We start from the raw sequence: 56612 nt of genomic DNA, 5'->3' as shown, positions 1-56612 counted from the left end.
CAGGCGGGCGGCATCATCACCGACTGGCAGGGCGGTCCGGCGGAAATGGGCGGCGAGATCATCGCCGCGGGCAGCCCGGAGCTACATGCGCAGGCGCTGGAGATGTTGCGAGCGCGCTAAAGCGCGCCCGCTTTGTGCATGTCGTTACCTCAAAGCTGCTGCCCACATTTGTGGGCGACATGCAATGAGTTACGCATCTTCCATCGTCTGCGGCGAAAGGTCGATTTCCTCGGCGTCGGTCTCCGGCAGGAAGGCCAGAATGGCGGCGAGCGCCTGGGCGCGGTAGCGGTCGGCTTCCTGGAAGAGCTCGTGGCGCGCCCCGTCGATCGGGATCAAATGGCCGGCGCGGAAATTGCTGGCGAGATATTCCATGGCGAGATAGGGCACGAGGCCGTCGGCCGTCGGCGCCAGGATGACCGTCGGCACGATTATCCTCGTGAGGTGCTCGCGGCGCGTCGTGCGCCTGATCACCCGGAACGCTTCGCTCAACCAGCGGCCGGTCGGCGGCCCGATGCGCAAATGCGGACAGGCCTCGATGACGGCAAGGTTGCGGGCATAACGCCGGCTGTCCGAGGTCAGCGGGTTGTTCCTGAAGGGAGACTGACGCTCCTTGTCGCCGCGCACCGGCAGGTTGCCGAGGCCGAACCAGCGCATTGCCGTGGCGATCGCGACTATGCCGGGCTCGCCGATTGCCTGGCCGCTCAAGCCCAGAAATGGGGCCAGCAGCACCATTCGGTCGATACGGCTTGCCAGCATCGGCGCCAGCGACAGGGCGACGAGCGCCCCCATCGAATGGGCGACAATGGAAAAGGGCAGGCGCGTGTCGGGCAGGACGATCTGCTCCAGGAATATCGACAGATCGCGCTCGTAGTCGGCAAAATGCTCCACGTGGCCGCGGCCCGGCTGCGGCAGCAGCCGTTCGGATCCACCCTGACCGCGCCAGTCGAAGGTCGCGACCCAGAAACCGGCCGCCGTGAGATCGCCGATCGTTTCGAAGTATTTCTCGATCGACTCGTTGCGCCCCTGCAGGAGCACAATCGTGCCGCGCGTGACCGGCGCGTTCGCCTTGAAGACGGCGTAGCGGATCTTGCGGTCGCCGGCGCCGTCCAAAAAGCCCACCTGGGGCTTGCCCGGTATCGGATTATCCGGTGTGGAATGAAGGATCGTCGTCATTAAGCGCGCGGCCGAGGAAACGAAGTCGAGATCGTTTAGGGATAGGCGGCAGTCCTGCCCACGTCAAAGAAAAAAGCCGGAAGCGGCGGATGAAATCCGGACGATCACCGCTTCCGGCCGCTGAAGGAGAAGGGACATGTCGCTTCAGCCCTGGGCGCTTCCACCCAGTGTGTCTGTTTTAGCTGCGCGAGGCTGAACGGCGGCCGAACCCGTCGTTCATTTGCCGTTCACCAATGTGGCCAGGTCGGCCCTTGAACTCATGCGAAAGCGCTCCCATGTTTTGGCTGCGGGCGCCGAAGACGGGTCCGCTCACCGGTCATGCCGCAGCCTTATGGGGCGGCAGGCCAGACATCGCAAACGTTGCTCTTGAAGGAGGACACCATGCGTCACTTTGACTTTTCCCCCCTTTACCGCTCCACCGTCGGCTTCGATCGCCTGTTCACCATGCTTGACAGCCTGGGCCAGCCCGATCAGGCGCAGACCTATCCGCCCTACAACATCGAGCGGACCGGCGAAAACGCCTACCGTATCACCATGGCCGTTGCCGGCTTCGACGAAAGCGAGCTTTCGGTCGAAGCGCGCGAGAATACGCTGACGATCAAGGGCGAGAAGAGCGAGGAGAAGGGTGAGGAAAGCCAGTTTCTCCATCGCGGCATCGCCAAGCGGGCCTTCGAGCGCCGCTTCCAGCTTGCCGACCATGTCGAGATCCGAGCTGCTTCGCTGAAGAACGGCCTGCTTCACGTCGATCTCGTGCGTGAGATTCCGGAAGCTGCCAAGCCGCGTCGCATCGAGATCACTTCGGTCTCTTCCCAGCCGAAGCAGATCGAGGCGCAGACGGCCTAACGTCCATCATTAGACCATCAAAGACGGCGTCCCTCGGGGCGCCGTTTTTTCATGGGCATTTCTGCCGCGCATGCCCTTGTTCAGCAGGCCGCGATGAACTGGTCGACGTCATCGGCGCGCGTCGCGAAGCTTGTGACGAGGCGGTAGAGGCCTTCATCCGCGGCGAGGCTGGAGGAGAGGTCTTGCGGCGCGGGCCAGTCGTAGAAGACCGCCCCCTGCTCCTGCAGACGCTTGGCCACGTCGCGCTTCAGGATCACGAAAACTTCGTTGGCCTCCGGCGTCCAGGCGAGCCGGCTCACGGCCGAAGCCGCGATTCCTTCCGCAAGGCGGCGGGCCATGCCATTCGCATGGCGGGCGAGATCGAGCCATAGATCGCCCTTGAGATAAGCGTCGAATTGGGCGGCGATGAAACGGGACTTCGAGAAAAGCTGGGCCGCCCGCTTGCGTAGGAAGTGCATCTCGTGCGCCTTCGACAGGTCGAAGAGGATGAGCGCCTCGGCGCACCAGCAGCCGTTCTTCGTGCCGCCGAAGGATAGAAGGTCGACGCCGCGCTTCCAGGTCATCTCGGCCGGGGTCGTGTCGAGGCTAACGAGGGCATTGGCGAAGCGCGCGCCGTCCATGTGCAGCGGCAGCCTGTGTGACTTGGCGATCGAGGCGATCGCTTCGATCTCCGGGAGCGAATAGACCGTGCCGCTCTCCGTCGCCTGCGTCAGCGTCACCGCCATCGGCTGGCCGCCATGCACGACGTCCGGCGGAAAGCGGCGGATCTCGGCCTCGAGCCGCGCCGCATCCATCTTGCCGCGCGCGCCGGCGACCGGGCACAGCCTGGCGCCCTGCGAGAAGAATTCCGGCGCGCCGCATTCGTCCACATTCACATGCGCTTCGCGGTGGCAGAAGGCGACCCCTCCGGCCCGATTGGTGCTCGCCAGCGCAAGCGCGTTGGCCGCCGTGCCGGTGCCGACGAAGAACACCGCCACGTCCGTTTCGAAAATCTCCGACAGGCGCTTTTCCACATTCCGGTCGAGTTCGCTCGTGCCGTAGGCGGAAACATAGCCCCGCGCTTCGGCGGCGAGGTTTTCGGAAATGGCCGGATGAGCGCCAGCCCAGTTGTCGGAGGCAAATATCATCAGAATCATCCTATCTGTCAGCCTCGGCGGCCGATTCGGGGTGACCATAGCCGAGTTCGGCGTCCAGACAATGCCTACAGCGCCGCGCGTTTATCGCGCGCGCAAAGGCCGCTGTAGCACTTCAATGTCTTTGTCCGTTGAACCGAGTTTGATTTAAGGAGACATGTGGTAGGTTCTTGGCGATGCCAACAGATGACCAGTTTGAAACCAAAGTGAAGAAAGCGACGGCGTCGCGTAATTTTATTTCAAACCGGCGAAATTTTTGGCAATGTTCGGCAAAGTCTCCAGCATTATTTGCGGCCATGCCCCTTGCGGAGGGGGGCGCTTTCTGGCATAGAACGCATGAAATAGGACAGGTTTGCTGTCCTATTTCGGTCTAGGGACCGGAACAATCGCCAGAAGGGCCGCGAAAAGCGGCCTCGGGCGGGGAGCGTAAGGGGTTTCGCCGGTTTCATTCGGCTGTTATCGCCTGCCATCACCATGGTCGCGGACATTCGTGCCTGATGGGCCGCGCTTCATTTGCGACCTGCTCAGGATCATGCGACGATAATGCCCCGGCTTGCCGCGATGCGAAAACGCGAGGCGGCTTAGGCGCGCGGGCCGCGGTATGCCCGGATTTCCGGGTACAACAGGAGGGACGACGATGACGGATCATTCGCCATCACAACAGATTGGGCTCCACCTCGCACGGAATGCTGCGACGGCTGTGAAAACGCCCGCATTCCCCTCCGGTCTGCCGCGAAAACAGGGCCTTTACGATCCACGCAACGAGCATGACGCCTGCGGCGTCGGCTTCGTCGCGCATATGAAGGGCGAGAAGTCGCACCAGATCGTGCGCGACGGGCTCCTTATGCTTGAAAACCTGACGCACCGCGGTGCGGTCGGCGCCGACCCGCTGATGGGCGACGGCGCGGGCATTCTCGTGCAGATCCCCGACCGCTTCTTCCGCGAGGAGATGGCGAACCAGGGGGTCACCCTGCCGAAGGCGGGCGAATATGCCGTCGGCTATCTCTTCATGCCGCGCGACGAGAAGCTGATCGCCCATTTCAAGGAGGTGATCAGCGAGGTGGTGGCCGAGGAAGGCCAGCATCTGCTCGGCTTCCGCGACGTTCCGGTCGACAATTCGTCGCTTTCGAAGGCGCCAGACATCGCCGCCACCGAGCCGCACCATGTGCAGGTCTTCATCGGCGCCGGCCGCGATGCTGCCACCAATGCGGAATTCGAGCGGCGACTGTTTACGCTGCGCAAGGTGATCTCCAACCGCATCTATGCGGAGGCGGACGGCGGCGACCTCGGCTTCTATGTCGTATCGCTGTCGACCTCGACCATCGTCTACAAGGGCATGTTCCTTGCCTACCAGGTCGGCGCCTATTACAAGGACCTTGCCGACGAGCGTTTCCAGTCGGCGGTGGCGCTGGTTCACCAGCGCTTCTCGACGAACACCTTCCCGTCCTGGAAGCTGGCGCATCCCTACCGCATGGTAGCGCATAACGGCGAGATCAACACGCTGCGCGGCAACGTCAACTGGATGGCGGCGCGGCAGGCGTCGGTTTCCTCGCCGCTCTTCGGCGACGACATCTCCAAGCTCTGGCCGATCTCCTATGAGGGCCAGTCGGACACTGCCTGTTTCGACAACGCGCTCGAGTTCCTGGTGCAGGGCGGCTATTCGCTGTCGCACGCGGTGATGATGCTGATCCCGGAGGCCTGGGCCGGCAACCAGCTGATGTCGCCCGAACGCAAGGCGTTCTACGAGTATCATGCGGCCCTCATGGAACCGTGGGACGGGCCGGCGGCGGTCGCCTTCACCGACGGCCGCCAGATCGGCGCGACGCTCGACCGCAACGGCCTGCGCCCGGCGCGCTATATCGTCACCAGCGACGACCGTGTCATCATGGCGTCGGAAGCCGGCGTGCTTCCAGTGGATGAGGACAAGATCGTCAAGAAGTGGCGGCTGCAGCCGGGCAAGATGCTGCTGATCGACATGGAAGAGGGCCGCATCATCTCCGACGAGGAGGTGAAGTCGTCGCTTGCCGGCAAGCATCCCTACCGGCAGTGGCTCGACGATACCCAGCTCATCCTCGAAGACCTGAAGCCGGTCGAGCCCCGGGCGCTGCGCCGCGACGTATCGCTGATCGACCGCCAGCAGGCCTTCGGCTACAGCCAGGAAGACACGAAGCTCCTGATGTCGCCGATGGCGACTACCGGCCAGGAAGCGATCGGCTCGATGGGCACCGACACGCCGATCTCGGCCATGTCAGACAAGCCGAAGCTGCTTTACACCTATTTCAAGCAAAACTTCGCCCAAGTCACCAACCCGCCGATCGATCCGATCCGCGAGGAACTGGTGATGAGCCTCGTCTCGTTCATCGGTCCGCGGCCGAACATCCTCGACCACGCCGGCATGGCGCATGCCAAGCGGCTGGAGGTTCGCCAGCCGATCCTGACGAATGGCGATCTTGAGAAGATCCGTTCAATCGGCCATACGGAAGACCGCTTCGACACCAAGACGCTCGACTTCACCTATGACATTTCGCGCGGTGCCGAAGGCATGCCGGAAATGCTCGACCGACTCTGCGAGCGCGCCGAAGCGGCGGTCAAGGGCGGCTACAACATCATCGTGCTTTCCGACCGGCAGATCGGGCCGGATCGCGTGGCTATCCCGGCGCTGCTGGCGACCGCGGCCGTGCACCACCACCTTATCCGCAAGGGCCTGCGCACGTCTGTCGGCCTCGTGCTCGAATCGGGCGAGCCGCGCGAGGTGCATCACTTCTGCCTGCTCGCCGGCTATGGCGCGGAAGCGATCAACCCCTATCTCGCCTTCGATACGCTCGTCGACATGCACAAGCGCGGCGACTTCCCAAAAGAAGTCGACGAGAAGGAGGTCGTCTACCGCTACATCAAGGCAGTCGGCAAGGGCATCCTCAAGGTCATGTCGAAGATGGGCATCTCGACTTACCAGTCCTATTGCGGCGCACAGATCTTCGACGCCGTCGGTCTGTCGTCGAAGCTGGTCGACAAATATTTCTTCGGCACGGCGACGACGATCGAGGGCATCGGCCTCGATGAGATCGCCGCCGAGACGGTTTCCCGCCACAAGGCCGCCTTCGGCGCCGATCCGGTGCTTGCCAACACGCTCGACATTGGCGGCGAATACGCCTTCCGCATGCGCGGCGAGAGCCACGCCTGGACGCCGGACGCCATCGCTTCGCTGCAGCATGCGGTGCGCGGCAATGCCGAGGACCGCTACCGCGAATTCGCCGAGATGGTGAACGCCTCGGCGCTGCGCATGAACACGATCCGCGGGCTCTTCACCATCAAGAGCGCCGAAGCCGTTAGCCGCAAGCCGATCCCGATCGAGGAAGTCGAGCCGGCAGCCGAGATCGTCAAGCGCTTCTCGACCGGCGCCATGTCCTTCGGCTCGATCAGCCGCGAGGCGCATACGACGCTGGCGATCGCCATGAATCGGATCGGCGGCAAGTCGAACACCGGCGAGGGCGGCGAGGAAAGCGACCGCTATCTGCCGCGTCCGGACGGTTCGATGAACCCGGAACGCTCGGCGATCAAGCAGATCGCCTCCGGCCGCTTCGGCGTCACCACCGAATATCTGGTCAATGCCGACGTGCTGCAGATCAAGGTGGCGCAGGGTGCGAAGCCCGGCGAGGGCGGTCAGTTGCCCGGCCACAAGGTCGACGCGACGGTCGCCAAGACCCGGCATTCGACGCCGGGCGTCGGCCTCATCTCGCCGCCGCCGCATCACGATATCTATTCGATCGAAGACCTGGCGCAGCTGATCTACGATCTGAAGAACGTCAACCCGGAGGCCGATATTTCGGTGAAGCTGGTGTCGGAAGTCGGCGTCGGCACGGTTGCGGCCGGTGTCGCCAAGGCGCGCGCCGACCACATCACCATTGCCGGCTTCGACGGCGGCACCGGCGCCTCGCCCCTGACTTCGCTGAAGCACGCCGGCAGCCCTTGGGAAATCGGCCTTGCCGAAACCCAGCAGACTTTGGTGCTGAACGGCTTGCGCTCGCGCGTCGCCCTTCAGGTCGATGGCGGCCTTAAGACCGGCCGTGATGTGATCATCGGCGCGTTGCTCGGTGCCGACGAATTCGGTTTCGCCACCGCGCCGCTGATCGCCGCCGGCTGCATCATGATGCGCAAGTGCCATCTGAACACCTGTCCGGTCGGCGTCGCTACACAGGATCCGGTGCTCCGGAAGCGCTTCAAGGGCACGCCGGAACACGTCATCAACTACTTCTTCTTCGTGGCCGAAGAGGTGCGGGAAATCCTCGCTTCGCTCGGGGTCCGCAAGCTTGACGACATCATCGGCGCGTCGGAACTGCTCGAGCGCGACCGTATGATCGAGCATTGGAAGGCGAGGGGCCTCGACTTCTCGAAGATCTTCCACAAGGTCGAAGCGCCGAAGGAAGCGACCTACTGGACGACCCGCCAGAACCATCCGATCGATGACATTCTCGACCGCAGGCTGGTCGAGAAGGCGAAGCTGGCGCTCGAGACCAAGGTTCCGGTGGCGTTCGAGGCGGAGATCAAGAACGTCGACCGCTCGGCCGGCGCGATGCTTTCCGGTGCGCTCGCCAAGCGCTGGGGCCACAAGGGGCTGAAGGACGACACGATCCACGTGACGCTCAAGGGCACGGCGGGCCAGTCCTTCGGCGCCTTCCTGGCGCGCGGAATCACCTTTGATCTCGTCGGCGACGGCAACGACTATGTCGGCAAGGGCCTTTCGGGCGGGCGCATCATCGTTCGGCCGCCGGAAAGCGCGAAGATCGTGCCGCAGGAGTCGATCATCGTCGGCAACACGGTGCTCTACGGGGCGATCTCGGGCGAGTGCTACTTCAACGGCGTCGCCGGCGAACGCTTCGCCGTGCGCAACTCGGGTGCGGTGGCGGTCGTCGAGGGTGTCGGCGACCACGGCTGCGAATACATGACCGGCGGCGTCGTCGTCGTGCTCGGCGGCACGGGGCGCAACTTCGCGGCCGGCATGTCCGGCGGCGTCGCCTACGTGCTCGACGAGGAGGGAGACTTCGCACGCCGCTGCAACATGGCCATGGTCGAACTGCAGCCGGTGCCGGAGGAGGACGACATGCTGGAGAAGCTGCACCATCACGGCGGCGACCTCATGTACAAGGGCCGGGTGGACGTCTCGGGCGATATGACGCGCCATGACGAGGAACGGCTCTACCAGCTGATCTCCAACCACCTGCACTTCACGGGGTCGGCGCGCGCCAAGGAGATCCTCGATCAGTGGACGGACTACCGGCCGAAATTCCGCAAGGTCATGCCGGTCGAATACCGCCGCGCGCTCGAGGACATGGAACGCATGAAAATGGCGGTAGCGGCCGAGTAACGGCACCTGTGACAGCGGCCCCCGAACCGTTCCCGGTGACGGCCGCCACCACGCGCCTCATGGGCGCCTGTGCAGATTTGAAGATATCAGGATCGTAAGATGGGCAAGGTTACTGGATTTCTCGAGATCGACCGGCAGGTGGCGAAGTACCAGCCGGCGTCCGACCGCATCCGCCATTTTCGTGAATTCACCATTCCGATGTCCGACCAGGAAGTGCAGAAGCAGGCCGCTCGCTGCATGGACTGCGGCATCCCTTACTGCCATGGGCCGACCGGGTGTCCGGTACACAACCAGATCCCGGACTGGAACGACCTCGTCTATAACGGCAACTGGGACGAGGCGATCCGCAACCTGCATTCGACCAACAACTTCCCGGAATTTACCGGCCGCGTCTGCCCGGCGCCCTGCGAGGAAGCCTGCACGCTGAACCTCGAGGACGTGCCGGTGGCGATCAAGACGGTCGAGCAGGCGATCGCCGACAAAGCCTATGAGATGGGCTACATCGTGCCGCAGCCGGCCGTTACCAAGACCGGCAAGAAGGTCGCGATCATCGGTTCTGGACCGGCCGGCATGGCGGCTGCGCAGCAGCTTGCCCGCGCCGGCCACGAGGTTCATGTCTACGAGCGCGAATCGAAGCCCGGCGGGCTGCTGCGCTACGGCATTCCGGACTTCAAGATGGAGAAGAACTTCATCGATCGCCGCGTCGAACAGATGAAGGGCGAAGGCGTGACCTTCCACTGCGGCATCAATGTCGGCGTCGACCTGGCTGTCCAAACGCTCATCGACGACCACGACGCGGTGCTCTATTGCGGCGGCTCCGAAACGCCGCGCGATGCTGGGATCCCGGGCGTCGAGTTCATCGGCGTGCACGACGCCATGCCCTATCTGGTGCAGCAGAACCGCCGCGTCGGCCGCGAGAACATCGACAGCGTCGGCTGGCCGTCCGAGCCTATCCTCGCCGGCGGCAAGCATGTGGTGGTCGTCGGCGGCGGTGACACGGCGTCCGACTGCGTCGGCACGGCCTTCCGCCAGGGTGCCGTCAAGGTGACGCAGCTCGACATCCGCCCGCAGCCGCCGGAGAAGGAAGACAAGCTCGCTGTCTGGCCGTTCTGGGCAACGAAGATGCGCACCTCATCGAGCCAGGCCGAGGGTGCCGTTCGCGAGTTCCAGGTCGCCACGCTCGAATTCATCGGCGACGAGGACGGCAACCTGACGGGCGTCAAGTGCTGCCAGGTGGACGATCGGCGCAAGCCGATTGCCGGTACCGAGTTCATCATCAAGGCGGACCTCGCCTTCATCGCCATCGGCTTCCGCGGCCCGTTCACGACCAGCGTGCTCAAGGACCTCGGCGACAGGCTGTCGCTGAACACCGACCGGCGCGGTTCGACCAACGTCGTGGCCAACGAGCGGGACTACAGGACCTCGGTCGACAAGCTCTGGACAGCCGGCGACGTCCGCCGCGGCCAATCGCTCGTCGTCTGGGCGATCCGCGAAGGCCGGCAGGCGGCCCGGGCGATCGACGAGGCGCTGATGGGATCGACGGTGCTGCCGAGGTAAAGGCATTGCCTTCCTTGTGCCCCTCTCCTCGGGTTTAACCCGAGGACTAAGCCTCTCCCCACGCGCGGGGAGAGGGGACTGGACGGCGCGACGGTTCTCCTCCGCCCCGCTTCCGGCGAAGGGACAAAGGCGATGTGGCGCGCGTCCTTCGCCCCGCCTGCGGGGAGAAGGTGCCGGCAGGCGGATGAGGGGCAAAGAATCTATGGCTGTGCATTCCGCAACAGCGGATTGCTGATCACCGTTGCGGGCTTTGCCAGCCGGAAATCGTCGATGCGGCCGACTGGGGCGGTGGGTACCTCGCCCTTTTCCACGAGCAGATCTCTCGGGCTCTTTCCGGTGCCCTTCTCAGGCGCGCCCGCTCCGAGAAGGGCTGTGGCGCCGTCGAGCGCCGGATCGGTGACGCTGATCGGCGGCGTCTTGACGATATCCTCGTTGGCAAGCGGGGCGGTAACCACAAGATCCTTGAGTTCCCCGGCACCCGGCACGTCCGCGTCCGCGGCTGCCTCGCCGAGAAGCTTGCGGATGTCCTTCTCGACATAGAAGGCAAGCTTGCGCTTGCCCGCCTTGGTCAGGTTGATGCCGTCGGAGCCGCGCAGGCGGACCTGCTGGCCGTTGATGTCGGAGCCGGTCAGAACGAACTTGCCGCCTTCGTCGACGAAGCCGTCCCAGATGTCGATGAACTGTCCGCCGACCTTCTCCGCCTCCTCGCGATAGATGCCGTTGAAGGTGACCATGTCGGCGGTCATGGCGGTCGACTGGAATGGCGGCATGCCGACCCAGAGAAGCGGCAGATTGTCCTTTCGAGCCAGCGCGGCGAGCGCGTTGACGCGCTTGCGGTATTCCGCCATCCACAGGTCGCTGCGGAACGCCTCCTTGGTTTCGCCGATCCGCATCATCTGGCGATCATTGGCGCCAAGACTGACGACGATGACCGAGGGCTTGAGTTCGGCGACATAGCCCGGCAGGTTCTCCGGCAAATCGAAGTAGTCGTCCCGGACGAGGCCGGACGAGCCGTTGGCGCGCGTCTCCACCACGACGCCTGGCGTCATCTCGAAGGCAGTCTTCAGGCCGTCGCCAAGACTTCCGGCAACGAAGTCGCCGACGACCAGGACCTTTTTCGCGTCCGGCGACTTCTCGACGACCGGAGCGGGCGGGGGGGCGTCCACGACGCGCGGCTTGGCGCGCTGCTGGCGCGGCCGCTGCTGCTCGGCCGGCTGCTGCCGCCGCCTCTGTATGCGACGCGGCCGCGGTTGCGGCGGATAGGCGCTCTGATCCTGATAATAAGTTCGCCGCTGTGGCGCGAAGCCGCCGAAGAGCCGTTGGAAAAAAGTGCGACGCGGGACGGGCTCTTGCGCCTCGGCCATGCTGGCAAGGAAGCCGGTGACCAGCATCGCAGCCGCAGCCAGGAAGACCGGCGTCAAACGCAGGAGAAGCGACCCTTTCCCGGCATCTCTGGTTCTAAACATGGTTACAATCACCGTCGAATGGCAGGCGCGCTCTCAACCATACGCCAAATCACAGCGATTTGGGACCGAATGATCGCAAATCGCCGTGATCCAGGAAGGTCGTGGCGAGCGTTTAGCGGCGCAGGGCGCGCAGCAGGTTCTGCGTCGGCTCGCCGTCCGGCGTCAGGCCGTTCTGCGTCTGGAAGGCCTGGATCGCGGCTTTCGAGCCCGAGCCGAAATTGCCGTCCACCTCGCCATCGTAATAGCCAAGTTCCTTGAGCCGGTTCTGCAGTTCGAACTTCTCGCTGATGTCGAGCGAACCGTCGGGCCGCGGCCAGCGCTGCTGCATGCCGGCATAGCCGGCGATCTGGTCGGCGAGAAGCCCGACGCCGAGCGCATAGGAATCGGAGGCGTTGTAACGCTTGATCACGAAGAAGTTGCGCGTCATCAGGAAGCCCGGACCGCCGCCGCCGCCCGGCAGCTTGAGTTCGGCGCGGGTTTTCGAGTTGCGGAACCCCTTGCCGTTCGGGCGAAGGAAGCCGAGCGCGGCCCATTGGCCGAGCGTCTTCGTCTGGCCAGAATATTTGGCCGCATTGGCCGGCGCCACGACCTCGTAACCCCAGGTCTCGCCCGGCTGCCAGCCGTTCTTCTTCAAGAGGTTGGCAGCCGTCGCCAGCGCATCGGGAACCGAATTCCAGATGTCGCGATGGCCGTTGCCGTCGGCGTCGACCGCGTAGAGCAGGTAGCTGGTCGGGATGAATTGCGTATGCCCCATGGCGCCCGCCCAGGAGCCGGTGAGCTCGCGCGGGGTGATGTCGCCGCTCTGCAGGATCTTCAAGGCCGCGATCAGCTGGGTCCTGGCGAATTTGGCGCGCTTCGGGTCGGCATAGGCAAGCGTTGCGAGCGCGCGCGGCACATAGTGCAGCCGGTCGTCCTTCTGCAGGACGGCGCCATAATTCGACTCCATCGACCAGATCGCCAGCAGGATGGTGCGGTCGACGCCGAAATGCCGCTCGAGCGAGTCGAGCGTGCGCGCGTGCTTGGCCGCCATCTCCTGGCCTATGCGCCTGGTGTAAGGATTGACACGCGAGTCAATATATTCCCAAATCTTGTGCTTGAATTCGGGCTGGTAGTTGGCTTTCTCGATGACGGCCGGGTCGGGCGTCATCACGCCGGCGAAAGCTTTGCGGTAGGTCGCCTGGCTGATGCCGCTCTTGGCGGCCGTTGCGTAGAAGTTGTTGATCCAGTTCTGAAAACCTTGATCCGCCCGCGCCGGCGATGAACCCAGCGCGGCGGCGGCGACGAGAGCGGCGGCGATATGTCGGAAGAACGTCCTGCGGTTTCTGATCATCTGCTGTCGGTTCCGTTTCTCGGCGGAGCATTCAGCCAGCGTTCATGCCGGACGGATTACTCCGGGTTTTGCGAATCTTCCCCGCAAGCGCGCCGCGTGTGGGGCAGCATGCGGTCCTTCGTGAGGCCGAACGGCAGCAGCCGTTTCGGGTCAGTGGAGAAGCCTACAGAAACGAAGTCAACAAAGTCTTTACCATGAAATTGCCGAGTCGTCTTCCTTCGCAAAAAATGGCAAATGACGACTAAAACCGATTCAATTCGCCTGTTTCAGGCTAGAGTGAGGTCCACTCCAAGGAGGTGTTCATGACCGACAAGCGTAAAGTTCGCAAAGCCGTTTTCCCGGTCGCAGGCCTGGGAACGCGTTTCCTTCCCGCCACCAAGGCAGTGCCGAAGGAAATGCTGACGGTCGTGGACAAGCCGGTCATCCAGTATGTCGTCGACGAGGCGCTGGAGGCAGGGATCGAGCATCTGATCTTCGTGACCGGTCGCAGCAAGGCGGTCATCGAGGATTATTTCGACATCCAGGTCGAACTCGACCAGACGCTCCGGGAGCGCAACAAGAAGGCGGAAATCGAGCTGCTCGAAGCCATGCTGCCGAAGGCCGGCACGACGAGCTTCACCCGCCAGCAGGCGCCGCTCGGGCTCGGCCATGCCGTGTGGTGCGCGCGCGATCTCGTCGGCAACGAGCCCTTTGCGCTGCTTCTTCCCGACATGATCATGAAGGGCGAGAAGGGCTGCCTCAAGGGCATGGTCGAGCTCTACGAGCACAGCGGCGGCAATGTCATCGCCGTCGAGGAATGCGCCCCCGACCAGGCGCACAAATACGGGATCGTCGGCGTCGGCGACCGGGTCGGCGACGGCTTCAAGATCACCAAGATGGTCGAGAAACCGGCGCCCGGAACGGCCCCGTCCAACTTCTTCATCAACGGCCGCTATATCCTGCAGCCGGAAATCTTCCCGATTCTCGAGCGCCAGGAACGCGGCGCCGGCAACGAGATCCAGCTGACCGACGGCATGGTGAAGCTTTCCGGCGCGCAGCCCTTCGCCGCCTATCATTTCCGCGGCGAGACTTTCGACTGCGGTGCGAAGGACGGCTTCATCCTCGCAAACGTTGCCTTCGCGCTCGAGCGCGCCGACATCCGCCCGATCGTCGAAGGGCCGCTCAAGACGCTGTTGCATGGATTGAAGTGATCGCTTGCGCTTCGAGCGGATTTGAACGACGGAGACTGGCCGCGTCCCTCTGGCGCGGCCTTTCTCTTTGAAGCGGAATCCGCTTGCTTCAGCGCCGCAGCGTCAGGCCGACGCCGACGCGTGTCGTATCGCTCGAGGGGCCGATATCCCTGTTGGTGCGCTCGTAGCTGACATCGCCGGTGAGCGCCAGATAGCGGCTCATGTCCCAAGTGAGACCCGCGCCGGTCCGCCAGGTGGCCTCGTCGGAGGCGGCGGCATCCGAGGGGAAATCGCGCAATGTCAGGCTGTTCGACAATGTCGCCACCAGTGACGAACGCAGCTGGTGGGTGATGATATTCGTCAGCTCATAGTTGATCGATCCCGGATTGCCCGCTGTCGTGGACGGATCGAGATAGGTCAGGAGCCCGAAGAGCACGTCGGTGCCGCGCTTGGGCGACCAGTTGACCCGCCCGTCGACCGACAGGCCGCCCAAGTCGCCCAGCCGGTCGTCGTCGAGCCGAAACGTCTCATAGCCGAGCGCGAGTTCGCCGTTGAGCTTCTCGCCGAGGTCCACCTCCATACCGGCGCGGCCGGCATAGCTCATGTAGGAACGCTCGAAGCCGAGCGTGTCCCGCCTGAGATCGTAGATGGATTTGCCGACCGAGGCTTCGAGAAAGGGAATGAGGGCCGGCGACAGCTCGTAGCCGAGCCGCCCGGTAAGCGTGCCGGTATTGCGGTTGCGGTCCTCCTGCGACACCGTCGTGCCGTTGTCGAGCTCGACATCGCCATAGGTCTGGCGCTCGAAGTCGAGGCCGAGGGAACCGCGGACGAGGCCGAGGTCGCGCTCGACGGCAGCGCCCAGCCGGTAGGTGTTGACCGCCGATTGCTCCACGGCATTGGCGATAGCGTTCGGATCGTTGGCGTCCTCGCGCTCGAAACTGTAGCCGGCGCTTAACTTGGCCGTCGTTTCGTCGCTCAAGTCGAGGCGCAGTTCCGCATCGACGTCGGCGCGCGGCTCTTCTTCGCCTTCGCCCGATATATTGTCCTGCAGGACGCCTTCGCCGGTGACGCTCAGCTGGTGGCGCGCCCAGTCGGATGTGAGCGTGCCCTTTAGGCCCGTCTCGAGAAAGGTCCGGCTCTGGCTGGCGCTGCCATTCTTCTGCCGCTCGTGATTGAACGTTTCGCTGAGCGCCGGCTTCAGGACGAAGCTGCCGATGCGGATGCCCGGCGCCTGGCCGGCTTCCGGATCGATGCGCATGCGCAGCCCGTCGGTCGTTTCCTCGCGCCGGTTGAGGCGGTTGAAATCCTCGTCCAAGGCCGGGGGCAGATCGGAACTGGCGACGGCGCCGGTCGTCTGGGGATCGGTGGCCGCCGGGGAGGCACCGGTCTCAATCGTGCTGCCAGTGACTGCGGTGGTTGCGGCTTGCGGCGCATCAAGGCTTTGCGCGGTCGCCGTGTGGGCGAAAAGAAGCGCACAGCCCGCCGACAGCCAGGCCCGCTTTCTCGCAAGCGAGGCGCCCGCCGTGATCGAGCGTGAAAACCTGGGCGCCATCTGCCGTTTGTCCGCAAACCTGATTGCAATCGTTTCGCAATCGTAAAGGCACGTGGTTAAGCAATCGTTTCTGAAGCGAAATCAGCCATGAAGATGCGAGGGTTTCAGGCTTGCTCGACGGTCAACTGGCGGCCGCTGCTTGCGACGATGCGCACGCGGGTGCCGGCGGGCAGATCCGGTCCTTCGACCAGCCAGGTCGTATCGTCGAGGCGGACGCGGCCGCGGCCTTCGGCAATCGGCTGCTCGAGCACGGCCGTGCGGCCGACGAGGCTTTCGCCTCGCCTGTTGAGGAGGGGCTCGTCGCTTTCCGACGAGGAGACGACGAAGCGCCGCCCGATCACCACGGAGACGAGCGCGAGCAGCGAGAAGGTGACGAGCTGCACCTCCCAGACCCACAAGGCCGTGTCCCACAGGAGGAGCGACAGGACGCCGGTCAAAAGCGCCGCAAGCGCGATCCAGACGAGGAACACGCCCGGCAAGATCACTTCCGCCGCCAGCAGCAGGAGGCCCAGGACCCACCAGTTCCAGGGGCCGAGCTCGAAGGCGATGCGCTCGATCATCGACCGATCCTCACGCGTTCTCGGCGGGGCCCGGCGCCGGGCCGGTGCGCGGCGTCGACTGGCGCGGGCGAGAAGGAGCGGGCGGCTGCCCGTCGCCGAAGACTTCGCGGGCGATCGCGCCGATGCCGCCGAGCGAACCGATCAGCGAGGAGGCTTCCATCGGCATCAGGACGATCTTCTGGTTGTTGGCGGTGCCGATCGAAGCCAGGGCTTCCGTGTACTTCTGCGCGACGAAATAGTTGATCGCCTGCACGTCGCCGGCGGCGATCGCTTCGGAGACCATGCGGGTCGCCTTGGCTTCCGCTTCCGCCAGGCGCTCGCGCGCTTCCGCCTCGCGATAGGCAGCTTCCCGCTGCCCCTCCGCCTCGAGGATCGCCGATTGCTTGGCGCCTTCGGCGCGCAGGATCTGCGCGTTCCTGGCGCCTTCCGCCTCGAGCACCTGCGCGCGCTTCTCGCGCTCCGCCTTCATCTGCCGGGCCATCGCCTCGACGAGGTCGGTCGGCGGGGCGATATCCTTGATCTCGACGCGAGTGATCTTCATGCCCCAGGGATTGGCCGCCTCGTCGACGACGCGCAGCAGCCGGTCGTTGATCGTGTCGCGGTTGGAAAGCAGCTCGTCGAGATCCATCGAGCCCATGACCGAGCGGATATTGGTCATCGTCAGGTTGAGGAGGGCGTTTTCAAGATTGGCGACCTGATAGGCGGCCTGGGCGGGGTTCAGCACCTGATAAAAGGCGACCGCATCGGCCGATACGCTGGCATTGTCCTTGGTGATGACCTCCTGGGTCGGAACGTCGAGCACCTGCTCCATCACATTCATCTTCGCGCCGATGCGATCGAAGTAGGGGATGATGAAATTCAGACCGGGATCGAGGGTCTTGATATATCGTCCGAAGCGCTCGATCGTGTAACGGTAACCCTGTGGAACCGTCTTGATCCCGGCGAAAAGCGTCAGGAAAACGAGAACGACGAGCGCAATGACCGCATAATCCAAGCCGCCCAAGGACAATCCTCCCTCTTTGCAGCTCCAGACCTGGAGTGCTGCCCGGCCTATGACGTGGCGATTCGCGGGAATAATTCAAGCGAAAGTATCTTTCTGCGTTTGCTACTGCCCGGTGCCGGTTCGAACTTAATAAAGCTCAAACCAGTTGTCGTTTAAGGTCGGTCTTCTACAGGTGATGAAAGGCCGAACGCAGCGCGATGAATGGCATTTGGGGGCAGTTTGTTGGCAACCTTGCATTTGTAAGCCTGTCGATTTCGATCTGGGCGCATCTGTCGATCTGGCTCCGCCGGCGGTTTGCCGGACACGAGAAAATCCTGTTCGGGCTGATGGCCGGCATCGCCTCTATCGGCTCGATCCTGCTGGCCGTGGAATTCAGTTCCGGCATCCATATGGACCTGCGCTACGCACCGCTGGCACTGGCCGGTATGTTCGGCGGTCCGCTCGCGGCGGCCATCGGCGCAACCCTGGCGGCTATTTTCCGGATCGCGCTCGGCGGTGTCGCCGCACCCGATGGCGTGGTGGCGATCATCGCCGTCACGGGCATGGGCCTTAGCGTCAATCCGTTGATGAAGAAGAGATCGCCGACCCTTCTGCATGTCGTCGTGCTCGGCGCGGCGGTCGGAATCCTGCTGGTCGTGCTGATGGCGGTGCTGCCCACTCTGTCGAAGAGCCATGCTTTGGCGACAATGGGTCTGCCCATGGCGGCGATGAATTGCGCTGCGACCATTGTTTGCGGTTTCATCGTGCTGACGACCCAGCACCTGGAACTCGAGCGCAGAATGCTCGAGACGGCGTTCTCGCAATCGCCCGACTATCTCTACGTGAAGGACAGGGACAGCCGCTTCATCACCGTCAACGAGAACATGATCCGCCTCTACCGTATGAGGACGACGGCCGAGATGGTGGGTTTGTCGGATTTCGATCTCCATCCGCGACGGCTCGCCGAGGAGCTTTACCATCGCGAGCAGGAGGTGATGCGCACGGGCGTGCCCCTTATCGATTCCCTCGAACACATCGAGGGCCGCGACCTGCTCGCCTCCAAGGTGCCTCTCCGCGACAGGGAGGGACGGGTGATCGGGCTGGCGGGCGTAACCCGGGACATTACCGAACGCACCGCGCTCGAGCGGGAACTCAGGGAAAGCAAGAACCTGCTCTCCCATGCGATGGCGGGGATGTCCGACGGCTTCGCGATGTTCGACAGGGATGGCTATCTCCTCTTCTGCAACGAGCAATACCGCAGCGCTTTTCCGCTGTCGGGCAGAGCCCGGGTGATCGGTGCGCATATCAGCGACATTGTCCGCTGCGTCGCCGAAACCCGAGAGCGGCTCAACGTGCCTTACGAATCCGTGGATGAATGGATCAGTGAGGCGACTTCCACGTTGCACTGCAACAAGGACGAAGAGGTTCAGCATCAGAACGGCGACTGGCACAGCATCAGGACAAGGCTTGCGCCCGGCGGGACCGCGATGGTGGTCGTCTCGGACATCACCGTCATGAAACAGGCCGAAATGGCACTCAGGCTTTCGGCCGAGCAGTTGAAGAACCTGGCGGAGACGGACGGCTTGACCGGCCTTGTCAACCGCCGCGCCTTCGATGAAGCCTTCGTGCGCGAGGCGGCGAGATGCGCCAGGATCAATACGCCGCTCAGCCTCCTGATGATCGATATCGATCGCTTCAAGGCTTACAACGATACTTACGGACATCCGGCCGGCGATCAGTGCCTGCGTCTTGTCAGCAAGTGCCTTCTGAATTCCGCGCAACGGCCGGCGGATATCGTCGCCCGTTACGGTGGCGAGGAATTTGTCGTGCTGCTGCCGGACACCGACGACAAGGCGGCCGCCATCGTTGCCGAGAAATTCGCCGGTCTGCTCGGCGAGGAGAAAGTCGTCCATGCGCAAAGCGAGTTTGGATCTGTCACGGCAAGCATCGGCATAGCCTCGGCAATCGGGCATATCCTGCAGGCCGAGCCGGGCCGCCTGCTGGCAGGCTAGGCGCAGACCTCGGAGCCAGCGGCAAGGCTTTCCGGCTCAACGATCAGGATCTGATGCGGCGCGTATCATGCGTGCGCATACACGCGGTATTGGATATTCCGCTCACCCAACGAAAGTCTGGCCATGGTCTTCTGATGACGTGAAACCGGAGCGGCGTCATGATTCGGGTGGGTACCAAGTATCAACACCTCGTGCACGGCACTGGCTGCGGCTGCTTCAGCCCCGTTTTACAGCAAGCATCGCGCCGCTTGGAAGAATTTTCCCGCAGGAGCTTTCTTGCTTGTGCGGGTGCCGCGGCCGCCACCGGGATAATGCCTGGGCCATCCTTCGCCCAGGGACCCGCCTCCAAGGTTCTCTTGAGCAAAATCCGGTTGTTCGATGGCAAGTCCAACCTTTGCGGGCCGGGGTTCAGGTCCTGATCGAGGGCAACAGATGCGACGAACAGGGCTCCGCCGTTCGACGCGACCGTGATCGATTGCGGCGATCGCGTTCTGATGCCGGGCATGATCGATGCGCACTGCACACGCTGTATGCCGCAGTTCCCTTGACGGTCATAGCGACTTGCGATCCAGGCTTCGTGTTCTCCGCCTCCACGGCCGAAGCGGAACGGACACTCCTGCGCGGCTTTACCGCCGTCCGTGACCTGGGCAGTCCCGTCTTCTCTTTCAAGCAGGCGATCGACAGCGGCGTGATACCGGGTCCGCGCCTTCGGCGAGGAGGAACTCCGTGCGGCGATTGACGTTGCCCCGGACTGGAACACCTACGTCACTGTCCATGCCTATGCCCCGAACACCGTCCAGCGGGCGATCGCGGCGGAAGTGCGCTGCATCGAGCATACGCATCTGATGGACGAGGACGGCAAGGCTCATGGCCGACAAGGACTCAGCACCCAGCCTTTCCTGTCGACGAAGGATATCGCCCCGCAGGCACGGCCATCGGCCGAACGCATGCAGCAGGTCTTTGCCGGAACGTTCGTAAGCACGGGATCAAGGCGGCATGGGTGTCGGATGTGCTGTTCTCCCCTGAAGTGACGCGGCGCCAGGGCATCATGCTCACCCATCTCAGCCGCTGGTACACCAACGCCGAAACGCGCCGTATGGCGACATCGGTCAATGCGGAACTGCTGGCGCTCTCCAATCTTCGCACGCCTTTTCCGGGCAAGCTCGGCGTCATACAGGAAGGCGCGCTCGCCGATATCCTGGTTCTCAATGGCAATCCGCTCGAGGACATCCGCCTCATCGAAGATCCGGAGAAAAACGTGGCCGTCGTCATGAAAGACGGCCGGGTTCGTAAGAACGCGCTGTAGCGCCTTCAGCCCTCGGGGATCTCGCCCGGCCGATAGTTGGGCAGCTTGCCGGCCGGCAGGATCGTCAGGAGAGCGAGCCCGGCCATCATCAGGAAGCCGAGCTTGAGAGCCCGCAGCCTCGCCTCTGTGTTGATGCGAAGCGCCTCGGCCTTCTGCTCGGGCGTCGCGGTGGTGGCCGAGACTATGCTCCCGAGTCGTTCGTTGCTGACAAAGGTGATGCTGTCGAGGTTCACCTGCGACTGGATCTCGATCGGCAGCGTGGGGTTTTCCGCAAGCTGGCGCATGACCGCCGAACTCAGCAGACCGACAAGCAAGGCACCGGCGACGGCAGTGCCGACGGCGGCGGCAAGGTTGTTTGCCGTCCCCCGGAGCGAACCGACGTCGCCAGCCAGTTCCTTGGGCGAGGACGTGACCAGGACATTGAACAGCAAGGTTACGAGCGACCCCTAGCCGATGCCGAAGAGCACCAGTCCGAAGAGCACGGGAATGGAACTCCAGTCGTTGCGCACGACAAAGGCGAGCCAGATGAGCGCTACGGCACAGAGCCCAAACCCCAAACGGCCGATCTGTCGTGGCGTGACCCTGCCGTAGAAACGGACGATCAGCATGGCAGCGAAGAACACTGTCAGATTGAACGGCAGCATGGCGACGGCGGTAGCGAGCGGCGAACGACCTTGTACGATCTGGATGTAGAGCGGCACCGAAAAGTTGAGGGCGGCCTCGAGCGCGACCACGGAAAGCATGGCGAAGACGGCCGCGCGCTCCTGTGGTGAATCCAGCACGGCGAGCGGCAGAAGAGGGGTGCGATTGGCCGTCTCGCGGCGCCGCGTCCACAGCAGAAATCCCTGGCCGAGCACGATGCCGATGAGCATCAGGATCGGTGCCGGCGACAGGCCAAGCACGTTGAACGGTGCAGTCGGCCGAGCCAGAGCAAGTCCCCAACCGTTCAGATTGTTGAAGCCGAAGCTGATTAGAATCATGCGGCAAGCAGCACGCCGAGGAAGTCGATCCGCACCTCAGGGCGACCGTGATCTGGCTTGAGCCGGAAGCTCAGCAGCAGGACGAGCGCCGAGACGGCGATCAGGATTCCGAAGACCGGCCGCCAGCCGATATAGGTGCCGAGCACGCCGCCGATCAGGAGTGCCAGCACGCCGGCGCCTGCCCGGGCCGATGCCAATGCGCCCAAGGCCGTCGCCTGCTGGGTGCCGTGGTAGTTTTCGGCGATCAAGGCGATGAGGGCGGGAACGATGACGGCGCCGGCGGTACCGCACAGCGCCTGCGCAGTGATCATGGCCGTCGCGTTTGGGCTGAAGGTCATGAGAACCTGCGCCAATCCAAACACAATGACAGCCAGCCGGAAGACGCGCAGCGCACCGAACCGCTGTACGAGCTTTGCACCCAGCATGACAAAGCCCGCGACGATCATCGAGTAGGCAACGATGCCGGTGGCTACCACCGTCGGTGCAACCTGGAAACTTTCGACCATGCCGCCAAGCGCGACGGGCAAGGACGCCACATTGAAAGACATGATCGCCTGGCCGAATGCAATCGCGACCATGGGAATCCAGGAGGCTCGCTCTTCCGCAAGTTCCTGCTGGGCGGATGTCGTCGCGGCCATAGATAGTCCCCCTTTGGACCTGGCGATTTCTTCAGCTAGCTGAAGCGGCGCGCCGGCCATCAACCGGGCGGTGACATCAACAGATCGAGCCCGAGCCGTTGTGACAGGAATTGCGCCACCAATTGTCCCTTGACGCTGTTGCCCGCCTCGTCGAGAGGCGGCGCGAAGGTGCCGAGACCCCCTTTTCCGGGCGAGACAGTAACGATGCCGCCGCCGATTCCGCTTTTGCCCGGCAGCCCGATCTCGTAGAGCCAGTCCCCGGAGGTCTCGTAGAGGCCGGCGGTCAGCATGACCGCCAAGGCATAGTGACAGACTTCGGGTCTGACGATCTGTTCGCGCGTCAGCGGATTGAAGCCGCCATGCGCGAGCGTTGCGCCCATGACGGCGAGATCTTTGGCGCTGACGTTCAGCGAGCATTGCCGGGTATAGAGCTCCGTCGCCTCCATGGGATCGCAATAGATGCGGCCGAGGCTTTCCAGCATCCAGGCAATGCTCCGGTTCCGGGAGTTTGTTCGGGAAGCGGAGTCATCGACTTCATCGTTGACGGACAGCTGCCTTCCGGCAAAGCGAGACAGGCCCTCGCTGATGAAGCGCCATTTCGCTTCATCGGTCGTCGTGGCGATGGCTCCGGCATTGACCATCGGATTGCTGCGGCCCTCCGCGTTGCGCTCGGTCCCGGCAACGGAGTTGAAGGCGTAGCGGTCGCATTCACGCCCAGCCGCTCACGCGCGCCCGTGGCGCCGATCACATCGCAGATCAGAGCGAAGATGAACGGCTTGGAGACGCTCATGAGGGTGAATTCATGTTCCGCGTCTCCGACGGCGAAAACGCGCCCGTCAACGCTCACGACGCAAATGCCGAAGAGATTGCTCGGCACGTGGGCCAGGGCCGGATAGACTTGGGAGTTCTGTCCCAGCGCGACGGAGGCAAAGCGTTCGTGGGCCTGGGTGACCAGGCGTGCGACGTGATCGGACGGCGGAAGGCTCCCTGTCGAGACATAGGAGCTTTGCGGTCGAAGAGGGGATCCAGTAGCTCCACGTGCCCTCCTCACCGGTCGGGCGACCAATGCTACGTTCAACTCACCGGTGTATTCTACATCAGAAGAAAGGGCGCTGCAACTACAGCCAGCCCTCGAGTTCACGACGCACGACGTGGTTGAGCACGGCCATGCCTTCGGCGCTGTCGTTCAGACAGGGGATATGGGCGAACTTCTCGCCGCCATTGTGATGGAAGCTTTCGGCCGCCTGGCCGGCGATTTCTTCCAGCGTCTCCAGACAATCGGAAACGAAGCCCGGATTGATGACGGCGATGCGCTTGACGCCGCCCTTGGCGAGCCTCTCGACCGTCGCGTCCGTATAGGGCTGCAGCCATTCCTCCGGTCCAAAGCGCGACTGGAAGGTCACCTGCAGCTTCTCCTTCGACCAGCCGAGCCTCTCGCGCAAGAGCCGCGCCGTCTTCTGACAATGGCAATAATAGGGATCGCCAAGCTCGAAATAGCTTTTCGGAATGCCGTGGAACGACGCCAGAATGACCTCCGGCTGCCAGTCGAGCCTTGCCAGGTGGCGCTCGATCGACGTGGCGAGCGCGTCGATATAGACCGGGTCGTCGTGGTAAGGAGGGACGGTGCGCAACGCCGGCTGCCAGCGCATCTTCAACAGCGCCTCGAAGGCCTTGTCGTTGACCGTAGCGGTCGTTGCCGCTGCATATTGCGGGTAGAGCGGAAATACCAGGATGCGCTCGCAGCCCTGCTTTTGCAGCGCCTCCATGCGCGAGGCGATCGAAGGCTGGCCGTAGCGCATCGCCCAATCGACGACGACGTGCGGGCGATCGGCGAAGCCTTCGGCCATCAGTGCGGCCTGGTTGCGCGTGTAGGTTCTGAGCCAGCTTTCGTTGATCTCCCTGTTCCAGATCAGCTCATAGGCCTTGCCGACCTTCTGCGGGCGCGTGTTGAGCACGATGCCGTAGAGGATCGGGTACCAGAAGAGGCGCGACCATTCGATGACGCGGCGGTCGCTGAGGAACTCCTTGAGGTAGCGGCGCATGGAAGCGTAATCGGTGCCGTCCGGCGTGCCGAGATTGACGAGCAGGACGCCGACCTTCCCCGATTTAACGGCGGGGTGAGCAGCGGCGGTCGGTTCGGCAACTAGGTCTGTCATCGTCTTCCTCACGGGCGTTTATATGTTTAGCAGCGCCTCTGTTTTCAAATCCTTCTAAAAAGAAAAGCCGGCGCGGGAAAGCCCGCACCGGCCTTTGCCACAGAGGCAAATTGTCTTACTTCGCCGGAATCTCCAGTTCCCTCCCGATCTCGAGCGCGCGCGGGGCCGGATCGCCATTGGCTGCCGCGATTTTCTTCCACTCGAAGCCGTTGCCGTAGAAGGACTCGGCCAAATCCCAGAGCGTGTCGCCCCGGGCGATGACGTGCTTCTGCGGTCCGCCAGCGGCCGATGCGGTTCCGCCCGATGGCTGGGCGGCGGGTGCCGCGGCAGCGCTTTCGGCCGGCTTGGTTTCGGCAGCCGGTTCCGCCGGCGTCGTGCCGGCCGCAGCGGCGACCTCCGAAATGCGGCCGTCCGTATAGGGTTTGAACGGCTGATGCGCCGCAAGATAGTCTGCCAGCACCGTTTCGAGACCCGGACCGTAGTCGTAGGCGTTCTCGCCCTTGGATTTGAAGACCGCGTAGCCGTCGCCGCCGCCGCGCATGAAATTGTTGCTGACGAGCGAATAAGTCTTTTCCGGATCGAGCGGCTTGAAGGCGTCACCCTCCTTCACCTGGATCGAAACAAGGCGGCTGCCGGCGGGCTTTGAACGATCGAAGGAGAATTTGAGGCCGGCCACTTGCGGGAACCGCCCGCCGCCTTCCTCGACCTGGCTGACGCCGTTCTCCAGCGCCGCGCGGATATCGGCACCCTTCAACTGGAAGGTCGCGACGGTGTTCTGGAAGGGCAGCACCGTGATCACTTCGCCCATCGTCACGTCGCCGGCGTCGATCGAGGCCCTCAGGCCACCGCCATTGGTGATGGCGACCGTCACGCCCTGGCCCTTGACGCGGTCGAGCAGGGCATCGGCGACGAGACTGCCCATCTCGCATTCCTTCGCCCGGCAATTCTCGCGCGATCCGTCGATCGGCGCTTCCGTTTTGGCGACGATCTTCGTGCGCAGTTCTTCGATCGGCTTAGCGAGCTCCTTGACGCGCGCGACCACTGCCTCATCCGGCTTGATGGAGAAATCGACTAGGATCGGATCGCCCTTGGCGGCCTTGACGACGCCGCTGTCGTCGAACGTGACGACGAGGTCGCCGAGATACTTGCTGTAGGAGCCCGCCTGGACCACCGGCACCTTGTAGCCGCCGGGGTTGTCGACCATCGTCGGATAGGGGCCTTCGGCCTTCTCGTCGGTGTTGGAGAGGAGGCTGTGGGAATGGCCGCCGACCACGACGTCCACATCCGGGATCTTGGCGATCGCTGCGAGGTCGCGCGGATAGCCGACATGCGTCAGCGCGACGATCTTGTTAAGGCCCTGTTTCTTCAGCTCGTCGACGGCGCTGGTGATCGTCGCCACGTCCTCGCCGATCAGGATGTCCGGGCCCGGCGAGGAGAGCTCCGGCGTGTCGTTGGCGACCGCGCCGACAATGCCGATCTTCTGGCCGCCGAGGTCGAGCACGATCGACGGCTTGATACGGTCGCCGATCTTCGACTTGTGGCTAGGAAGAACATTGGCGGTGACGACGGGGAACTTGACCTTGTCGAGGAAGCTCGCGAGACCGTCCTCGGCTTCGTCGAACTCGTGGTTGCCGACGGTCATCGCGTCGAACTTCATCAGGTTCAGGAATTCCGCTTCCGCCGCGCCCTTGTAGGTGGTGAAGAACAGCGATCCTTGAAAGTTGTCGCCGGCATTGAGCAGAAGCACGTTCTTGCCGGTAAGCTCCTGGCGCTTCTGGTCGATCAGCGTCTTCAGACGGGCGACGCCGCCGAAGCACTCGTTCTTGCCTTCCTCCTCGGCCGAGCAGGTCGAATCGAACTTGTTGATCGACTCGATGCGCGAGTGCAGATCGTTGATATGCAGGATGTTCAATTCGTAATCGGCGAAGGCGGCGCCCGATGAAAGGGCGAGAAGGGATGCGGTGATGAGGCCGGTCCGCATGGATTTGATCATGATGTTCTCCTGTTGCCTGTCGTCTTCAGCCGATTGCAGGCCCCAGTCGGAAATCATCGCCCGGCCGAGGCATTTCAGCAGGCCGGATGTTTTCATCAGTCGCGCCGGACTTCAAGCGCTAAACACGTCTCTTCTTTGCCGGATTCCAAGTAGGGTTAAGCCGGCTCAGAAACAAAAGAAGCCTCCGGTCGGAGGCTTCTTTGACATGCATTGTCGGATCTCTGCTCAGCCCTGGCGGGCGAGCGAGAATTGGGCGCCTGCATCCGTCGTGCAGTTCAGCTGCGCCGGTGATACGAGCGCGCAGTTGACCCTGGATTGGGTATTCCTGACCAGAGAGGTCATGTTGATCTCGACGAGCGTCGGGCTGACATTCACATAGGTGCCGGAAGCGAGAAGCTGGTTGGTGTCGGTGGTGCGCGTCGAGAAGGTGCCGCCGGCAAAGGTAGAGATAATGCCGTTCGGATCGACCCAGGCGCCCTCCACGCCGCTCGCCCGCGCCTGCGGCGCCTGGCGGATTTCCCTCGGAGACGACTGGCAGGATGCAAGCGCCGTGGCGGTTGCGAGAATGGTCAGTATGGCGAGTGGCTTCATCGGCGTTTCTCCCGCGTCACGAGTTGAAGCGGAATGCAAACGCAATGCCGCTACAGACTTCTGTTCGCCCCGCTCTACCGCATAATTCGCTCCGCCGGAACCGGCTTGACGGCAAATTGAGCAGCGGAACAGCGTTCCAGGGCGACTTTGTACGCCGGGCGTTGCGCCCAAGCCGCAGGAGGCTTTCGATTTCGCCGTTCAGTTGTGAGCTGCAAGCAAGAGGAGGAAGCGGCGCCGCGGCGCGACAATCATGGTCGGGGCGCCCGGAGCCAGCGAGCTCCGGGCGCAATCGGCTTAGCGGACAAGGATGTTCTTGAACTGCCAGGGGTCCTTGGTGTCGATGTCTTCCGGGAAGAGGCCGGGCCGGCCGTCGAGCGGCGTCCAATCGGTGTAGTGGCCTTCGACCGGACCGAGATAGGGAAGCTGCACTTCGAGGCAGCGCCTGTAGTCCATCTCGTCGGCCTCGACGATGCCGGCCTTCGGGTTCTCCAGCGCCCAGACCATGCCGGCGAGAACGGCGCTCGTCACCTGCAGGCCGGTCGCGTTCTGATAGGGGGCGATGCGGCGGGTTTCCTCCAGCGACAGGCGCGAGCCGTACCAGTAGGCGTTCTTTTCGTGGCCGTAGAGCAGCACGCCGAGTTCGTCGATGCCGTCCTCGAGTTCCGTCTCGTCGAGCACGTGGTGCACCGGTTGCGGCGTGCCGCCGTTGCCGAACATTTCGTGCAGCGACAGGACCGCGTCGTTGGCCGGATGATAGGCATAGTGGCAGGTCGGCCGATAGGTGACTTCGCCGTTCTTGTCGCGGGCGGTGAAGAAGTCGGCGATCGAGATCGATTCGTTATGGGTGACGAGGAAGCCGTATTGCGGACCCGGCGTCGGGCACCAGCTGCGCACGCGGGTGTTGGCGCCCGGCTGCTCGAGGTAGATCGCCGCCTGGCAACCCTTCTTGTGTCTCCTAGCGTTCTTCGGCATCCAGTTCTCATGGGTGCCCCAGCCGAGTTCGGCCGGCTGCATGCCTTCCGAGATGAAGCCTTCGACCGACCAGGTGTTCCAGAAGACGTTGAGCGGCTTCGGGTGCTTGGTGCGCTGGGTGTCGCGCTCGGCGATGTGGATGCCCTTGACGCCGGCCTTCTTCATCAGCTTGGCCCAGCCTTCACGGTCGTCCTGGTGCGGTTCCTCGTATTTGAGGCCGAGATCGTCGGCGAGGTTGAGGAGCGCCTTCTTGACGAACCAGGAGACCATGCCCGGATTGGCGCCGCAGGTCGAAATCGCCGTGGTGCCGCCTGGGTTCTTTTCCTTCTCGCGGCGCACCGTCTCGCGCAGCGCGTAGTTGGTGCGCGCGGCGTTGTCCATCTCGGAGTCGAAATAGAAGCCGAGCCACGGCTCGACGACCGTGTCGATGTAGAGTACGTCGAGCTTGCGGCAGAGCTTGATGATGTCGAGCGACGAGGTGTCGACCGAGAGGTTGACGCAGAAGCCCTGGCCGCCGCCTTCGGACAGGAGCGGCTTCAGCAGTTCCTTGTAATTGTCCTTGGTCACGGCGGCGCGGACGTGGCGGACGCCGTGGCGGGCAAAAATCTCCGTGTCCTTGGCGTCTTCACGGGGCTCCACCACGATCAGCCGGCTCTTGTCGTATTTGAAGTGGCGCTCGATCAGCGGCAAGGTGCCGTGGCCGATCGAACCGAAGCCGATCATCACGATCGGGCCGGTAATCTCGCCATAGACCGGGTAGCTGGTGTCTGCCATTTTTGCGTCTCTCCTGACAAAACGTCTCTGATGCTGCTTGAATGCGCGCGGAACAGCGCGCCTCGGAATCTCGCGTGAGGCCCTAGAGCATAGTTTCGTGTCACAATAAAGGGCCGGCGGGTCAACCGCGATTTCGGATATTGCTTAACCGGCTATCGATAGGAGGGCCGAGATCAGCGCCTCCCGCTTGCTGACGAGGCCCTTGTAGGCCGCCTGCGGCGGCGTCAGGTCGTTCAACTGTCCGATGAAGGCGCGGGCAAGAGCGGCCGCGTCGGGCCTGTTTCTGAGCGCGGCAACCGGGTCGGAATAGATGCGGATGGTGAAGACGATCGCGCCGGTTCGCGGCAGCTTGCGAAGCGTCTGCCTCTCGACGCGAATGAAGGTGCCGGCCTCGGTCAGGTGGACGGCCTCGGCGCCGATGCCCTCGGCCTTCGATTTCGGCAGATGCAGCGCGCCGTCGACATTGACCGCCCAGTTGAAGCGCTCGACGAAGCGGGCCGGCGAGAGATTGTCGAACATCCGGGCGATCAATTCCGCATTGCGGCTTCCGCCCTCGAAGCCAGGCACCGGGGCGTGGATCTCGTCGAGCGTCCGGCCGAACTTCTCACGAAGAGACCAGGACGACGGAAAGGCGACATAGGCGGCGGTAAGCCGCCATTCGCCCTCCTTGCGTTCCAGGATCGCCAGATCGTCCTGGATCAGCGAGCCGGCGACGACGATAGGGACATCACCGTCGAGCGCGACGCGGCGACCGCCGGCGATCATCGCGCCGTTTTCTCGGCGGTAAAGCTCAGGGTAGTGGTGCGGAAGGTAGTCCGTCAGTAAATCGACGAGTTCCCGCTGGGCAGTCTCGGTCCGGTCCTCGGCCGCGAAGACCTCTTCGCGGCTTGCGCTAAGCAGCCTCGCCTTTTCGCTGAGATAGAAGTCCAGCGCCTCGTCCGGCTCGATCCAGCGATCGGGGTCGAGCTGCGTAAGCCCGATCGTGAAGGGCTTCGACGAACCGTCATAAGGTGTGTGCTTCATGTGCGAATTCGGCACGTTCTGCGACTTAGCCATTTTCCCTTGGTTTCACATGTTGTACGACTTGCCGCAAGCTTTTCGTGCTATAGCTTTAGTTGATCCGTCCGCTTCGCGCCGTGATTGATTTGTTGTTCAAGCTGGAGCAGACCAACCGTGACCGGTGATTACCTCAAGGCTCTGATGGGTTTGCAAGCCCGATCGCCCGTGCTGATCTCGCTCTACGATCAGCACGATCGGCTGCGCTTTGCCAATTCGGCATTCCGTTCCACCTTTCATGTCGGCGCCGACGAGTCGCCGACATGGGAAGAGATCATGCGCCGCAATCACGCGGCAGGCCGGGGCGCAATGCTCGGGATCGACGACATCGAGACCTGGATCGCCACGGCGCTCGCGCGGCGCCGCAGCGTGCCGTCTCGTGCGTCGGAAGCCGTACTGCATGACGGGCGGTCGCTGTGGGTGACCGAGACCGTTGACGAAAAGGGCTGGACGCTCTCCATGGCGGTCGACGTGACCGGGATACGGGAGGAGGAGCGCAAGCACCGGAAGGACAGGGATTTCGCCTTGCGGGATTCGCCGGTGGAGGAACTGGTCCACGTCCCCGACCGCCGCCATACGCTCGGGAAGCTTGCCGAGTTCATCCAGGACTGCGCCGAGAATCCGCAGATGTGGGGTTGCGTGGCGATCGTCGACATCGACTATTTCAAGGCGATCAACGACCGTTACGGCCCGCAGCGCGCCGACGAGGTCCTGCTCGACTTCGCACGCCAGATGCAAGGCTTCGTCCGCCGCTCCGACTGCTTCGGCCGCATCGGCGGCGAGGCGTTCATGCTGATCCTGCCCGATACGACGGTCAGCGAGTCGAACCTCATCCTCGATCGCCTTTTGGAGAAGATTCGAGGCGCCAGGCCGCTCTCCAACATTCCGGAGTTTTACTACACGTGTTCGGTCGGGCTTGCGGAGTATCGCGACGGCGACAAGGTCAGCGATATCTATTCCCGCGCCAACCAGGCACTCCATCTGGCGAAGCGCGAGGGCCGCGACCGGGTGAAGCGCTACACCCTGCCAGGCTCAGACCACGAGTTCCGCCCGGATCAGACCTCGTAGCGAATTGCCGACATAGAGACGGCCGCGCCGAAGGTCGGCAGCCGACAGCCGCGCCACTCGCGCGCGCCGCTCGCAGATGAGTTCGCTGCGCAGCACGCCGGCGAGCAGACCACAGGCGATCGGCGGCGTCTGCAATATGCCGTCGCCGTCGTCGAGAAAGATCGAGGTGATCGTCCCCTCGCAGATCTCGCCTTTCTCGTTCAGCAGCACCACCTCGTCGGCCTCGGCCGAGGAAAACTCGCTGCGCGCCGTTTCGTAGGCGCCGCGCCGCGTCGTCTTCATGCGAAGCAGCCGGTCCGAAGAATCGAGCCGGGTCGAAGCGATCCGGACACGCCACAGCGCATCGGCCGACAGCGGCACGAACGGCGCGGTCGTAACCGCTATGGCACCATCGCGGTCGAGCGTAAGGCGGACGCGCAAACCGCCGCGCGAGTTGCGGACTGCCTCGAACAGCCGCGCCTCGGCCTCCGCGGCGCCGGCAAAACCGAGACGCCTCGCGGACCGCGTCAGTCGGGCAAGGTGCAGCCTAAGGCGGACGAAGCCGGCCTCCGGTTCGTAGCGCAGGGTCTCGATCAGCGAGAAATCCGTCATCGGTCGATCTCGGCGTCGCCGACGGCGAAACGCGCCTTCAAGAGGCACTCGTCGTATTCGGCCTCGACCTTGGAATCGAAGACGATGCCGCCGCCGACATTGAAGATGGCGCGGCCGTCGGGAAATACCGAAATCGTCCGGATCGCCACATTGAAGCGCATGACGCCGTTCGGCGCGATGAAGCCGATCGCCCCGCAATAGGCATCGCGAGGGCCGGATTCCAGCTCGTGCAGGATTTCCATGGCCCGCATTTTCGGCGCGCCGGTCACGGAGCCGCACGGAAAAAGGGCGGCGAAGATGTCGGCGATCGTAATGTCCGGCAGGAGCTTGGCCCGAACATGGCTCACCATCTGATGAACGGTCGGGTAGGTCTCGATCTCGAAGAGCTTCGGCACATCGAGCGTACCGACCGCGGTGACGCGGGAGATGTCGTTGCGCAGCAGGTCGACGATCATCCGGTTTTCGGCCTGGGTTTTCTCGTCTTCGCGCATCTCGGCGATGATCGCCGCGTCCTCCTCAGCGGTCGCCCCGCGTGGTGCCGTGCCCTTCATCGGATGCGTCTCGATCCAGCCGTCCGCATCGACACGGAAGAAGAGCTCGGGCGAGCGCGACAGCAGGAGCGGCCCGTCGAGCGCCACGAGTGCCCCGTATTTCACCGGCTGGCGTTCGATCAGCGACCAGAAGGCGGCGCGCGGGTCGCCGGACCAGCGCGCGTGGATCGGCATCGTCAGGTTCGCCTGGTAGCAATCGCCCCGTCGCAGGTGCTGGTGCAGCCGCTCGAAGCGTTGGCGATAGGCAAGAAGATCCCAGCCGGCGCGGGCCTCGGAAAGGAACGGTTCGTTTTCCAGGCGTCGGCGCGGCTCGGCGAGGGGGTGGCCTTCCGCCGGCGCGTCGAAGACACCAAAGGACATCAGCGGCGTCTCGCGGTTTTCCTCGGCGAAGGGCGTGAGCTTTTCCTCGAAGAGATGGCCCGCCTCATAGGCCATATAGCCGGCGAGCCATTTGCCGGCACGGCGGGCAGCCTCGAGTTCTGAAAGTCCGCGGCGGAACTCGGCCCGCGTGCGCGCCGTGATCACGCGCGACGGCTCAGCGAAGACTGTCGTGCGGTCTTCGCTGTCGTCCCGGAAGAGGACAAAGGGCGCGTGTTCGATCATCTAAAGCCGTCGCTGTCAGTCGCCGTCCTGGCTGGATCACGCCCTATCAAGCGCTTCCAGCTCGTCGATCAGGCCCTCAATCATCGACAGCCCCTGTGCCCAGAACGACGGATCGGCGGCATCGAGCCCGAAGGGCGCCAGGAGTTCGGAATGATGCTTGGTTCCGCCGGCCTTCAGGAGCTCGAAATACTTCTGCTGGAAGCCGCTTTCGGCGTTGCGATAGACGGCATAGAGCGAGTTCACCAGGCAATCGCCGAAGGCATAGGCATAGACATAGAAGGGCGAGTGGATGAAATGCGGGATATAGGCCCAGTAGGTCTCATAGCCCTCCGAAATCCGGATGGCCGGCCCGAGGCTTTCGCTTTGCACCGAAAGCCAAAGTTCGCCGAGATCGTCGGCCGTCAGTTCGCCCTGCTTGCGCGCCGTGTGGACCTTGCGTTCGAACTCGTAGAAGGCGATTTGCCGCACCACCGTGTTGATCATGTCCTCGACCTTCTGGGCGAGCATCGCCTTGCGCTCGCGCTTGTCCTTGGTGCTGTCGAGCAGCGCGCGGAAGGTCAGCATCTCGCCGAAGACGGAGGCGGTTTCGGCGAGCGTCAGCGGCGTCGACGCCATTAGCGCGCCCTGGCCACCGGCAAGCACCTGGTGGACGCCATGGCCGAGCTCATGGGCGAGCGTCATCACGTCGCGCGGCTTGCCCATATAGTTGACGAGCACGTAAGGATGGACGGACGGAACCGTTGGATGGGCGAAGGCGCCGGGGGCCTTGCCCGGCCGCACCGGCGCGTCGATCCAGCGGTCTTCGAAGAAGCGCCGGGCGATCGAAGCCATTTCCGGCGCGAAGCCGTGATAGGCGGATAGGACCGTGTCCTTCGCCTCGGCCCAGGGGATCAGCGCGGTCGGCGTTTCCGGCAGTGGCGCGTTGCGGTCCCAGAACTCCATCTGTTCCATGCCGAGCCACTTGGCCTTCAGCGCGTAATAGCGATGCGACAGACGCGGATAGGCAGTCTTGACCGCCGCAGCGAGCGCGTCCACCACTTCACGCTCGACCCGGTTGGCGAGATGGCGGCTGTCGGCGATGTCCTCGAAGCCGCGCCAGCGGTCTGAGATCTCCTTGTCCTTGGCGAGCGTATTGGTAACGAGGGTAAAGGTGCGGATATTCGCCTTGAAGGTTTCGGCCAGCGCCATGGCTGCCTTCTTGCGGTTTTCGGAGGACGGATCCTGCAGGAGGTTCAAGGTCACCTCGAGCGGCAGCGCTTCGCCATCGACCGAAAAGGTGAGCGAGGCGATCGTCTCGTCGAACAGCCGGTTGAATGCACTTGCCCCGGTCATCGATTTTTCGAGGAAAAGCTGCTCGAGCTTGTCGTCGAGTTGGTAGGGCTTGTCCTTGCGCAGGTCGAGAATCCAGGGCTTGTAGTGGGCAGCGAGGCTGTCTGCCTCGAGCGCCGCATCAATCACCTTGTCGTCGATCCGATTGAGTTCCAGCGAGAAGAACAACAGATGCGCCGATACGTCGGTGAGCTTCGATTGGACGTCGCCATAGAGTTTGCCGTTCGCCGGATTGGACGTATCGGAGAAATAGGTGAGGCCGGCGAAGGAGGCAATGCGGCCCATCAGGTCCTCGAGCGCCTCGAACTCCTTGACGGCCGCGCCGACGCCTTGATTGCCCGTCCTGCCGGCGGCCTCCGCGAGCTTGCCCTTCCACTTGTTCTCGAAGGCGAGCGCGTCGGATTCCGCCTTTGCGAGGTCGGAGCGGAACTCGTCGGAGGTGGCCGAGGCGTAGAGATCCTCGAGCCGCCAGGTGGGCAACTCGCCGAGATCTGCCGCCGGGCGGGCCGCCTGCCCGGCCGGCGTGAGCAGTGGAGAGGGACCGACGGCGGCGAGAAGGGGCGAGGCGAGGGTCATCGGCGGTTCTCTCCTTTTGACTATGGAAGGCAGCGATATGGGGCGCATTGCTACCGCCCGCAATGGCTAAAATGCAAGCATTTCTCAAAACACGATGTTCAGCCCTTTATGGCACGAATGGCTGGCATGATTTGGCACATGAGGCTGGCCAAAGAGTACCGCGTGTCCTGAGCAGGAGGCTTTCGTGACATCCCATATTCTTGTCATCGACGACGATCCGGTGCAGCGCCGTTTGCTGACGAACATGATCGAGCGGCTCGGCCATGTCGCGCATCTCGCCGACAACGGGCGCAGCGGGCTCGAACTGTTGGAACGCAAGGGCGGCATGATCAACCTCATCCTGCTCGATCTGTTGATGCCGGAGATGAATGGCCACGGCTTTCTCGAGGCGCTTGCCGAACGCGGTATCGACACGCCGGTCATCGTCCAGACCGGGCAGGGCGGCATCGAGACGGTCGTGCAGGCGATGCAGGCGGGCGCCTTCGACTTCCTCGTCAAGCCTGTCTCGCCGGAGCGGCTGTCGATCGCCATCGGCAACGTGCTGAAGATGGCGAGCCGCGACGGGCGGGTCAAAACCTCTCGCCGGCCGCGCGGCGGCGCCGTCGGTTTCGACGATATCGTTTCGGCGAGCCCGGCGATGATCCGGGTGCTCGACCTGGCGCGCCGCGCCGCGCAATCGAATATCCCGATCGTGCTCGAGGGTGAATCCGGCGTCGGCAAGGAGATGGTTGCGCGGGCGATCCAGGCGGCAAGCGACCGGGCCGGCAAGCCCTTCGTCACCGTCAACTGCGGTGCCATCCCGCACAATCTCGTCGAGAGCATCCTCTTCGGCCATGAGAAGGGGGCGTTCACCGGCGCGACCGAAAAGCACAGCGGCAAATTCGTCGATGCGGACGGCGGCACGCTCTTCCTCGACGAGATCGGCGACCTGCCGCTAGAGGTTCAGGTGAAGCTGCTGCGCGCCGTCCAGCAGGGCGAGATCGAGACGGTCGGCGCGCGCCAGCCGCAGCGGGTCAATGTGCGGCTGATCTCGGCCACCAACAAGGATCTGATCAACGAGGTGCGCGAAGGGCGCTTCCGCGAGGACCTCTACTATCGCCTCAACGTCTTCCCGATCACCATCCCGGCGCTCCGCCGGCGCAAGGAGGACATTCCCGTCCTGGTGCGCGCCTTCGTCGAGCGTTTCACCGCGGAGCAGAGGCTCAACCACCCCTTGACGGTTTCGAACGGGGCGATGGCGCTGCTGACCGCCTATGACTGGCCCGGCAACATCCGCCAGCTCGAAAACGCCATCTTCCGCGCCGTCGTGCTTGCCGACGGCGGCGACCTCACGGTCAAGGACTTTCCGCAGATCGCCACCCAGATACCGGGCTATGTCGTTGCCGACCGTGGCGGGCTCTCCTGGGGCGAGGCGGGTCCGGACCGCCGCGCGGCTCCCGCCCCTGCGACCGTTCACGTTCCGCGCGCTGAAACTCAGGAAAAGTCCGACTCGTTCGGCGCGGTTTCCGAAGGACGGTTCGAGAACGCCATCGCCAGCGTCGATCAGGGCGGCGAAGTGCGCAAGCTTGCCGAGGTCGAGGAGGAACTGATTCGGTTTGCGCTGAAGTTCTATCGCGGCCAGATGAGCCAAGTGGCCCGCAAACTCGGCATCGGGCGCTCGACGCTCTACCGAAAACTCAAGGATTACGGCATCGATCCCGACAATCCACTGCGCGAAGCGGCATAAAATCGACGCATTCACACCTCATTTGCCGTCCAATTCAGTCACCGCCGTTTAGACCTTGTTAGGAAACTGTTCACTATATTATAAGGGGCGGTGACTACTGTGGCATATTTGCCATGCTGTCACCTTATTTGACAGTCATCTGAGACAGCAAAGCACGGTTGTCCGTCGAACGGGGATTGAATGCCAAATTTGTTCGGTTTGGGGGGACCCATCGGTTCCTTGACGCGCAGACTCTGCTCGGCGATCACCCGTAAGGGTCCGCAGATTCTCGCCTCCATTGCCTTGACGTGCTCCCTCGTCACTCCCGGAATGGCGCCGCCGGTCGAGGCCGCCGGCCAGACGCGGACGCTGAAGCTCTATTTCATCCATACCAAGGAAAAGGCGCAGATCACCTTCAAGCGCAACGGCCGTTACGATGCGAAGGGCCTGCAGCAGATCAACCGGTTCCTGCGCGACTGGCGGCGCAACGAGCCGACCAAGATGGACCCGCGCCTCCTAGACCTCATCTGGGAAGTCTACCAGAAGAGCGGTTCGCGCGACTATATCCACGTCGTCTCTGCCTATCGCTCGCCCGCCACCAACGGCATGTTGCGATCCCGTTCGAAGGGCGTCGCCAAGAAGAGCCAGCACATGCTCGGCAAGGCGATGGACTTCTACCTGCCCGACGTTAGGCTCAAGACGCTGCGCGAGATCGGCATGAAGTTCCAGGTCGGCGGCGTCGGCTATTATCCGACCTCCGGATCGCCCTTCGTGCACATGGACGTCGGCGGCGTGCGCGCCTGGCCGCGCATGACCCGCAACGAGCTCGCCCGCCTCTTCCCCGATGGCAAGACGATGCACATTCCCGCCGACGGCAAGCCGCTACCGGGCTTCCAACAGGCGGTTGCCGATTACAAGCGGCGCGTCGGCGCGTCGGCGATCGAGGTGGCCGGCGGTGGCGCGAAGGGGCCGGGCGACGTTGGCACCGGCAAGCGCCGCAATCTCTTCGCCGCGCTCTTCGGCGGCGGCGGGGACGAGGATGAAGAACCGACGGCGATTGCCGCCGGCGCGGGCGAAGGCGGCGACGAGGGAGTTCCGGCCAAGGCCCAGACCGCCTCGGCGCCCGCCGGTCAGGAGGCGCTGCCGGGTGTCGCCGGTTCGGTCGCCGGTGCGCCGGCCGACGATCAGCAGAATATCAACGCGCCCGTGCCCGCCGTGCGACCGGCCTTCAAGAATGCGCCGGCCGAAAGCGGCGTAGCGGTCGCGCTCGTTGCACCGGAAAAGAACAGCGCCCAGGAGGCGCTCGCCGCGGCCATGCCGCAGACCGGGCAAACGCCATCGGAATATGCGGATCTCAGCACGCTGAAGGTGCCGGTCCCGCAGATGCGTGAGAACACGCTCATGGCCGGCGAAACGCTCGTGGCCTCTGCCGACGGCCAGACGGCCGAACTCGGCTTCGTGCCGGTGCCGGGAATGCGTCCAGCCGGACAGGCTGCGCTCGCCGCCGTCGCCGCGGCCGATGTCACCGCCCCGCTCGTTGAGGAGCGCCCGGTCGCGGCCGCATCCGTGGCCGAGACGATCGCCATGGCCCGGCCGCCAGGAACGCGTGTCGCGCTCGCTGCCCCGACGGTCGACGAGCATGCTGCACCGGCGGTCCAAATGGCCGCCTATGCGCCGCAGCCCGACAGCAGCTCGCGGGCCTCGATCTTCGACAGCGCCTTCGACACCGAGGCGGACCTGCCTTCGAAGGGCGCGCGCCCGAAGCGGCAGGATGCGGAAGCGGCAAGCCGCTCCTCCGTTCGGACTGAGCCGAAGCTGACGAAGAAGATCATTTCCGAATGGGCGCTTTCGACCGGCCGCGTCGCCACGCTGTCGAAGCCGGTCAAAGCGCCGCGCTTCGTCAGCAGCTCGCTCAGGGCCGCGCCGACGACCGTCTATGCGGCCGGCTTCAACAGCAATGCCGGCGCCACGGTCGATACGGCTCGCTTCAGCGGCACTGCGGTGAATTTCATGGAAGTGAAGAAGTTCAGTACCAACTGAGGTCCTTCTCCCGGACACAGAAAAAGCCCGCCAGGTCTGAACTGACCGGCGGGCTTTTTCATTCAGCCTGATCGGGCTTAAGCGGCCTCGTCGGCGGCGGGAACCATGCCCAGTGCCTGCAGATAGGTGTCGAGGATTGCCTCCTGCTCCATGCGCTCGTCGGCGTCCTGCTTGCGGATCGAAATGACCTTGCGCAGGATCTTCGTGTCGAAGCCCATCGACTTGGCTTCACCATAGACATCCTTGATGTCGTCGGCGATCGTCTTCTTTTCTTCTTCCAGCCGCTCGATCCGTTCGATGAAAGCGCGAAGCTGATCGCGTGCGAAGCCTTGAGCATCGGACATGGTCTTCTCCTTTTGGGGAATGAATTCTGGTGCTGTGACCTGCCGCGAACGGCAGGCGAGGTCAAGGGCGATTGCGCAACAGGTAGGGCAATTCCTTCCCGCGCCGTCGCCGAAGAGGGCCGCAGATGTGGATTGATGTGGATACGGCGGAAAACGGCCGCTATTCCTTCGGGCGATTGCGCTCGAACGCCGCCTGCTGCTCCGCGGACGCGTCCTTCTGATAAAGCGCGCGCCATTCCTCATAGGGCATGCCGTAGACGATCTCGCGCGATTCATCCTTGGTCATCGATATGCCCGAGGCTTCGGCCGCTTCCCGGTACCAGTTCGAGAGGCAGTTGCGGCAAAAACCGGCGAGGTTCATCAGATCGATGTTCTGGACGTCGCCGCGCTCGCGCAGATGCTCGATCAGCCGGCGGAAGGCCGCGGCCTCGAACGCGATACGCTGCTCCTTGCTGAGCTCGGTCATGTTATGTCTCCGTTTGTCAGCCATCATAGGCACCGGTTCGCGAAGGATAGCGCTGATAGGCGTGGAGCGCCGGCATTTCGTTGAGCTCCGCGAGGATCGGCGCCAGCCGCTCGGCCCAGGCAGTGACGCCCGCCATGTCGGAGATCAGGTCCTGTCTCACCTCGATCAAGGCGTGAGCGATGCCCGGCACCATGCAATGGCGGTACATCGTATCGCCCCTCAGCGCGCCGTCATAGGGCTCGTTGTTGCCGACGACGATGTCGCCGGCGCTCTCGAGTCTTTCGATCACTGGAAAGACGGCGCGGGGGTCGTTGTCCCAGAGCACCGCCGCGTGCCAGGGGCGCGCGATACCCTTCCAGGCAGGCGTGAAGGAATGCAGCGAGATCACCAGAGGCGCCTTTCCGCTCGCCGCAGCGGCCTCGGCGATTGTTTGCGAGACCGCCTCGTGGTAGGGCCGGTGGAACCGGTTCAGCCGGTTCTGCCATTCCTCGTCGGTGATCGGGTGGTTGCCCGGAATGACGGCGCCATCCGAGATCTTCATGATCAGCGTCGGATCGTCCTCACCGCGGTTTGGGTCGATCAGCAGACGCGAGAAGCAGCCGAGGACTGCCGGTGCTTCGAGGGCCGCCGACAATTGCCGCACCAATGGCTCGATGCCGATATCATAGGCGATGTGGCGTTCGAAGGCGCTGTCGGCAAGGCCGAGTCGCCCGTATTCCGGGGGAAGCCGGTTCATGGCGTGGTCGGCCAGAAGGACGAGGCCGTTTTCGCGCTTGCCGCCGATGATTTCATAGGGGGAGAAGTGCCGCATTCCGATCCTGTGTCGCTCTCCAACGCTCCGCACCTGATCGCACGCAAAATTGCGGCTCGCAATAAAAAGCCGTGAGTTCAGCGCCTTCTGTCACAGGAACGGCAAATATAATCGATTAGAGTTGCGTTGACTTTCCCGGCTGGCCGTCGCAAGAAAGTGCCACACAAATCAAAACGGAGTCCGCAGGAAGCCGTGTCTAGATATCCTTTTTGCAAAGCGAAGCCGGGGTCGACGACGTTAGGAGCCATCCTCCTGTATTCCTTGGTACTTTCCGGTGCATTTCTCATTCCTGGCGAGGCTCGGGCCGACTTTCGCGTTTGCAACGGGACGCAGCAGCTGGTCGGCGTGGCGATCGGCTATCGCGCCAAGGACGGCTGGGTCACCGAGGGCTGGTGGCAGGTGCCGGCGACGACCTGCGCGACGCTGATCGAGGGCGAACTCCAGTCCCGCTACTACTATCTCTACGCGGAAGACGCGGCCAAGGGCGGCCGCTGGACCGGCGACATCAACATGTGCGTCGCCGAGAACGAGTTCAAGATCGTCGGCGTGCAGGACTGCTTTGCGCGCGGCTTCCAGCGCATGGGATTCAAGGAATATGACACGGGGCGGCAGGGGAGCTGGATGGTTCAGCTTTCCGATACGCCCGGCACGCAGGAAAGCCAGAATTGATGAGACGGAACAGAAAAGTCAAAATCCTCGCCACGCTCGGGCCGGCATCGTCCGAGGAGCAGATGATCCAGAAGCTGCACGAGGTGGGGGCCGACCTGTTCCGCATCAATATGAGCCACGCCAGCCATGAGGTCATGCGCACCCTCATCGAGCGGATTCGCAGTGTCGAAGCGCGCTGCGGCCGGCCGATCGGCATCCTTGCCGATCTGCAGGGCCCGAAGCTGCGCGTCGGCAAGTTCGCCGAAGGCAAGGTCGAGCTCAAGATCGGCCAGACTTTCACGCTCGACAACAGGGACGTGCCCGGCGACAACACGCGCGTCTTCCTTCCGCATCCGGAAATTCTGGAGGCGGTGAAGCCCGGCGACCGCTTGCTGATCGATGACGGCAAGCTGCATCTGCGCGCCGAGAAAACCGATGGCAAGAGCATCGTCACCACCGTGGTTTCCGGCACCAGGATTTCGGACCGCAAGGGCGTCAGCCTGCCCGATACGCTCCTCGGTGTCGGCGCACTGACCGATAAGGACCGTGCCGATCTCGACGCGGTACTTGCCACCGGCCAGGTCGATTGGGTGGCGCTTTCCTTCATCCAGCGCCCGGAGGATCTTGCCGAGGTCCGCAAGATCGCCCGCGGTCGGGTCGGGATCATGTCGAAGATCGAGAAGCCGCAGGCGATCGAACGCATCGACGAGATCATCGAGCTTTCGGACGCGCTCATGGTCGCGCGCGGCGATCTCGGTGTGGAGATGCCGCTCGAATCCGTGCCCGGCCTGCAGAAGCAACTGACGCGCGCCTGTCGGCGTGCCGGCAAGCCCGTCGTCGTCGCGACGCAGATGCTTGAATCGATGATCTCGTCGCCGGTGCCGACGCGCGCCGAGGTCTCGGACGTGGCGACCGCCGTGTTCGAAGGCGCCGATGCCGTCATGCTTTCGGCTGAATCGGCCTCCGGCGAATACCCGGTCGAGGCGGTCGCTACCATGGCCTCGATCGCCAGCAACGTTGAACGCGACCCGCATTATTCGGGCATCATCTACGCCCAGCGCACGCCGCCGGAGGCCACCGGCGCCGACGCCATCTCACTTGCGGCGCACCAGATCGCCGAGACGCTCAACCTGGCGGCGATCGTCACCTACACCTCGTCCGGCGCCACCGGCCTGCGCGCCGCGCGCGAACGCCCGCAGGTGCCGGTCATCGCCCTTTCGCCGATCGTCCAGACGGCCCGCCGCCTCTCGGTCGTCTGGGGTCTGCACTGCGTCGTCACCGAGGATGCGACCGACCTCGACGACATGGTCAACCGCGCCTGCCGCATTGCCGTTTCGGAAGGTTTCGGCAAACCCGGCGACCGGATCATCATCTCCGCCGGCGTGCCGCTCGGAACGCCCGGCGCCACCAACATGCTGCGCATCGCCTATATCGGCTCGGACGGACGTACCGGCGTATAAGCGAGTTCCTCGACCGGCTCCTCGACTCTCAGGCGGGCTTCGGCCCGCCTTGCGAATTCCTGGAGGTCGTGCGGCTCTCCGGAGATCTTCTCGATGGCAGCGACGACGAGGTCGGTCACGACATAATCCGGCTTGTGCCCCAGATTGCTGATCCACAGCAGCTCCGATCCCTTGATTGAGCTCGCCAGGCTGCGGGAATGGATATCGGCCAAAACGATGCCGTCCCGGTCACCGGTTATGATGACGGTCGGCGCGGAGATCTCCGCGTAGCGCGGCGACATCTGCGTGACGTAAGCGTGAAGATTGGCGACATCGACTGCATTGTTGAGAAAGGTGGCCGGCCTCAGGACGAGGTGTGGCGCAGTATTGGCGATGTAGTCCTTCGGGCGCGGATTGGGCGAGAATATGGCTTGCGTCACCCGGTCGATGCGCCTCAGCCCGATCGGAATGACGGCCGTGCTGGCGAACAGCCAGCCGACAAAAGGCATGGCAGCGAAGGTGATATGCCAGTCGACGCCTCCGGGCCACGGATGCGTCGCCGGCGCCAGCAGGACGACGCCTTCGGTTCTGTCCGGGTGGTGAAGCGCAAGGCTGGCGGCGATCGCGGCCCCGAAGGAGTGGCCGACGATGATTGCGCGGGAGATGCCGCGCTTGTCCATCAGCCGGACAATGGCGTCGGCCTGGCCGTCCGGCCGGGCATTGGCCGGCCCGCCGCGCTCCGAATAGCCGTGTCCCGGCCGATCGACGAAAAGCATCTCGGCACGGCCATCGAGCGCCGGCTGGAAGGCGTGCAATTGGTCGAGAAGATTGCCTCCGGCTCCGTGAATGAAGACGATCGGCGGCAGATCCGCGGTCCCGTGGGACCGGATGTGGACGCAGTTCATGCGGAAACCGCCGACATCGACCAGTTCGCCGCTGTTCGGGAAGCGAGCGGCAATCCTGCGTGCCTGCCAATAGCTGTGGGCGACCGCGGCGAGAATGAGAATGGCGAGAATCAGAAGGGCAAGGAACATCCGTCGGTCATATCAGAGCGGCTGCGATAGGGCAGAGGTCGCCGATCAGGTCCGGCTGCCGGCGAGCTTCTCGGCGAGTTCCCCGAATTGCTCCTGGGCCTTGCGGTCGGAGGGGTAGATATCGAGGAATTGCTGCCACGCCCGCATCGCCAGCTCGTTCTTGCCGGCGGCCTCCAGCATGGTCGCCATGCCGGCGATCGCCCCGAAATGCCGGGGTTCGATGGCAAGCACGCGGTTTATGTCGGACATCGATTTGCGATAATTGCCCATCTGGAAATGCAGCGTCGCGCGGCGGTTCCAGCCTTCGACATAGCCGGGGGCAAGCACGATGACCTGGTCGAGGATGTCGAGCGCCACTGTTTTCTTGTCGTCGGTGATCGCCTTGTCGGCCGACTGCATCAGAAGGTTCACCGTGGCGCTGCCGGACTCCTGCCACTCGAGGCGAATGCGGTCGGCAAGTTCCCGTGCCTTGCTCTCGTCGCGCTCCTTCTTGAGGTCGAGGAACAGGGCGTCCAGGCGTTGCTCGGGTGTGGCGAGACTTGCCGCCTCCGGCCGGGGGGCGGGTTCGGCAGCCTGCGACAGGGCCGCGGTTGCCGGGACGATCAGGGCCAGAATCAAAGGTAGAAAAAAGCGCATGGCGGACATCGTAGCCCGCCATGAAACAAGATCAAAATCAAATGTGACGGAGGATCACCGAAGCGACCGACGTTCAGGCCGGCGGCAGAAGCCGCCCGAGGGCATCAGCCCTGACGTGCCTTGAAACGCGGGTTCGACTTGTTGATGATGTAGACGCGACCCTTGCGGCGAACCAGGCGGTTTTCGCGGTGACGGGTCTTCAGCGACTTGAGCGAATTCTTGATCTTCATTTTTCCTGATCCGCAGGTTTCGGGGAATGAAAATTCGCCCGGTAATTCCAACAATCAAAAGCGCGCCATTCAGCGCGCTCTTCAAGTAGGCAGGCACATAGCGTGTCGCCCCCATCCTTGTCAACCGCAGGACCGCGGGATTTCGACAGCTGCGCGCGCGTTCCTGGGCCACTCGGTTCAGCTGAGGCGGGTGAAATGCCCCATTTTGCGGCCGGGGCGCGCCTCGGCCTTGCCGTAGAGATGGACCAGCACGTTCGGGTCGCCGAGCAGAGCGGGCAATTCGGCGATCTCGTCGCCGATGAGGTTCTGCATCACGCAGTCCGAGTGACGCGAGGCGTCGCCGAGCGGCAGGCCGGCAATCGCGCGGATATGCTGCTCGAACTGCGAAACGACGCAGGCGGCTTCCGTCCAGTGACCGGAATTGTGGACGCGCGGAGCGATCTCGTTGGCGACGACGCTGCCGTCGGCAAGCACGAAGAATTCGACACCGATGACGCCGACATAGCCGAGCGCTTCGAGAATGGCGGTCGCAGCCTTGCGGGCAGCCTCGGCGGTCGAGGCGGCAACCGATGCGGGCACGGTCGAGGTGTGGAGAATGCCGTTCCGATGGACATTTTCCGCCGGATCGAAGCAGGCGGTGGCGCCGTCAGGGGAGCGTGCGGCGATGATCGAGATTTCCCGCTCGAAGGCCACGAAGCTTTCGAGGATCAGCGGGACTCCGCCGAGGGCGGCGAAGGCGTCGGAAGGATTGTCCTTGCCGGAGCGGAAGACGCGCTGCCCCTTGCCGTCATAGCCGAGGCGGCGGGTCTTCAAAACGCCGGAGCCGTCGAAGTCGGCAAGCGCCGCTTCGAGGTCGGCCTGGCTGTCGACGGCGTGGAAGCCGGCCGTGGCAATGCCGCAGCCATTGATGAACCGCTTCTCGACCAGCCGGTCCTGCGCGACTTCCAGCGCCTTCGGTGGCGGGAAGACCGGCCGCGATGCCGCCAGCCGCTCGGCCGCGGCGACGGGGACGTTCTCGAATTCGTAGGTGATCAGATCGGCGGTCCGGGCGAGCTCGTCGAGCCCTCGCGGATCGTCATAGGCGGAAACAATCTGGGTGTTCGCCGCCTGGGCGGCGGGACAGTCCGGCTGCGGCTCGAGAATGACTGTGCGGAAATTCAGCCGCGCAGCCGCCATGGCGAGCATGCGGCCGAGCTGGCCGCCGCCAATGATTCCAATGGTCTTCATGCCTGGTCTACCGGGTACTCGGCGACCGAAACGGTCTGCTGCTCACGCCAGTCGTCGAGACGGTCGGCGAGGTCCTCGTCGCTCAGCGCCAGGACGGCGGCGGCGAGCAGGGCGGCGTTGACGGCCCCGGCCCTGCCGATCGCCAGTGTGCCGACAGGAATGCCGGCCGGCATCTGCACGATCGAGAGCAGGCTGTCCTGGCCCGAGAGAGCCTTCGACTGTACCGGGACGCCGAAGACCGGCAGCGGCGTCATCGCGGCGCACATGCCCGGCAGATGGGCCGCCCCGCCGGCGCCGGCAATGATCACCTTGAAGCCCTCGTCGCGCGCGCCCTTGGCGAAGCGGACCAGCCGGTCGGGTGTCCGATGCGCGGAAACGATGCGCGCCTCATAGGCGATATCGAGGGCCTCGAGCGTGTCGGCCGCATTCTTCATCGTCTCCCAGTCCGACTGGCTTCCCATGATGATGGCGACGGGCGGGGTCGTGGTTTCGGTCACGTCTATCAGGATCCGTTCAGGCTATGATGTCGGGGATGATCTGATCTTCGATCTTGCTGATCTTGTCCTTGATGGCCAGCTTCTTCTTCTTCATGCGCTGGATGCGCAGGGCGTCGCAGCCGGTTTCGATCATGGCATTGATGGCGACGTCATAATCTTCATGTTCCTGCCTCAGGCGCGCTATCGTCAGTCTGAGTTCGGCCTGGTCCTGGTCCGGCATGCAAAACGATCCCCATAAGCCCGGCTGCGTCCATGCCGCGAACCGGAATTTCCTGCGCCGCGCTCTATCACATCTTGGGCGGTGACGGGAAGTTATCCGACGTCATCATTTCGCCTTCGACAAATGAAAAATGGCATGGCACACTGGTAAGGTTACAACCATGGAACATCCGGCATTTGCGTGCCGGATGCAAGCAAAAGGAAGGGACTGCCAATGACCATTGAGGCTCATCTTGCAACGCTTGAGAAAAAACATGGCGCCCTGGAACAGGAGCTGCATGAAGCGCTGAATTCTCCCTCCTGCGAGGACGAGTTGATCAGCGAACTCAAGCGTCGGAAGCTGCGCATCAAGGACGAAATCGAAAGACTCCGTTCCTCGACACACTGATTGCGAACGGTATTTCCCGCGCTTTCGGGAGGCGTCGTCTTCGTGAAGGAGAAACGACGCGAAAGGTCAACAACAATCCCATATATGACGGATCGCTCGACCGGGCCTAAGGCCCGGTCCGCTTCTTCGGCGACTTCCTTAACGGCCGCCGCGGAGCGGGCGAATGTAAGCCGTCAGGACCAGAACTGGTCGAGCCATAGATTGAGCCGGTCGAAGCCCGGCCTGTGGATGGCGTAAATGCGCCTGGTGCCGCTTGTCGACACCGATACGAGATTGCAGTCGAGCAGCGCCTTCAAATGCTGCGACACCGCCGGCCGGCTGATCGGCAGCCCTTCGGCGAGTTCATTGACAGTCTTGGGCGCGCGCCGCAGCTCCTCCAGCAGATAACGCCGGTTCGGATCCGCAATGGCATCGAATGGGTCCGCGATCGTCATGACGGGACGTTAGGCGAATTTCCTGCGACCGGCAAGAAAATTGTGCATTGCGATATGCCGCATTGCTTTGCAGCATTATTCGAGCGGAGCAAGGCTCGCTCAGCCGGCGGACAGAAGGCTGGTTAGCCCCTCCCAGACAAGTCTAGATCCGGCGATGAAAGCCATGGTGTACATAAAGGGATAGAACACCTGCGGCTTCATGCGGCGCACGATCCATGCGCCGCAGGCCGTTGCGACCATCGCCAGAGGAAAGAGGGTCGCCGATGTCATGAGGTTGCTGGTGTCGAGCTGCCCGAGCGCGAAATAGGGAATGAGTTTCACCGCATTGAGCGTTGCGAAGAAGCGCACGATGGTGCCGGTATATTCGCGCGGGTCCAGCTTCAGCGGCAGGGCGTAGATCTGGAAAGGCGGCCCGCCGGCATGCGCGACGAAGCTGCCATATCCTGCAAAGCTTCCCCATAGCGCCGCAGGGCCCAGACGGTGCTGCTTCGGAAGGATCGGCGTGCCGCTGCGGCTGCGCCAGACGGTGTAGACGTAACGCAGCACGAACACGACCGTTATGGCGCCGATGATCAGCCGCAGCGCATCGCGCGGCACGTAGGCCGACGTCGCCCAGCCGATGGCGATGCCGGCCAGCGCGCCGGGCAAGAGCATGGTGAGCGTCTTCCGGTCGCCGTGCTTCCGCCAGATCCATAAAGAGACGATGTCCATTGCGATGAGAATGGGGAGGAGCAACGCCGCCGCCTGGACCGGCGAGACCGCCAGCGAGAGGATCGGAACCCCCATCAGCGATAGCGCCTCTCCCATGCCTCCCTTGCTGAGGCCAACGAGCAGGACCGCCGGCACGGCGACCAGATAGAAGTCGAGATCGGGAAGCATAGGCGGCGGTTGATCCTTTGATCATCTCCGTCTATCGGTTTTCCCGATTGAAATCGAGTGGCGGATTTCCGCCCTCGAGCGGGCTTCGCCAGGAACGAACGACATGAGCAATACCGATAACCGCTGCCGCCTTGTGCTGATCGCGCCCGACATGCCGGATGCCGCCGAGCGCGCGAAGATCCTTGCGGATGCGCTGAAAGGCGGCGACGTGGCCTCCGTCATTGTTCCGCAATATGGCCTCAACGAGACGGATTTCCAAAGGCACGCCGAGGCGCTGGTGCCGGTGATCCAGCAGGCGGGTGCGGCGGCGCTGATCGAAGGCGATACGCGGGCCGCCGGCCGAGCCAAGGCCGATGGTCTTCATATCGCCGCCGGTGCGGACGTGCTTGGCGAGGCGATCGAGCGGCATACGCCGAAGATGATCGTCGGCGGCGGCAATGCGACCGACCGCCACCACGCGCTCGAGATCGGCGAACTCCGGCCGGACTACGTGTTCTTCGGCCGCACCGACGGCGACATCAAGCCGGAAGCGCACCCGAAGAATCTGGCGCTCGCGGAATGGTGGGCATCGATGATCGAAATTCCCTGCATCGTCATGGGCGGCACCGATCCGCAGTCCGCGCTTGCAGTGGCCGAGACCGGCGCCGAGTTCGTCGCGCTGCGTCTCGCGGTCTTCGCCGAGTCGGGCCAGGCGCCCTCCGTGGTTGCCGCCGTCAACGCCTTGCTTGACGAAAAAGCGCCACGGTTTGAAGATTAGACGTGGCGATGCTGAGCCGATCCCCCCTGAAACGAAGCCGGTTCGCGACCCTTGTCGTCGCCGTCACTCTGGCCGCCTTGCCGGCTCGCGCCGAACAGCCGCCGGCACCTGCGGATGAGGGCATCGTCCCGAAACGGGGCCGGATCACACCCTTTAACGGTGCGGCGCTGCCGGAAGGCGCCGAAAAGCCGGCGAAGGGCGATACGAACGCCAAGCCCAAGAAAGACGACGAAAAACCCTCCGGAGGGGTCAACGTAATCGACCGCATGGGGGCCGAACTTCCGGCGCTTCCGGCCGAAAAGCCGTTCGCCGGCAAGGTGGACGAGGCCTATGGAGCCTTCCAGCGCGGCTATTACCTGACGGCAATGGACCTTGCGCTGCCGCGCGCCCAACTCGGCGATCCGGCGGCCCAGACGCTGGTCGCCTCGATCCTCGAGCAGGGCCTCGGCGTCGCGCGCAACCCCAAGGATGCGGCTTTCTGGTACGGCCAGGCGGCGAACAATGGCGATCCGGCGGCGATGTTCAAATATGCGCTGATCCTGATGGAGGGGCGCTATGTCAAGCGTGACCGCAAGGCCGCCGACGAACTGATGAAGAAGGCCGCCGATCTCGGCAACGCGGCCGCCCAGTTCAACTATGGGCAGACGCTAGTTGCCGACGCACCCGGCCAGAAGGGCCTGAAGGCGGCGATGCCCTATTACGAGAAGGCGGCCGAACAGGGCATTGCCGATGCGCAATATGCGCTTTCGCAGATCTATCTCAATGTCGAGGGCATCGACGACGGCAAGCGGGCGCGTGCACGCGAATGGCTGGCCCGGGCGGCGCGCGCCGGCTACGACACCGCGCAGCTCGACATGGCGATCTGGCTGATCGAAGGGATCGGCGGCGACCGCAACCTGGACGAGGGCTTTGCCTGGATGAAGCGGGCAGCCGAGGGCGGCAACGTGGTTGCGCAGAACCGGCTTGCCCACCTCCTCGTCAATGCCATCGGCACGCGGCCCGATCCAATCGAGGCAGCGAAGTGGTACGTGCTGTCGCGCCGGGCGGGGCTCAAGGACGATGCGCTCGAGGATTTCTATCTCGGCCTCAACGACTCGCAGCAGAAATCGGCGCTCGCGGCGGCGAACAAGTTCCGCTCGTCCTGAGCCTAGATTCGACCGGCGCCATGTATTTCGCTTGAACTCTTGGGGTTTTTGTGGTCTTGAAGCCGCGGTTTTGTCCGCGGCCCCTCATGCCATCTCCGCGGGCGGAGTGACTTCTCACTCGGTTTTTTGACGACGGTTGCGTCTTCGCCGACCCTTTACGAGGGCGGGCCGTCAAGCAGGTTCAATGTCCGGTCGAGACGGCTCGGCCGGCCTTCGCTTTCAGAGGATTGCCCTATGGCCCGTTCTGCCCTTCTCAATGTCATGGTCCAGGCGGCCTTCAAGGCCGGCAAGTCGCTGGCGCGCGATTTCGGCGAAGTACAGAACCTGCAGGTGTCCTTGAAGGGGCCGAGCGACTACGTTTCCCAGGCAGACCGCAAGGCCGAGCGGAGCATCCGCGAGGATCTCCTGAAGGCCCGCCCGACCTACGGCTTCCTCGGCGAGGAAGGCGAGGAGATCAAGGGCACCGACGGCGCCCATCGCTGGATCGTCGACCCGCTCGACGGCACCACAAATTTTCTCCACGGCCTTCCGCATTTCGCCATCTCGATCGCGCTGGAGCGCCAGGGCGAGATCGTCGCTGCGGTGGTCTTCAATCCGGCAACCGACGAACTCTATACGGCTGAGCGGGGTGGTGGCGCCTTCCTGAACGACCGGCGGCTGCGCGTCGGCGCCCGTAAGGTCCTGTCCGACGCGGTGGTCGGCACCGGCACGCCGCATCTCGGCCGCGGCAATCACGGCAAATATCTCATCGAGCTCCGCCACGTCATGGGCGAGGTTGCCGGCATTCGCCGCTTTGGCTCCGCCTCGCTCGACCTCGCCTATGTGGCTGCCGGTCGCTTCGACGGCTTCTGGGAGCGCGATCTCGCTGCCTGGGATATCGCCGCCGGGGTCCTGCTCGTTCGCGAGGCCGGCGGCTGGGTCACCGACATCGACGGCGGCAGCAAGCCGGTCGAAGACGGCTCGATCATCTGCGGCAACGAATATATCGCCAAGGCGCTGCGCGAGGTCATCCACCGCCCGGTCCCAACGAAGTAGGGCCGCCCGGCCGCGTACACGTGTCTTCCGGTCCGCGTTCGACATAAGGCATTGGAATCGAACATTTCTGCTCCTTTGCAGCGTTGCGACCCGACCTCCCTGGAGGGGGGCGGCGCATTCCTGGGCCGGCTCTGCCGTTTTCCCTTCAATTTGGCGCAAAGTTCCACTAGTCTCCGGGCCGATAGGATGGTCTCCGGCCATCGGCGGCATCGTTCGGCCGAGATCGCTATTGATTTCGAGAATGATCCGCTACTTCAAAGAGTTGCAGCAACCGGCGCTTGTGCGGACAGGCGCAGGAGCGTGCCGCAAACCGGGAGATTGGCAAACGCATGACGAAACTCAGTCTGTCCGGCTGGCGTGGGCAGGAAGTGGCGGAGGAGAACTATAATCCGCATAAGCTTTCGAGCCCCATGCCCTACTTCTGGACGATGGTCATTTTCCTGATCATCGTCGGTTTTGTCGCGGCGATCCTCTTCCGGCAGGCACGCGAGGCCTTCGTCGGCAATCCCGGCCTCAACGGGCTGATCCTTGGGGTGCTGCTGATCGGCATTCTGCTGGCTTTCAACCACGTGCTCGGCCTCAGGCCCGAAGTGCGATGGTTCAATTCATTCCGCGCCGCTGGCAGTGCCGACAAGGTCGGGCGCGATCCGGTGCTGCTTGCACCCATGCGGGCGCTGATCGGCGGGCGCCAGACGACGGCGATTTCGACGATCGCGCTCCGCTCGATCCTCGATTCCATCGCCACCCGCCTCGACGAGTCGCGCGACATCACCCGTTATCTTGCCGGCCTTCTCGTTTTTCTCGGCCTGCTCGGCACCTTCTGGGGCCTTCTCGGCACGATCGGCTCCATCAATACCGTCATCCAGTCTCTCGACGCCGGTTCCGGGACGACGGAGGACCTCTTAAGCTCGCTGAAGAGCGGTCTCTCGGCGCCGCTGACCGGCATGGGCACCGCCTTCTCGGCCTCGCTGTTCGGCCTTTCCGGTTCGCTGATCCTCGGCTTCCTCGATCTCCAGGCCGGCCGCGCCCAGAACCGTTTCTACACGGAACTTGAGAACTGGCTTTCCTCGGTGACCGATGTCGGCTCCGGTTTTTCGGCGCCGATCGAGACGACCGGCGGCGCACCGGCGGAGGAAATGCGGCGCGTCGCCGACCAGCTCTCCCGCCTCGCGCAGGACGGCGGCGTCAACCAGCGCACGACGGCAGCGATGGCGAGCCTCGCCGAGGGCATTCAAGGTCTCGTCAAGAACATGCGCGGCGAGCAGCAGATGCTACGCGACTGGATCGAGGCGCAGCAGGAGGAGGCGAAGTCGATGCGAAAGACGCTCGACCGGCTGACCTCGCGCATCGGCCAGGCCGACCGGATCGCCGTCAACAGCGAGAGGGCCACCTCGCAGGCGAAGCTCAGCCACGCCGACGAAAGCGGGGGTGATTGATCCATGGCTCTCGCCCGAAGGGGCCGCAATCCGCGGACGATCAACTACTGGCCGGGCTTCGTCGATGCGCTGTCGACCTTGCTCATGGCGATCATGTTCCTGCTCAGCGTCTTCGTCACGGCTCAGTTCCTGATGGGGCGGGAGATCACCGGCAAGGACGAGGTGCTGAACCGGCTGAACAGCCAGATCAACGAACTGACCCAGCTTCTCGCCCTCGAGAAGAGCGGCAAGCAGGATCTCGAGGATTCGCTTGCCAATCTCCAGGCCTCGCTTGCCCAGTCAGAGGGCGAGCGGTCCCGCCTTGAAGCGCTGCTTGATCAGGGGGCCGGCAGTACCGATGCGGCCAATCAGAAACTCGGCCGGTTGGGCTCGGAGCTCGAAAACGAAAAGCAGGTCAGCGCCCGCGCGATGAGCCAGATCGAGCTCTTGAACCAGCAGATCGCCGCGCTGCGCAGCCAGATTGCCGCCATCGAGGGCGCGCTTCAGGCTTCCGAGGCGAAGGATCAGGCTTCGCAGGCGAAGATCGCCGACCTCGGCCGCCGGCTGAACGTCGCGCTCGCCCAGCGCGTGCAGGAACTCAATCGCTACCGCTCGGACTTTTTCGGCCGCTTGCGGGAAATCCTCTCCGACCGCGAAAATATCCGCATCGTCGGCGACCGGTTCGTCTTCCAGTCGGAAGTGCTTTTTTCCTCGGGCAGCAGCGACCTGAACCCCGAGGGCCAGGTGGAAATGGCCAAACTCGCCACGGCGCTGCTCGACCTTGCCAGGGAAATTCCGGCCGAGATCAACTGGGTGCTGCGCGTCGACGGCCATACGGACAACGTGCAGCTCTCCGGCACCGGCCGCTTTGCCGACAATTGGGAACTGTCTTCGGCGCGCGCCACTTCGGTCGTCAAGTTCCTGATCTCCAAGGGCGTGCCGGCCGACCGCTTAGTGGCGGCCGGATTTGGCGAATACCAGCCGATTGCGGCCGGGGAAAGCCTGGAGGCGCGGGCGCAAAATCGGCGTATCGAGCTCAAGCTGACCGAAAAATAGACGAGCGGCCCCCGCTTGAATTGACCTTGACGTATGCGTAAGAGTTGCTGGTCGAGGGATGTTGGGGGAGAGCGCCTTGATGGATTGCGATGTGCTGGTCATCGGTGCCGGCCTCGCCGGGCTCGTGGCGGCGTCCGAGGCGGCGGCGCTTGGCCGCAAGGTCATCGTTCTCGACCAGGAAGGCGAGCAGAATCTCGGCGGCCAGGCCTTCTGGTCGCTTGGCGGCCTCTTCTTCGTTGACAGTCTAGAGCAGCGGCGCATGGGCATTCGCGACAGTCATGAACTCGCCGCCCAGGACTGGATGGGATCGTCGCAGTTCGACCGGCCCGAGGATCACTGGCCGCGCCTGTGGGCCGAGGCCTATCTCGATTTTGCCGCCGGCGAGAAGCGACGCTGGCTGCATGCGCTCGGGCTGCGCTGGTTTCCGGTGGTCGGATGGGCCGAACGCGGCGGTGGTCTTGCGCATGGCCACGGCAATTCGGTGCCGCGCTTCCACATTACCTGGGGCACCGGCCCGGCGGTGCTCGAACCCTTCATCCGGCTGACGCGGCAGGCGGAGAGCCGGGGCCTTGTCCGTTTCCGCTTCCGCCACCGGGTCGACGAACTCGTAACGACGGACGGTGCCGTGACCGGCGCGCGCGGGGCAATCCTCAAGGCGGATCCGGTCGGCCGCGGCGAGCGCAGCTCGCGCGATGAGATCGGCGATTTCGAGATCTCCGCCGGCGCGGTGGTCGTCAGTTCGGGCGGCATCGGCGGCAATCATGAGCTGGTGCGCCGCAACTGGCCGCGCAAGCGGCTCGGCCAGCCGCCAGCCTCCATGGTCAGCGGCGTGCCGCACCACGTCGACGGCCGGATGCTGGACATCGCGGCTAAGGCGCGCGGCTCCGTCATCAATGCCGACCGCATGTGGCACTATACCGAGGGCCTCAGGAACTTCGACCCGATCTGGCCGGACCACGGCATCCGCGTCCTGCCGGGCCCGTCCTCCTTCTGGTGCGATGCCGATGGCAACCGTTTTTCGGCGCCGGCCATGCCCGGTTTCGATACGCTCGGGACATTGGCCGCGATCCGGCAGAGCGGCCATGACTATAGCTGGTTCATCCTGACGCGCGCGATCATCAAGAAGGAGTTCGCCCTTTCCGGGTCCGAGCAGAACCCGGATCTGACCGGCAAGAGCATAGCGCTTCTGCTGAAGCGGCTCGGCGCAAAGCCGACCGGCCCGGTGCAGGCCTTCATGGACAAGGGCGAGGACTTTGTCGTCAAGGACCGGCTCGAAGATCTTGTCGAGGGGATGAACAGGTTGACGGGCGATAACCGGCTCTCGGCGAGCCACCTCAAGGCGCAGATCGAGGCACGCGACCGGGAGATCGACAATTCGTTTTCCAAGGACGCGCAGGTTACCGCCATCCGCGGCGCGCGTGCCTATCGCGGCGACCGGCTGCTCCGCACCGCCAGGCCGCATCGTCTCCTGGACCCGAAGGCAGGCCCGCTGATCGCCGTGCGATTGCACATCCTGACCCGCAAGACACTCGGCGGTCTGCAGACCAACCTTGCCGGCCAAGTGCTGGAGCTTTCCGGCGATCCGGTGCCGGGCCTTTATGCGGCCGGCGAAGTCGCTGGCTTCGGAGGCGGCGGCATGCACGGCTACAACGCCCTCGAGGGCACTTTCCTGGGTGGCTGCATCTTTTCCGGCCGTGCCGCGGGGCGGGGCGCGGGCGGGGACGTTTGATCAAAGAATCTTATCATCGCGTTGTAATGCCCCTCACCCTAACCCTCTCCCCGTTTTGACGGGGAGAGGGGACTTGCGTGCCTACTGCCGGCCGCTTCCTCAGGCGATGGGTTGGAAGGCGCCGCCGCGAGTCTCCTTCGCCCCGTAAGCGGGGAGAAGGTGCCGGCAGGTGGATGAGGGGCAAACACCGGTCTCTCGTCAGTCCATCTGGATGTTTGCGTCGCGCACGACCGGTGTCCACTTCGCAAGCTCCGCCTTCACATGGGCGCCGAGTTCCTCGGGCGTCGAGCCGACGATCTTGGCGCTGAATTCCTCCATGCGCTTCTGGACCCCCGGATCGGCAAGCGCCTTCTTGGCCGACTCGTTCAGGCGCGCGATCACCGGCTGCGGCGTATTGGCCGGGGCGAAGAGCGCATTCCAGGTATAGGTCTCGTAGCCGGGGATGCCGGATTCGGCGATGGTAGGCACGTCCGGGAAGGAGGGGGCGCGTTCCGCCGTAGTCACCGCCAGTGCCCGGAGCGTTCCGGCCTTGATGTGGCTGGACGAGGAGGGCAGATTGTCGAACATGATCGGCACCTGGTTGCCGATGACATCGTTCAGCGCCGGGCCGGAGCCCTTGTAGGGGATGTGCTGCATCTCGACGCCGGCCATCGACTTGAAGAGCTCGCCGGATAGATGCAGCGGCGTGCCGTTGCCGGAGGACGCGTAGCTGTACTGGTCAGGCGATGCCTTGAGCAGCGCCAGCAATTCCTGCACCGATTTGGCCGGCAGCTCCGGATTGACGACCAGCACGTTCGGAACGACGACCAGCAGCGAGATCGGCGCGAAGTCCTTCTCCGGATCGTAGGGCTTCGTCTTCAGGATCAGCGGGTTCAAGGCGTGGGTTGCGACCGTCGCCATCAGGATCGTGTAGCCGTCCGGATCGGCACGGGCGACATTGGACGCCCCGAGATTGCCGCCGGCGCCGGCGACGTTCTGGACGATCACCTGCTGGCCGAGATCCTCGGACATCTTCTGGGCGATGATCCGGGCCACGACGTCGGTGGAACCGCCGGCGGCGAAGGGGACCACGAGCGTAATCGTCCGGTCCGGAAAACTCTGCGCCTGCACCGGGCCGCCCAAGGTCATGGCGGAAAGCGTGGCGATGCCGAAGGCAAGGGCGGCGCGGCGGGTCATGCTTAGAAATGGCATTACGGATATCCTCCCAATCTCGTCGAAGGCGCTGCCGGCAAAAGCCGGCCCCCTTACAATAGGGCTGCGCTTGCCGCGGGCAATGGCGGATCGAGAAACAATCACATCCGAGGGCCGCGTGGTTAACGCACGGTCTCAGGCCTGGGATGCGACAAACAATCCTTCCGCCCCGTGATCGAATTGAAGCCGCGCGAGCTTGGCATAGAGCCCGCCCTGGCGGATCAGCGATGCGTGGGTGCCTTCCTCGACGATACGGCCGTGATCCATGACCAGGATGCGGTCCGCCTTCAGCACCGTCGCCAGCCGATGCGCGATGACGAGCGTGGTGCGCTCCCGCATCAGCCCGTCGAGTGCCTTCTGCACCAGCGTCTCGCTCTCAGCGTCGAGGGCCGACGTCGCTTCGTCGAGGAGCAGGATCGGAGCGGCCTTGATGATCGCCCGGGCAATGGCGATACGCTGGCGCTGGCCGCCGGAAAGCGTCACGCCACGCTCGCCGACCAGCGTGTCATAGCCGCGGTCGAGCCTTGCGATGAACTCGTCGGCCTGCGCCGCAACGGCGGCCGCCTGTACCGCCTCGCGGCTCGCCGGACTGCCGAAGGCGATGTTGTCATGCACCGAGGCGGCGAAGATCGTCACGTCCTGCGGCACGATGGCGATCCGTTCGCGCAGGTCTTTCGGGTCGACGCTGCGGATGTCCATGCCGTCAACCAGCACGGTTCCCTTGATCGGGTCGTAATAGCGCAGCAGCATCGAGAACAGGGTACTCTTGCCGGCGCCGGAGGGGCCGACGATGGCAACGGTCTCGCCCGGCTCCACCGCGAGGCTCAGGCCTTTGAGGCTCTTGTAGTCGGGCCGCGCCGGATAGGCGAAGTGCACGTCGTCGAAGGCGATCGCCCCCTTCGCCGGCACGGGCATTGGGGCGGGGTGCTCGGGCGCGCGGATCTGCGGAACTTCGCTCAGGAGC

Annotated in this window: 49 protein-coding genes and 2 pseudogenes (2 of these 51 cut by a window edge); 19 read left to right on the top strand and 32 right to left on the bottom strand. The window is 63.8% G+C overall.

Annotation, left to right across the window (positions count from 1 at the left end):
- Nucleotides 1-120, top strand: partial view of a histidinol-phosphatase gene (gene hisN / locus SS05631_RS15385; RefSeq protein WP_037420275.1) — the end only. It extends 657 nt beyond the left edge of the window; the window shows 120 of its 777 coding nt (coding positions 658-777); its start codon lies off the left edge, out of view; its stop codon occupies nucleotides 118-120.
- Between the two features lie 69 nt (nucleotides 121-189).
- Here hisN and SS05631_RS15380 read toward each other — a convergent pair whose 3' ends face one another.
- Nucleotides 190-1173, bottom strand: coding sequence for an alpha/beta hydrolase (locus tag SS05631_RS15380; protein ID WP_037420272.1), 984 nt, complete (start codon nucleotides 1171-1173; stop codon nucleotides 190-192).
- Between the two features lie 381 nt (nucleotides 1174-1554).
- Here SS05631_RS15380 and SS05631_RS15375 point away from each other — a divergent pair, with 381 nt between their 5' ends.
- Nucleotides 1555-2016 carry an Hsp20 family protein gene (locus SS05631_RS15375; protein WP_037420270.1) on the top strand — a complete coding sequence of 154 codons (462 nt, stop codon included), beginning with the start codon at nucleotides 1555-1557 and terminating at the stop codon, nucleotides 2014-2016.
- An 80-nt stretch (nucleotides 2017-2096) separates the two neighbouring features.
- Here SS05631_RS15375 and SS05631_RS15370 read toward each other — a convergent pair whose 3' ends face one another.
- Nucleotides 2097-3143, bottom strand: coding sequence for a low specificity L-threonine aldolase (locus SS05631_RS15370; protein ID WP_037420373.1), 1047 nt, complete (start codon nucleotides 3141-3143; stop codon nucleotides 2097-2099).
- A gap of 643 nt (nucleotides 3144-3786) precedes the next feature.
- Between SS05631_RS15370 and gltB the strand changes: the two genes are divergently transcribed.
- Together gltB and SS05631_RS15360 are read left to right on the top strand one after the other, a co-directional pair.
- Nucleotides 3787-8511, top strand: coding sequence for a glutamate synthase large subunit (gltB, locus tag SS05631_RS15365; RefSeq protein WP_037420267.1), 4725 nt, complete (start codon nucleotides 3787-3789; stop codon nucleotides 8509-8511).
- Nucleotides 8512-8610: 99 nt separating this feature from the next.
- Nucleotides 8611-10068 (top strand): glutamate synthase subunit beta, encoded by a 1458-nt coding sequence (locus tag SS05631_RS15360; protein WP_037420264.1) that lies wholly within the window; start codon nucleotides 8611-8613, stop codon nucleotides 10066-10068.
- 200 nt (nucleotides 10069-10268) lie between these two features.
- Here SS05631_RS15360 and SS05631_RS15355 read toward each other — a convergent pair whose 3' ends face one another.
- Together SS05631_RS15355 and SS05631_RS15350 are read right to left on the bottom strand one after the other, a co-directional pair.
- Entirely contained in the window at nucleotides 10269-11534 is a 1266-nt protein-coding gene (locus SS05631_RS15355; protein WP_037420261.1) for a GDSL-type esterase/lipase family protein, read from the bottom strand.
- Nucleotides 11535-11646: 112 nt separating this feature from the next.
- Nucleotides 11647-12864: a lytic murein transglycosylase gene (locus SS05631_RS15350; protein WP_037420258.1), complete on the bottom strand. Its 1218-nt coding sequence runs from the start codon at nucleotides 12862-12864 to the stop codon at nucleotides 11647-11649.
- A gap of 302 nt (nucleotides 12865-13166) precedes the next feature.
- Between SS05631_RS15350 and galU the strand changes: the two genes are divergently transcribed.
- Nucleotides 13167-14054 carry a UTP--glucose-1-phosphate uridylyltransferase GalU gene (gene galU / locus SS05631_RS15345; RefSeq protein ID WP_037420256.1) on the top strand — a complete coding sequence of 296 codons (888 nt, stop codon included), beginning with the start codon at nucleotides 13167-13169 and terminating at the stop codon, nucleotides 14052-14054.
- An 88-nt stretch (nucleotides 14055-14142) separates the two neighbouring features.
- Here the strand turns inward: galU and SS05631_RS15340 are convergent, their stop codons facing one another.
- From SS05631_RS15340 to SS05631_RS15330, 3 genes are all read right to left on the bottom strand, one after another.
- Nucleotides 14143-15585 carry an outer membrane beta-barrel protein gene (locus SS05631_RS15340; protein ID WP_037420253.1) on the bottom strand — a complete coding sequence of 481 codons (1443 nt, stop codon included), beginning with the start codon at nucleotides 15583-15585 and terminating at the stop codon, nucleotides 14143-14145.
- Nucleotides 15586-15689: 104 nt separating this feature from the next.
- Nucleotides 15690-16145 carry an NfeD family protein gene (locus tag SS05631_RS15335; RefSeq protein WP_037420252.1) on the bottom strand — a complete coding sequence of 152 codons (456 nt, stop codon included), beginning with the start codon at nucleotides 16143-16145 and terminating at the stop codon, nucleotides 15690-15692.
- Between the two features lie 10 nt (nucleotides 16146-16155).
- Entirely contained in the window at nucleotides 16156-17148 is a 993-nt protein-coding gene (locus SS05631_RS15330) for an SPFH domain-containing protein (RefSeq protein ID WP_086022757.1), read from the bottom strand.
- A 197-nt stretch (nucleotides 17149-17345) separates the two neighbouring features.
- On the opposite strand from SS05631_RS15330, the gene SS05631_RS15325 reads away from it, so the two are divergent.
- The gene (locus SS05631_RS15325) at nucleotides 17346-19139 is read left to right on the top strand and encodes a diguanylate cyclase (protein ID WP_083854103.1); all 1794 of its coding nucleotides are present in this window, start codon (nucleotides 17346-17348) and stop codon (nucleotides 19137-19139) included.
- Between the two features lie 1000 nt (nucleotides 19140-20139).
- Nucleotides 20140-20445, top strand: coding sequence for a hypothetical protein (locus SS05631_RS31920; protein ID WP_234819792.1), 306 nt, complete (start codon nucleotides 20140-20142; stop codon nucleotides 20443-20445).
- Between the two features lie 5 nt (nucleotides 20446-20450).
- Here SS05631_RS31920 and SS05631_RS31915 read toward each other — a convergent pair whose 3' ends face one another.
- The 9 genes and pseudogenes from SS05631_RS31915 to SS05631_RS15285 form a co-directional block, all read right to left on the bottom strand.
- On the bottom strand, nucleotides 20451-20876 hold the full coding sequence (locus tag SS05631_RS31915) for a hypothetical protein (protein ID WP_245369157.1): 426 nt from the start codon (nucleotides 20874-20876) through the stop codon (nucleotides 20451-20453).
- 15 nt (nucleotides 20877-20891) lie between these two features.
- On the bottom strand, nucleotides 20892-21425 hold the full coding sequence (locus tag SS05631_RS31910; RefSeq protein WP_244412185.1) for a hypothetical protein: 534 nt from the start codon (nucleotides 21423-21425) through the stop codon (nucleotides 20892-20894).
- Nucleotides 21422-22063: an MFS transporter gene (locus tag SS05631_RS31905; RefSeq protein WP_244412183.1), complete on the bottom strand. Its 642-nt coding sequence runs from the start codon at nucleotides 22061-22063 to the stop codon at nucleotides 21422-21424. The genes SS05631_RS31910 and SS05631_RS31905 overlap by 4 nt, the downstream gene beginning before the upstream one ends.
- Nucleotides 22064-22122: 59 nt before the next feature.
- Nucleotides 22123-22940 (bottom strand): annotated as a pseudogene (gene glsA, locus SS05631_RS15310) (glutaminase A).
- Between the two features lie 241 nt (nucleotides 22941-23181).
- Nucleotides 23182-24219: a ferrochelatase gene (hemH, locus tag SS05631_RS15305; protein ID WP_037420248.1), complete on the bottom strand. Its 1038-nt coding sequence runs from the start codon at nucleotides 24217-24219 to the stop codon at nucleotides 23182-23184.
- A gap of 115 nt (nucleotides 24220-24334) precedes the next feature.
- Nucleotides 24335-26212 carry a bifunctional UDP-sugar hydrolase/5'-nucleotidase gene (locus SS05631_RS15300; RefSeq protein WP_037420367.1) on the bottom strand — a complete coding sequence of 626 codons (1878 nt, stop codon included), beginning with the start codon at nucleotides 26210-26212 and terminating at the stop codon, nucleotides 24335-24337.
- 225 nt (nucleotides 26213-26437) lie between these two features.
- Nucleotides 26438-26803: an outer membrane lipoprotein Omp10 gene (omp10, locus tag SS05631_RS15295; RefSeq protein ID WP_037420246.1), complete on the bottom strand. Its 366-nt coding sequence runs from the start codon at nucleotides 26801-26803 to the stop codon at nucleotides 26438-26440.
- Between the two features lie 294 nt (nucleotides 26804-27097).
- Nucleotides 27098-28549: a homospermidine synthase gene (locus SS05631_RS15290; protein ID WP_037420244.1), complete on the bottom strand. Its 1452-nt coding sequence runs from the start codon at nucleotides 28547-28549 to the stop codon at nucleotides 27098-27100.
- 144 nt (nucleotides 28550-28693) lie between these two features.
- The gene (locus tag SS05631_RS15285) at nucleotides 28694-29605 is read right to left on the bottom strand and encodes a DUF3445 domain-containing protein (protein ID WP_037420241.1); all 912 of its coding nucleotides are present in this window, start codon (nucleotides 29603-29605) and stop codon (nucleotides 28694-28696) included.
- A gap of 117 nt (nucleotides 29606-29722) precedes the next feature.
- Here SS05631_RS15285 and SS05631_RS15280 point away from each other — a divergent pair, with 117 nt between their 5' ends.
- The gene (locus SS05631_RS15280) at nucleotides 29723-30673 is read left to right on the top strand and encodes a sensor domain-containing diguanylate cyclase (protein ID WP_095678009.1); all 951 of its coding nucleotides are present in this window, start codon (nucleotides 29723-29725) and stop codon (nucleotides 30671-30673) included.
- Here SS05631_RS15280 and SS05631_RS15275 read toward each other — a convergent pair.
- From SS05631_RS15275 to SS05631_RS15265, 3 genes are read right to left on the bottom strand one after another with little or no spacing between them, the layout of a single operon-like run.
- Complete coding sequence (locus SS05631_RS15275; RefSeq protein ID WP_037420236.1) at nucleotides 30638-31264, bottom strand: aminotransferase class IV family protein; 627 nt, start codon at nucleotides 31262-31264, stop codon at nucleotides 30638-30640. The genes SS05631_RS15280 and SS05631_RS15275 overlap by 36 nt on opposite strands.
- Nucleotides 31261-32418 (bottom strand): aminodeoxychorismate synthase component I, encoded by a 1158-nt coding sequence (locus tag SS05631_RS15270; RefSeq protein WP_037420232.1) that lies wholly within the window; start codon nucleotides 32416-32418, stop codon nucleotides 31261-31263. The genes SS05631_RS15275 and SS05631_RS15270 overlap by 4 nt, the downstream gene beginning before the upstream one ends.
- 36 nt (nucleotides 32419-32454) lie before the next feature.
- Nucleotides 32455-34323, bottom strand: coding sequence for a M3 family oligoendopeptidase (locus SS05631_RS15265; RefSeq protein WP_037420228.1), 1869 nt, complete (start codon nucleotides 34321-34323; stop codon nucleotides 32455-32457).
- Nucleotides 34324-34507: 184 nt separating this feature from the next.
- Here SS05631_RS15265 and SS05631_RS15260 point away from each other — a divergent pair, with 184 nt between their 5' ends.
- Nucleotides 34508-36049 carry a sigma-54 dependent transcriptional regulator gene (locus SS05631_RS15260; protein WP_037420226.1) on the top strand — a complete coding sequence of 514 codons (1542 nt, stop codon included), beginning with the start codon at nucleotides 34508-34510 and terminating at the stop codon, nucleotides 36047-36049.
- A 180-nt stretch (nucleotides 36050-36229) separates the two neighbouring features.
- A complete protein-coding gene (locus SS05631_RS15255) occupies nucleotides 36230-38068 on the top strand; it encodes a DUF882 domain-containing protein (protein ID WP_037420223.1) in 1839 nt (612 codons plus the stop codon).
- A gap of 77 nt (nucleotides 38069-38145) precedes the next feature.
- Here the strand turns inward: SS05631_RS15255 and SS05631_RS15250 are convergent, their stop codons facing one another.
- From SS05631_RS15250 to SS05631_RS15240, 3 genes are all read right to left on the bottom strand, one after another.
- Complete coding sequence (locus SS05631_RS15250; protein ID WP_037389186.1) at nucleotides 38146-38412, bottom strand: DUF2312 domain-containing protein; 267 nt, start codon at nucleotides 38410-38412, stop codon at nucleotides 38146-38148.
- Between the two features lie 160 nt (nucleotides 38413-38572).
- Nucleotides 38573-38878 carry a DUF1244 domain-containing protein gene (locus SS05631_RS15245; RefSeq protein WP_037420220.1) on the bottom strand — a complete coding sequence of 102 codons (306 nt, stop codon included), beginning with the start codon at nucleotides 38876-38878 and terminating at the stop codon, nucleotides 38573-38575.
- Between the two features lie 16 nt (nucleotides 38879-38894).
- A complete protein-coding gene (locus tag SS05631_RS15240; RefSeq protein ID WP_037420217.1) occupies nucleotides 38895-39689 on the bottom strand; it encodes an N-formylglutamate amidohydrolase in 795 nt (264 codons plus the stop codon).
- Between the two features lie 297 nt (nucleotides 39690-39986).
- Here SS05631_RS15240 and SS05631_RS15235 point away from each other — a divergent pair.
- Nucleotides 39987-40358: pseudogene (locus SS05631_RS15235) on the top strand (DUF1036 domain-containing protein); the annotation flags it as partial.
- Entirely contained in the window at nucleotides 40358-41797 is a 1440-nt protein-coding gene (gene pyk, locus SS05631_RS15230) for a pyruvate kinase (RefSeq protein ID WP_037420214.1), read from the top strand. The pseudogene SS05631_RS15235 and the gene pyk, both read left to right, overlap by 1 nt.
- Here the strand turns inward: pyk and SS05631_RS15225 are convergent.
- From SS05631_RS15225 to SS05631_RS15200, 6 genes are all read right to left on the bottom strand, one after another.
- Nucleotides 41764-42810, bottom strand: a complete 1047-nt coding sequence (locus SS05631_RS15225; RefSeq protein WP_037420211.1) for an alpha/beta hydrolase — start codon at nucleotides 42808-42810, stop codon at nucleotides 41764-41766. The genes pyk and SS05631_RS15225 overlap by 34 nt on opposite strands.
- A 45-nt stretch (nucleotides 42811-42855) precedes the next feature.
- Nucleotides 42856-43455, bottom strand: a complete 600-nt coding sequence (locus tag SS05631_RS15220; protein ID WP_037420208.1) for a hypothetical protein — start codon at nucleotides 43453-43455, stop codon at nucleotides 42856-42858.
- A 95-nt stretch (nucleotides 43456-43550) separates the two neighbouring features.
- Entirely contained in the window at nucleotides 43551-43676 is a 126-nt protein-coding gene (ykgO, locus tag SS05631_RS15215; RefSeq protein WP_012709334.1) for a type B 50S ribosomal protein L36, read from the bottom strand.
- Nucleotides 43677-43853: 177 nt separating this feature from the next.
- Nucleotides 43854-44903: a 5-(carboxyamino)imidazole ribonucleotide synthase gene (locus tag SS05631_RS15210; protein ID WP_037420205.1), complete on the bottom strand. Its 1050-nt coding sequence runs from the start codon at nucleotides 44901-44903 to the stop codon at nucleotides 43854-43856.
- Nucleotides 44900-45364 carry a 5-(carboxyamino)imidazole ribonucleotide mutase gene (gene purE / locus SS05631_RS15205; RefSeq protein WP_037420361.1) on the bottom strand — a complete coding sequence of 155 codons (465 nt, stop codon included), beginning with the start codon at nucleotides 45362-45364 and terminating at the stop codon, nucleotides 44900-44902. Before purE ends, SS05631_RS15210 begins: the two co-directional genes overlap by 4 nt.
- A gap of 52 nt (nucleotides 45365-45416) precedes the next feature.
- Nucleotides 45417-45620 carry a DUF465 domain-containing protein gene (locus tag SS05631_RS15200; RefSeq protein WP_012709331.1) on the bottom strand — a complete coding sequence of 68 codons (204 nt, stop codon included), beginning with the start codon at nucleotides 45618-45620 and terminating at the stop codon, nucleotides 45417-45419.
- A gap of 213 nt (nucleotides 45621-45833) precedes the next feature.
- Between SS05631_RS15200 and SS05631_RS15195 the strand changes: the two genes are divergently transcribed.
- Entirely contained in the window at nucleotides 45834-46007 is a 174-nt protein-coding gene (locus SS05631_RS15195; RefSeq protein ID WP_014765888.1) for a DUF465 domain-containing protein, read from the top strand.
- A 173-nt stretch (nucleotides 46008-46180) separates the two neighbouring features.
- Here SS05631_RS15195 and SS05631_RS15190 read toward each other — a convergent pair whose 3' ends face one another.
- Nucleotides 46181-46441: a metalloregulator ArsR/SmtB family transcription factor gene (locus tag SS05631_RS15190; RefSeq protein WP_037389169.1), complete on the bottom strand. Its 261-nt coding sequence runs from the start codon at nucleotides 46439-46441 to the stop codon at nucleotides 46181-46183.
- Between the two features lie 99 nt (nucleotides 46442-46540).
- The gene (locus SS05631_RS15185; RefSeq protein ID WP_037420201.1) at nucleotides 46541-47320 is read right to left on the bottom strand and encodes a sulfite exporter TauE/SafE family protein; all 780 of its coding nucleotides are present in this window, start codon (nucleotides 47318-47320) and stop codon (nucleotides 46541-46543) included.
- Nucleotides 47321-47423: 103 nt separating this feature from the next.
- Between SS05631_RS15185 and SS05631_RS15180 the strand changes: the two genes are divergently transcribed.
- From SS05631_RS15180 to SS05631_RS15155, 6 genes are all read left to right on the top strand, one after another.
- Nucleotides 47424-48077, top strand: coding sequence for a thiamine phosphate synthase (locus SS05631_RS15180; RefSeq protein ID WP_037420198.1), 654 nt, complete (start codon nucleotides 47424-47426; stop codon nucleotides 48075-48077).
- 8 nt (nucleotides 48078-48085) lie between these two features.
- On the top strand, nucleotides 48086-49222 hold the full coding sequence (locus tag SS05631_RS15175; protein ID WP_037420358.1) for a tetratricopeptide repeat protein: 1137 nt from the start codon (nucleotides 48086-48088) through the stop codon (nucleotides 49220-49222).
- A 234-nt stretch (nucleotides 49223-49456) separates the two neighbouring features.
- Complete coding sequence (locus SS05631_RS15170) at nucleotides 49457-50257, top strand: inositol monophosphatase family protein (protein WP_037389161.1); 801 nt, start codon at nucleotides 49457-49459, stop codon at nucleotides 50255-50257.
- 329 nt (nucleotides 50258-50586) lie between these two features.
- Nucleotides 50587-51693 (top strand): MotA/TolQ/ExbB proton channel family protein, encoded by a 1107-nt coding sequence (locus SS05631_RS15165; RefSeq protein ID WP_037420195.1) that lies wholly within the window; start codon nucleotides 50587-50589, stop codon nucleotides 51691-51693.
- Nucleotides 51694-51696: 3 nt separating this feature from the next.
- A complete protein-coding gene (locus SS05631_RS15160; protein WP_037420192.1) occupies nucleotides 51697-52728 on the top strand; it encodes a peptidoglycan -binding protein in 1032 nt (343 codons plus the stop codon).
- 79 nt (nucleotides 52729-52807) lie between these two features.
- Complete coding sequence (locus tag SS05631_RS15155) at nucleotides 52808-54457, top strand: FAD-binding dehydrogenase (RefSeq protein WP_083854101.1); 1650 nt, start codon at nucleotides 52808-52810, stop codon at nucleotides 54455-54457.
- A gap of 198 nt (nucleotides 54458-54655) precedes the next feature.
- Here the strand turns inward: SS05631_RS15155 and SS05631_RS15150 are convergent, their stop codons facing one another.
- Entirely contained in the window at nucleotides 54656-55648 is a 993-nt protein-coding gene (locus tag SS05631_RS15150) for a tripartite tricarboxylate transporter substrate binding protein (protein ID WP_037420184.1), read from the bottom strand.
- A 135-nt stretch (nucleotides 55649-55783) separates the two neighbouring features.
- Nucleotides 55784-56612, bottom strand: partial view of an ABC transporter transmembrane domain-containing protein gene (locus SS05631_RS15145; protein WP_095678008.1) — the 3' end only. It continues 971 nt past the right edge of the window; only the last 829 of its 1800 coding nucleotides appear in the window; the start codon falls outside the window, past its right edge; its stop codon occupies nucleotides 55784-55786.

Source organism: Sinorhizobium sp. CCBAU 05631, assembly GCF_002288505.1.
Classification (GTDB): Bacteria; Pseudomonadota; Alphaproteobacteria; order Rhizobiales; family Rhizobiaceae; genus Sinorhizobium; species Sinorhizobium fredii_C.
This window is presented reverse-complemented; position numbering and strand designations above follow the sequence as displayed.

Bases quoted from the DNA above. Each gene is read 5' to 3' on its own strand.
- SS05631_RS15380 (WP_037420272.1), bottom strand. From the start codon at position 1,173: ATGACGACGATCCTTCATTCCACACCGGATAATCCGATACCGGGCAAG.
- SS05631_RS15375 (WP_037420270.1), top strand. From the start codon at position 1,555: ATGCGTCACTTTGACTTTTCCCCCCTTTACCGCTCCACCGTCGGCTTC.
- SS05631_RS15370 (WP_037420373.1), bottom strand. From the start codon at position 3,143: ATGATATTTGCCTCCGACAACTGGGCTGGCGCTCATCCGGCCATTTCC.
- gltB (WP_037420267.1), top strand. From the start codon at position 3,787: ATGACGGATCATTCGCCATCACAACAGATTGGGCTCCACCTCGCACGG.
- SS05631_RS15360 (WP_037420264.1), top strand. From the start codon at position 8,611: ATGGGCAAGGTTACTGGATTTCTCGAGATCGACCGGCAGGTGGCGAAG.
- SS05631_RS15355 (WP_037420261.1), bottom strand. From the start codon at position 11,534: ATGTTTAGAACCAGAGATGCCGGGAAAGGGTCGCTTCTCCTGCGTTTG.
- SS05631_RS15350 (WP_037420258.1), bottom strand. From the start codon at position 12,864: ATGATCAGAAACCGCAGGACGTTCTTCCGACATATCGCCGCCGCTCTC.
- galU (WP_037420256.1), top strand. From the start codon at position 13,167: ATGACCGACAAGCGTAAAGTTCGCAAAGCCGTTTTCCCGGTCGCAGGC.
- SS05631_RS15340 (WP_037420253.1), bottom strand. From the start codon at position 15,585: ATGGCGCCCAGGTTTTCACGCTCGATCACGGCGGGCGCCTCGCTTGCG.
- SS05631_RS15335 (WP_037420252.1), bottom strand. From the start codon at position 16,145: ATGATCGAGCGCATCGCCTTCGAGCTCGGCCCCTGGAACTGGTGGGTC.
- SS05631_RS15325 (WP_083854103.1), top strand. From the start codon at position 17,346: ATGAATGGCATTTGGGGGCAGTTTGTTGGCAACCTTGCATTTGTAAGC.
- SS05631_RS31910 (WP_244412185.1), bottom strand. From the start codon at position 21,425: ATGATTCTAATCAGCTTCGGCTTCAACAATCTGAACGGTTGGGGACTT.
- SS05631_RS31905 (WP_244412183.1), bottom strand. From the start codon at position 22,063: ATGGCCGCGACGACATCCGCCCAGCAGGAACTTGCGGAAGAGCGAGCC.
- hemH (WP_037420248.1), bottom strand. From the start codon at position 24,219: ATGACAGACCTAGTTGCCGAACCGACCGCCGCTGCTCACCCCGCCGTT.
- SS05631_RS15300 (WP_037420367.1), bottom strand. From the start codon at position 26,212: ATGATCAAATCCATGCGGACCGGCCTCATCACCGCATCCCTTCTCGCC.
- omp10 (WP_037420246.1), bottom strand. From the start codon at position 26,803: ATGAAGCCACTCGCCATACTGACCATTCTCGCAACCGCCACGGCGCTT.
- SS05631_RS15290 (WP_037420244.1), bottom strand. From the start codon at position 28,549: ATGGCAGACACCAGCTACCCGGTCTATGGCGAGATTACCGGCCCGATC.
- SS05631_RS15285 (WP_037420241.1), bottom strand. From the start codon at position 29,605: ATGGCTAAGTCGCAGAACGTGCCGAATTCGCACATGAAGCACACACCT.
- SS05631_RS15275 (WP_037420236.1), bottom strand. From the start codon at position 31,264: ATGACGGATTTCTCGCTGATCGAGACCCTGCGCTACGAACCGGAGGCC.
- SS05631_RS15270 (WP_037420232.1), bottom strand. From the start codon at position 32,418: ATGATCGAACACGCGCCCTTTGTCCTCTTCCGGGACGACAGCGAAGAC.
- SS05631_RS15265 (WP_037420228.1), bottom strand. From the start codon at position 34,323: ATGACCCTCGCCTCGCCCCTTCTCGCCGCCGTCGGTCCCTCTCCACTG.
- SS05631_RS15255 (WP_037420223.1), top strand. From the start codon at position 36,230: ATGCCAAATTTGTTCGGTTTGGGGGGACCCATCGGTTCCTTGACGCGC.
- SS05631_RS15250 (WP_037389186.1), bottom strand. From the start codon at position 38,412: ATGTCCGATGCTCAAGGCTTCGCACGCGATCAGCTTCGCGCTTTCATC.
- SS05631_RS15245 (WP_037420220.1), bottom strand. From the start codon at position 38,878: ATGACCGAGCTCAGCAAGGAGCAGCGTATCGCGTTCGAGGCCGCGGCC.
- SS05631_RS15240 (WP_037420217.1), bottom strand. From the start codon at position 39,689: ATGCGGCACTTCTCCCCCTATGAAATCATCGGCGGCAAGCGCGAAAAC.
- pyk (WP_037420214.1), top strand. From the start codon at position 40,358: ATGAGACGGAACAGAAAAGTCAAAATCCTCGCCACGCTCGGGCCGGCA.
- SS05631_RS15225 (WP_037420211.1), bottom strand. From the start codon at position 42,810: ATGTTCCTTGCCCTTCTGATTCTCGCCATTCTCATTCTCGCCGCGGTC.
- SS05631_RS15220 (WP_037420208.1), bottom strand. From the start codon at position 43,455: ATGTCCGCCATGCGCTTTTTTCTACCTTTGATTCTGGCCCTGATCGTC.
- ykgO (WP_012709334.1), bottom strand. From the start codon at position 43,676: ATGAAGATCAAGAATTCGCTCAAGTCGCTGAAGACCCGTCACCGCGAA.
- SS05631_RS15210 (WP_037420205.1), bottom strand. From the start codon at position 44,903: ATGAAGACCATTGGAATCATTGGCGGCGGCCAGCTCGGCCGCATGCTC.
- purE (WP_037420361.1), bottom strand. From the start codon at position 45,364: ATGGGAAGCCAGTCGGACTGGGAGACGATGAAGAATGCGGCCGACACG.
- SS05631_RS15200 (WP_012709331.1), bottom strand. From the start codon at position 45,620: ATGCCGGACCAGGACCAGGCCGAACTCAGACTGACGATAGCGCGCCTG.
- SS05631_RS15195 (WP_014765888.1), top strand. From the start codon at position 45,834: ATGACCATTGAGGCTCATCTTGCAACGCTTGAGAAAAAACATGGCGCC.
- SS05631_RS15190 (WP_037389169.1), bottom strand. From the start codon at position 46,441: ATGACGATCGCGGACCCATTCGATGCCATTGCGGATCCGAACCGGCGT.
- SS05631_RS15185 (WP_037420201.1), bottom strand. From the start codon at position 47,320: ATGCTTCCCGATCTCGACTTCTATCTGGTCGCCGTGCCGGCGGTCCTG.
- SS05631_RS15180 (WP_037420198.1), top strand. From the start codon at position 47,424: ATGAGCAATACCGATAACCGCTGCCGCCTTGTGCTGATCGCGCCCGAC.
- SS05631_RS15175 (WP_037420358.1), top strand. From the start codon at position 48,086: ATGCTGAGCCGATCCCCCCTGAAACGAAGCCGGTTCGCGACCCTTGTC.
- SS05631_RS15170 (WP_037389161.1), top strand. From the start codon at position 49,457: ATGGCCCGTTCTGCCCTTCTCAATGTCATGGTCCAGGCGGCCTTCAAG.
- SS05631_RS15165 (WP_037420195.1), top strand. From the start codon at position 50,587: ATGACGAAACTCAGTCTGTCCGGCTGGCGTGGGCAGGAAGTGGCGGAG.
- SS05631_RS15160 (WP_037420192.1), top strand. From the start codon at position 51,697: ATGGCTCTCGCCCGAAGGGGCCGCAATCCGCGGACGATCAACTACTGG.
- SS05631_RS15155 (WP_083854101.1), top strand. From the start codon at position 52,808: ATGGATTGCGATGTGCTGGTCATCGGTGCCGGCCTCGCCGGGCTCGTG.
- SS05631_RS15150 (WP_037420184.1), bottom strand. From the start codon at position 55,648: ATGCCATTTCTAAGCATGACCCGCCGCGCCGCCCTTGCCTTCGGCATC.